General features: G+C 61.2%; 51 protein-coding genes and 1 pseudogene (2 of these 52 cut by a window edge). 34 read left to right on the forward strand and 18 right to left on the reverse strand.

Features of this window, described 5'->3' with window-relative positions; all coding sequences use genetic code 11:
* From ccmA to N8H74_RS20780, 10 genes are all read left to right on the forward strand, one after another.
* Positions 1–422 carry the 3' portion of a cytochrome c biogenesis heme-transporting ATPase CcmA gene (ccmA, locus tag N8H74_RS20735; RefSeq protein ID WP_262149894.1) on the forward strand. It extends 214 nt beyond the left edge of the window, so the window shows 422 of its 636 coding nt (coding positions 215–636); its start codon lies beyond the left edge, outside the window; it ends in the stop codon at positions 420–422.
* Positions 419–1,087, forward strand: a complete 669-nt coding sequence (gene ccmB / locus N8H74_RS20740; protein WP_007959235.1) for a heme exporter protein CcmB — start codon at positions 419–421, stop codon at positions 1,085–1,087. The genes ccmA and ccmB overlap by 4 nt, the downstream gene beginning before the upstream one ends.
* 76 nt (positions 1,088–1,163) lie before the next feature.
* The gene (locus N8H74_RS20745) at positions 1,164–1,919 is read left to right on the forward strand and encodes a heme ABC transporter permease (protein ID WP_217832181.1); all 756 of its coding nucleotides are present in this window, start codon (positions 1,164–1,166) and stop codon (positions 1,917–1,919) included.
* Positions 1,916–2,092 carry a heme exporter protein CcmD gene (ccmD, locus tag N8H74_RS20750; RefSeq protein ID WP_008055370.1) on the forward strand — a complete coding sequence of 59 codons (177 nt, stop codon included), beginning with the start codon at positions 1,916–1,918 and terminating at the stop codon, positions 2,090–2,092. The genes N8H74_RS20745 and ccmD overlap by 4 nt, the downstream gene beginning before the upstream one ends.
* Positions 2,089–2,544 carry a cytochrome c maturation protein CcmE gene (gene ccmE, locus N8H74_RS20755; RefSeq protein ID WP_217832180.1) on the forward strand — a complete coding sequence of 152 codons (456 nt, stop codon included), beginning with the start codon at positions 2,089–2,091 and terminating at the stop codon, positions 2,542–2,544. Before ccmD ends, ccmE begins: the two co-directional genes overlap by 4 nt.
* A 3-nt stretch (positions 2,545–2,547) precedes the next feature.
* Entirely contained in the window at positions 2,548–4,536 is a 1,989-nt protein-coding gene (locus tag N8H74_RS20760) for a heme lyase CcmF/NrfE family subunit (protein ID WP_262149900.1), read from the forward strand.
* Entirely contained in the window at positions 4,533–5,069 is a 537-nt protein-coding gene (locus tag N8H74_RS20765; protein WP_085611514.1) for a DsbE family thiol:disulfide interchange protein, read from the forward strand. Before N8H74_RS20760 ends, N8H74_RS20765 begins: the two co-directional genes overlap by 4 nt.
* Entirely contained in the window at positions 5,066–5,536 is a 471-nt protein-coding gene (locus N8H74_RS20770) for a cytochrome c-type biogenesis protein (RefSeq protein WP_262149903.1), read from the forward strand. The genes N8H74_RS20765 and N8H74_RS20770 overlap by 4 nt, the downstream gene beginning before the upstream one ends.
* Positions 5,533–6,735, forward strand: coding sequence for a c-type cytochrome biogenesis protein CcmI (gene ccmI, locus N8H74_RS20775; protein ID WP_217832177.1), 1,203 nt, complete (start codon positions 5,533–5,535; stop codon positions 6,733–6,735). Before N8H74_RS20770 ends, ccmI begins: the two co-directional genes overlap by 4 nt.
* A gap of 26 nt (positions 6,736–6,761) precedes the next feature.
* Complete coding sequence (locus tag N8H74_RS20780) at positions 6,762–7,169, forward strand: hypothetical protein (protein ID WP_262149905.1); 408 nt, start codon at positions 6,762–6,764, stop codon at positions 7,167–7,169.
* A gap of 57 nt (positions 7,170–7,226) precedes the next feature.
* Here N8H74_RS20780 and N8H74_RS20785 read toward each other — a convergent pair whose 3' ends face one another.
* The 4 genes from N8H74_RS20785 to N8H74_RS20800 form a co-directional block, all read right to left on the reverse strand.
* Entirely contained in the window at positions 7,227–7,802 is a 576-nt protein-coding gene (locus N8H74_RS20785; protein ID WP_262149907.1) for a PIN domain-containing protein, read from the reverse strand.
* A complete protein-coding gene (locus N8H74_RS20790) occupies positions 7,799–8,266 on the reverse strand; it encodes a helix-turn-helix domain-containing protein (protein ID WP_262149909.1) in 468 nt (155 codons plus the stop codon). The genes N8H74_RS20785 and N8H74_RS20790 overlap by 4 nt, the downstream gene beginning before the upstream one ends.
* Positions 8,267–8,350: 84 nt before the next feature.
* Entirely contained in the window at positions 8,351–9,238 is an 888-nt protein-coding gene (locus N8H74_RS20795) for a LysR family transcriptional regulator (protein WP_262149911.1), read from the reverse strand.
* A 130-nt stretch (positions 9,239–9,368) separates the two neighbouring features.
* Positions 9,369–10,025 (reverse strand): peroxiredoxin-like family protein, encoded by a 657-nt coding sequence (locus tag N8H74_RS20800; protein ID WP_262149912.1) that lies wholly within the window; start codon positions 10,023–10,025, stop codon positions 9,369–9,371.
* A gap of 220 nt (positions 10,026–10,245) precedes the next feature.
* Between N8H74_RS20800 and N8H74_RS20805 the strand changes: the two genes are divergently transcribed.
* Together N8H74_RS20805 and N8H74_RS20810 are read left to right on the forward strand one after the other, a co-directional pair.
* Entirely contained in the window at positions 10,246–10,458 is a 213-nt protein-coding gene (locus N8H74_RS20805) for a type II toxin-antitoxin system HicA family toxin (protein ID WP_217832171.1), read from the forward strand.
* The gene (locus N8H74_RS20810) at positions 10,458–10,862 is read left to right on the forward strand and encodes a type II toxin-antitoxin system HicB family antitoxin (protein WP_262149914.1); all 405 of its coding nucleotides are present in this window, start codon (positions 10,458–10,460) and stop codon (positions 10,860–10,862) included. The genes N8H74_RS20805 and N8H74_RS20810 overlap by 1 nt, the downstream gene beginning before the upstream one ends.
* A 55-nt stretch (positions 10,863–10,917) precedes the next feature.
* Here the strand turns inward: N8H74_RS20810 and N8H74_RS20815 are convergent, their stop codons facing one another.
* The gene (locus N8H74_RS20815; RefSeq protein WP_217832169.1) at positions 10,918–12,105 is read right to left on the reverse strand and encodes an MFS transporter; all 1,188 of its coding nucleotides are present in this window, start codon (positions 12,103–12,105) and stop codon (positions 10,918–10,920) included.
* 243 nt (positions 12,106–12,348) lie between these two features.
* Here N8H74_RS20815 and N8H74_RS20820 point away from each other — a divergent pair, with 243 nt between their 5' ends.
* Positions 12,349–12,969, forward strand: coding sequence for a DUF5666 domain-containing protein (locus N8H74_RS20820; RefSeq protein ID WP_262149916.1), 621 nt, complete (start codon positions 12,349–12,351; stop codon positions 12,967–12,969).
* 81 nt (positions 12,970–13,050) lie between these two features.
* On the opposite strand, the gene N8H74_RS20825 is transcribed toward N8H74_RS20820, so the two are convergent.
* The 8 genes from N8H74_RS20825 to gcl form a co-directional block, all read right to left on the reverse strand.
* Positions 13,051–14,049, reverse strand: a complete 999-nt coding sequence (locus tag N8H74_RS20825) for a sulfate ABC transporter substrate-binding protein (RefSeq protein ID WP_262149918.1) — start codon at positions 14,047–14,049, stop codon at positions 13,051–13,053.
* A gap of 107 nt (positions 14,050–14,156) precedes the next feature.
* Positions 14,157–14,981, reverse strand: coding sequence for an ion transporter (locus N8H74_RS20830; RefSeq protein ID WP_262149920.1), 825 nt, complete (start codon positions 14,979–14,981; stop codon positions 14,157–14,159).
* 21 nt (positions 14,982–15,002) lie between these two features.
* A complete protein-coding gene (locus N8H74_RS20835; protein WP_262149922.1) occupies positions 15,003–15,917 on the reverse strand; it encodes an urea transporter in 915 nt (304 codons plus the stop codon).
* Positions 15,918–16,087: 170 nt separating this feature from the next.
* Positions 16,088–17,503 (reverse strand): pyruvate kinase, encoded by a 1,416-nt coding sequence (gene pyk / locus N8H74_RS20840; protein WP_262149924.1) that lies wholly within the window; start codon positions 17,501–17,503, stop codon positions 16,088–16,090.
* Positions 17,493–18,773 carry a glycerate kinase gene (locus N8H74_RS20845; protein WP_262149926.1) on the reverse strand — a complete coding sequence of 427 codons (1,281 nt, stop codon included), beginning with the start codon at positions 18,771–18,773 and terminating at the stop codon, positions 17,493–17,495. The genes pyk and N8H74_RS20845 overlap by 11 nt, the downstream gene beginning before the upstream one ends.
* Positions 18,774–18,930: 157 nt before the next feature.
* Positions 18,931–19,824 (reverse strand): 2-hydroxy-3-oxopropionate reductase, encoded by an 894-nt coding sequence (locus tag N8H74_RS20850; protein WP_262149928.1) that lies wholly within the window; start codon positions 19,822–19,824, stop codon positions 18,931–18,933.
* Between the two features lie 153 nt (positions 19,825–19,977).
* A complete protein-coding gene (hyi, locus tag N8H74_RS20855) occupies positions 19,978–20,760 on the reverse strand; it encodes a hydroxypyruvate isomerase (protein WP_095050211.1) in 783 nt (260 codons plus the stop codon).
* A 178-nt stretch (positions 20,761–20,938) separates the two neighbouring features.
* Positions 20,939–22,714, reverse strand: coding sequence for a glyoxylate carboligase (gene gcl / locus N8H74_RS20860; RefSeq protein ID WP_217832161.1), 1,776 nt, complete (start codon positions 22,712–22,714; stop codon positions 20,939–20,941).
* A gap of 279 nt (positions 22,715–22,993) precedes the next feature.
* Here gcl and N8H74_RS20865 point away from each other — a divergent pair, with 279 nt between their 5' ends.
* Both N8H74_RS20865 and N8H74_RS20870 read left to right on the forward strand, forming a co-directional pair.
* Positions 22,994–23,434 (forward strand): heme-binding protein, encoded by a 441-nt coding sequence (locus N8H74_RS20865; RefSeq protein WP_217832160.1) that lies wholly within the window; start codon positions 22,994–22,996, stop codon positions 23,432–23,434.
* 95 nt (positions 23,435–23,529) lie between these two features.
* A complete protein-coding gene (locus N8H74_RS20870) occupies positions 23,530–24,600 on the forward strand; it encodes an alpha/beta hydrolase-fold protein (protein WP_262149932.1) in 1,071 nt (356 codons plus the stop codon).
* A gap of 80 nt (positions 24,601–24,680) precedes the next feature.
* On the opposite strand, the gene N8H74_RS20875 is transcribed toward N8H74_RS20870, so the two are convergent.
* Positions 24,681–25,286, reverse strand: coding sequence for a TetR/AcrR family transcriptional regulator (locus N8H74_RS20875; RefSeq protein WP_096822132.1), 606 nt, complete (start codon positions 25,284–25,286; stop codon positions 24,681–24,683).
* A 193-nt stretch (positions 25,287–25,479) separates the two neighbouring features.
* On the opposite strand from N8H74_RS20875, the gene N8H74_RS20880 reads away from it, so the two are divergent.
* From N8H74_RS20880 to N8H74_RS20900, 5 genes and pseudogenes are all read left to right on the forward strand, one after another.
* Positions 25,480–26,607, forward strand: coding sequence for an efflux RND transporter periplasmic adaptor subunit (locus N8H74_RS20880; protein WP_262149935.1), 1,128 nt, complete (start codon positions 25,480–25,482; stop codon positions 26,605–26,607).
* Positions 26,608–26,619: 12 nt separating this feature from the next.
* On the forward strand, positions 26,620–29,703 hold the full coding sequence (locus tag N8H74_RS20885; RefSeq protein ID WP_262149937.1) for an efflux RND transporter permease subunit: 3,084 nt from the start codon (positions 26,620–26,622) through the stop codon (positions 29,701–29,703).
* Positions 29,693–32,815: an efflux RND transporter permease subunit gene (locus N8H74_RS20890; RefSeq protein WP_262149939.1), complete on the forward strand. Its 3,123-nt coding sequence runs from the start codon at positions 29,693–29,695 to the stop codon at positions 32,813–32,815. Before N8H74_RS20885 ends, N8H74_RS20890 begins: the two co-directional genes overlap by 11 nt.
* Positions 32,816–34,252: pseudogene (locus N8H74_RS20895) on the forward strand (efflux transporter outer membrane subunit).
* 68 nt (positions 34,253–34,320) lie between these two features.
* Complete coding sequence (locus tag N8H74_RS20900; RefSeq protein WP_262149941.1) at positions 34,321–35,235, forward strand: DUF808 domain-containing protein; 915 nt, start codon at positions 34,321–34,323, stop codon at positions 35,233–35,235.
* Positions 35,236–35,308: 73 nt separating this feature from the next.
* Here the strand turns inward: N8H74_RS20900 and N8H74_RS20905 are convergent, their stop codons facing one another.
* Complete coding sequence (locus N8H74_RS20905; RefSeq protein WP_217832153.1) at positions 35,309–36,097, reverse strand: VacJ family lipoprotein; 789 nt, start codon at positions 36,095–36,097, stop codon at positions 35,309–35,311.
* A complete protein-coding gene (locus N8H74_RS20910) occupies positions 36,090–37,388 on the reverse strand; it encodes a serine/threonine protein kinase (RefSeq protein WP_217832152.1) in 1,299 nt (432 codons plus the stop codon). The genes N8H74_RS20905 and N8H74_RS20910 overlap by 8 nt, the downstream gene beginning before the upstream one ends.
* Before the next feature lie 223 nt (positions 37,389–37,611).
* On the opposite strand from N8H74_RS20910, the gene N8H74_RS20915 reads away from it, so the two are divergent.
* A complete protein-coding gene (locus N8H74_RS20915; protein WP_217832150.1) occupies positions 37,612–37,980 on the forward strand; it encodes a hypothetical protein in 369 nt (122 codons plus the stop codon).
* Positions 37,981–38,081: 101 nt separating this feature from the next.
* On the opposite strand, the gene N8H74_RS20920 is transcribed toward N8H74_RS20915, so the two are convergent.
* On the reverse strand, positions 38,082–39,677 hold the full coding sequence (locus N8H74_RS20920) for a beta (1-6) glucans synthase (RefSeq protein ID WP_262149944.1): 1,596 nt from the start codon (positions 39,675–39,677) through the stop codon (positions 38,082–38,084).
* 287 nt (positions 39,678–39,964) lie between these two features.
* Here N8H74_RS20920 and N8H74_RS20925 point away from each other — a divergent pair, with 287 nt between their 5' ends.
* The 3 genes from N8H74_RS20925 (at position 39,965) to N8H74_RS20935 (ending at position 43,026) form a co-directional block, all read left to right on the forward strand.
* A complete protein-coding gene (locus tag N8H74_RS20925) occupies positions 39,965–40,816 on the forward strand; it encodes a glycine betaine ABC transporter substrate-binding protein (protein ID WP_217832146.1) in 852 nt (283 codons plus the stop codon).
* A 243-nt stretch (positions 40,817–41,059) separates the two neighbouring features.
* Positions 41,060–41,371, forward strand: coding sequence for a DUF485 domain-containing protein (locus N8H74_RS20930; RefSeq protein ID WP_217832144.1), 312 nt, complete (start codon positions 41,060–41,062; stop codon positions 41,369–41,371).
* A complete protein-coding gene (locus N8H74_RS20935; protein ID WP_217832142.1) occupies positions 41,368–43,026 on the forward strand; it encodes a cation acetate symporter in 1,659 nt (552 codons plus the stop codon). The genes N8H74_RS20930 and N8H74_RS20935 overlap by 4 nt, the downstream gene beginning before the upstream one ends.
* A 912-nt stretch (positions 43,027–43,938) precedes the next feature.
* Here N8H74_RS20935 and gltA read toward each other — a convergent pair.
* Complete coding sequence (gene gltA, locus N8H74_RS20940) at positions 43,939–45,228, reverse strand: citrate synthase (RefSeq protein WP_003222994.1); 1,290 nt, start codon at positions 45,226–45,228, stop codon at positions 43,939–43,941.
* Positions 45,229–45,592: 364 nt separating this feature from the next.
* Here gltA and sdhC point away from each other — a divergent pair, with 364 nt between their 5' ends.
* The 10 genes from sdhC to brnQ form a co-directional block, all read left to right on the forward strand.
* On the forward strand, positions 45,593–45,967 hold the full coding sequence (gene sdhC, locus N8H74_RS20945) for a succinate dehydrogenase, cytochrome b556 subunit (protein ID WP_055137330.1): 375 nt from the start codon (positions 45,593–45,595) through the stop codon (positions 45,965–45,967).
* Positions 45,961–46,329 (forward strand): succinate dehydrogenase, hydrophobic membrane anchor protein, encoded by a 369-nt coding sequence (gene sdhD, locus N8H74_RS20950; protein ID WP_055137329.1) that lies wholly within the window; start codon positions 45,961–45,963, stop codon positions 46,327–46,329. Before sdhC ends, sdhD begins: the two co-directional genes overlap by 7 nt.
* A 3-nt stretch (positions 46,330–46,332) precedes the next feature.
* Positions 46,333–48,105 (forward strand): succinate dehydrogenase flavoprotein subunit, encoded by a 1,773-nt coding sequence (gene sdhA / locus N8H74_RS20955; protein WP_217832141.1) that lies wholly within the window; start codon positions 46,333–46,335, stop codon positions 48,103–48,105.
* Positions 48,106–48,116: 11 nt separating this feature from the next.
* Complete coding sequence (locus N8H74_RS20960; protein ID WP_217832139.1) at positions 48,117–48,821, forward strand: succinate dehydrogenase iron-sulfur subunit; 705 nt, start codon at positions 48,117–48,119, stop codon at positions 48,819–48,821.
* 252 nt (positions 48,822–49,073) lie between these two features.
* On the forward strand, positions 49,074–51,905 hold the full coding sequence (locus N8H74_RS20965; RefSeq protein ID WP_217832137.1) for a 2-oxoglutarate dehydrogenase E1 component: 2,832 nt from the start codon (positions 49,074–49,076) through the stop codon (positions 51,903–51,905).
* Between the two features lie 42 nt (positions 51,906–51,947).
* Positions 51,948–53,168 carry a 2-oxoglutarate dehydrogenase complex dihydrolipoyllysine-residue succinyltransferase gene (gene odhB, locus N8H74_RS20970; RefSeq protein WP_217832135.1) on the forward strand — a complete coding sequence of 407 codons (1,221 nt, stop codon included), beginning with the start codon at positions 51,948–51,950 and terminating at the stop codon, positions 53,166–53,168.
* A gap of 97 nt (positions 53,169–53,265) precedes the next feature.
* Positions 53,266–54,702 carry a dihydrolipoyl dehydrogenase gene (lpdA, locus tag N8H74_RS20975; protein ID WP_217832134.1) on the forward strand — a complete coding sequence of 479 codons (1,437 nt, stop codon included), beginning with the start codon at positions 53,266–53,268 and terminating at the stop codon, positions 54,700–54,702.
* Between the two features lie 199 nt (positions 54,703–54,901).
* Positions 54,902–56,068 carry an ADP-forming succinate--CoA ligase subunit beta gene (sucC, locus tag N8H74_RS20980; protein ID WP_217832133.1) on the forward strand — a complete coding sequence of 389 codons (1,167 nt, stop codon included), beginning with the start codon at positions 54,902–54,904 and terminating at the stop codon, positions 56,066–56,068.
* Positions 56,068–56,952, forward strand: a complete 885-nt coding sequence (sucD, locus tag N8H74_RS20985; protein ID WP_011333119.1) for a succinate--CoA ligase subunit alpha — start codon at positions 56,068–56,070, stop codon at positions 56,950–56,952. The genes sucC and sucD overlap by 1 nt, the downstream gene beginning before the upstream one ends.
* A gap of 358 nt (positions 56,953–57,310) precedes the next feature.
* Positions 57,311–57,671 carry the 5' end (the start) of a branched-chain amino acid transport system II carrier protein gene (gene brnQ / locus N8H74_RS20990; RefSeq protein WP_262149952.1) on the forward strand. Its footprint extends 953 nt past the window's final position, so the window shows 361 of its 1,314 coding nt (coding positions 1–361); it begins with the start codon at positions 57,311–57,313; its stop codon lies beyond the right edge, outside the window.

Below are 57,671 nucleotides of genomic sequence, written 5' to 3' on the forward strand. Positions count from 1 at the left end.
AGCGTGGCGAACTGGCGCGCAACCTGCTGTGGATCGGCCACGCCGCCGGGATCAAGGATTTGCTCACCCCGGAAGAAAACCTGTCCTGGCTCTGCGCCCTGCATCAACCGGCCGGACGCGAGGCAATCTGGCAGGCCCTGGCGGCGGTTGGATTGCGCGGTTTCGAAGATGTTCCCTGCCACAGCCTGTCCGCCGGCCAGCAGCGCCGAGTGGCGTTGGCGCGCCTGTATCTGGATAGCCCGCCGCTGTGGATTCTCGACGAACCGTTCACCGCCCTCGACAAGCAGGGCGTGGTGCAACTGGAAGCGCATCTGGCCGGGCACTGCGAGCGCGGCGGCATGGTGGTGTTGACCACCCACCACACCCTGAGCCGGATGCCGGCCGGTTATCGCGACATCGATCTGGGGAATTGGGCGGTATGAGTGTGTTCGGTCTGCTGGTTGCCCGTGAATCCCGACTGCTGTTCCGCCGCCCGGCGGAGCTGGCCAATCCGCTGATTTTCTTCGCCATTGTCATTGCCTTGTTCCCGCTGGCCGTCGGCCCGGAGACACAAGTGTTGCAAAACTTGTCCCCGGGGTTAGTCTGGGTGGCGGCGCTTTTGTCGGTCCTGCTCTCGCTGGACGGGCTTTTCCGCAGTGATTTCGAGGATGGATCCCTGGAGCAGTGGGTCCTTTCGCCGCACCCCCTGCCACTTCTGGTCTTGGCCAAGGTGCTGGCACACTGGCTTTTTTCCGGGCTGGCACTGGTTTTGCTCTCGCCCTTGCTGGCTTTGATGCTCGGATTGCCGGCCGCCTGCCTGCCGGTTCTGCTGCTGTCGTTGCTGCTGGGAACGCCGGTGCTGAGTCTGCTCGGCGCGGTGGGCGCGGCGCTGACGGTCGGTCTGAAGCGTGGTGGCCTGTTGCTCGCGCTGCTGATTCTGCCGTTGTACATCCCGGTGTTGATCCTGGGCAGTGGCGCCTTGCAGGCGGCATTGCAGGGCATGCCGGCGATTGGTTATCTGTTGTGGCTTGGCAGCCTGACCGCCCTGGCGATAACCCTGACACCCTTTGCAATAGCGGCTGGCCTGAAGATCAGTGTCGGCGAATAATGATGAGGTCTGATCAAAATTTGATCAGCAAAGACCCAGGCGTTTCATAGCGAAGCGCACCCGTGATGGAAACAGTATGAACTGGACCTGGTTTCACAAGCTCGGCTCGCCCAAGTGGTTCTACGGCATCAGCAGCAAAATGCTGCCGTGGCTCAGTATCGCGGCGTTGCTGCTGATCTCTGTCGGCGTCATCTGGGGCCTGGCCTTCGCGCCGCCGGACTATCAGCAAGGCAACAGCTTTCGCATCATCTATATCCACGTACCTACCGCGATGCTCGCCCAGTCGATCTACGTGATGCTGGCGGTGTGCGGTGTTGTAGGGCTGGTGTGGAAGATGAAACTGGCCGACGTCGCCCTGCAATGCGCCGCCCCGATCGGCGCGTGGATGACCGCCGTGGCGCTGGTCACCGGGGCGATCTGGGGCAAGCCGACCTGGGGCTCGTGGTGGGTCTGGGACGCGCGCCTAACCTCGATGCTGATTCTGCTGTTCCTGTACTTCGGCGTGATCGCCCTGGGCAACGCCATCAGCAACCGTGACAGCGCCGCCAAGGCCTGCGCGGTGCTGGCGATCGTCGGGGTGATCAACATCCCGATCATCAAATACTCGGTGGAGTGGTGGAACACCCTGCACCAGGGCGCGACCTTCACCCTCACCGAAAAACCGGCGATGCCGGTGGAGATGTGGCTGCCGCTGCTGCTGACGGCGTTGGGTTTCTACTGTTTCTTCGGCGCGGTATTGCTGCTGCGCATGCGCCTTGAAGTACTCAAGCGCGAGGCCCGCGCCAGTTGGGTGAAAGAAGAAGTGCAGAATAGCCTGGAGGCCGCTCGATGAGTTTCGCGTCATTCGGCGACTTCCTCGCCATGGGCCATCACGGCCTGTATGTCTGGTCGGCCTACGGCATCTGCCTGGCGGTGCTGGCCCTCAACGTGGCGGCGCCGATCCTGGCCCGCAAGCGGTATCTGCAACAAGAGGCGCGTCGTCTGCGCCGGGAGAACGGCAAGTGAATCCGCTGCGCAAAAAACGTCTGATCATCATTCTGGCGATTCTGGTCGGGGTCGGCGCTGCCGTCGGCCTGGCCCTGAGCGCCCTGCAGCAGAACATCAATCTGTTCTACACCCCGACCCAGATCGCCAACGGCGAAGCACCGCAGGACACGCGCATCCGTGCCGGCGGCATGGTCGAGAAGGGCTCGCTGCAGCGCTCTTCGGATTCGCTGGACGTGAAATTCATCGTCACCGATTTCAACAAGTCGGTGACCATCACCTATCGCGGCATCCTCCCGGACCTGTTCCGTGAAGGGCAGGGCATCGTCGCCCTCGGCAAGCTCAACGCCGACGGCGTGGTGGTCGCCGACGAGGTGCTGGCCAAGCACGACGAGAAGTACATGCCGCCGGAAGTCACCAAGGCGCTCAAGGACAGCGGTCAATCCGCGCCGACGCCTGCGAAGGAGGGTTGATCGATGACTTCGACCATTTTCATTCCGGAGCTGGGTCATCTGGCGATGATTCTGGCGCTGTGCCTGGCGCTGGTGCAGGCCGTGGTGCCCCTACTCGGTGCCTGGCGCGGCGACCGCTTGTGGATGGGTCTGGCGCAACCGGCCGCGTGGGGGCAGTTTGCGTTTCTGCTGTTCGCCTTCGGCTGTCTGACCTACGCGTTCATGACCGATGATTTCTCCGTCGCCTACGTGGCAATGAACTCCAACAGTGCCTTGCCGTGGTACTACAAGTTCAGCGCGGTGTGGGGCGCCCACGAAGGTTCGTTGCTGCTGTGGGCATTGATCCTCGGCGGCTGGACCTTCGCGGTCTCGGTGTTCTCCCGGCAGTTGCCGCAAGTCATGCTCGCCCGGGTGCTGGCGGTGATGGGCATGATCAGCACCGGTTTCCTGCTGTTCCTGATCCTGACCTCGAACCCGTTTTCGCGAATCTTGCCGCAGATTCCGGCCGACGGTCGTGACCTCAACCCACTGCTGCAGGATATCGGCCTGATCGTCCATCCGCCGATGCTCTACATGGGCTACGTCGGTTTCTCGGTGGCGTTCGCCTTCGCCATCGCTGCCTTGCTGGGCGGTCGCCTCGATGCGGCGTGGGCACGCTGGTCGCGTCCGTGGACCATCGTCGCCTGGGCCTTCCTCGGCATCGGCATCACCCTCGGTTCGTGGTGGGCCTACTACGAACTCGGCTGGGGCGGCTGGTGGTTCTGGGACCCGGTGGAAAACGCCTCGTTCATGCCTTGGCTGGTGGGCACCGCGCTGATTCACTCGCTGGCGGTCACGGAAAAACGCGGCGTGTTCAAGAGCTGGACGGTGTTGCTGGCGATTGCCGCGTTCTCCCTCAGCCTGCTCGGGACGTTCCTGGTGCGTTCCGGGGTGCTGACTTCGGTCCACGCGTTCGCTTCGGATCCGGAACGCGGCGTGTTCATTCTGATCTTCCTGCTGTTCGTGGTCGGCGGTTCGCTGACCCTGTTCGCCTTGCGTGCGCCGGTGGTCAAGAGCCAGGTCGGCTTCAACCTGTGGTCGCGGGAAACCCTGTTGCTGGGCAACAATCTGGTACTGGTGGTGGCGGCGTCGATGATTCTGCTCGGCACTCTTTACCCGCTGGTCCTGGATGCGATCAGCGGCGCCAAGCTGTCGGTCGGCCCGCCGTACTTCAACGCGCTGTTCATTCCGTTGATGGCGTTGCTGATGGTGGTGATGGCGGTCGGCGTGATCGTGCGCTGGAAAGACACTCCGGTGAAATGGCTGGCGAGCATGCTGACCCCGGTGCTGCTGGGCAGCGCCGCGCTGTCGGTGGTGGCGGGGGTCGCCTACGGTGATTTCAACTGGGCGGTGCTCGCGACCTTCATGCTGGCGGCGTGGGTGCTGCTGGCCGGTGTTCGTGACATCGTCGACAAGACCCGCCACAAAGGCCTGATCAAAGGTCTGCCGGGCCTGACCCGCAGTTACTGGGGCATGCAGCTCGCGCACCTGGGGATCGCGGTGTGCGCGCTGGGTGTGGTGTTGTCGAGCCAGAACAGTGCCGAGCGCGACCTGCGTCTGGCGCCGGGCGAGTCGATGGAGCTGGCTGGTTACCAGTTCGTGTTCGAAGGTGCCAAACACTTCGAAGGGCCGAACTTCACCTCTGACAAGGGCACTGTGCGGGTGATCCGCAACGGCCAGGAAGTCAGCGTATTGCACCCGGAAAAACGCCTGTACACGGTGCAGAGTTCGATGATGACCGAGGCCGGGATTGACGCCGGTTTCACCCGCGATCTCTACGTCGCTCTCGGTGAGCCGCTGGGCGATGGCGCCTGGGCGGTGCGGGTCCACGTCAAACCGTTCGTGCGCTGGATCTGGTTCGGCGGCCTGCTGACCGGTTTCGGCGGATTGCTCGCGGCGCTGGATCGGCGTTACCGGGTCAAAGTCAAAAGCCGGGTGCGTGAAGCGCTGGGCATGGAAGGAGCCGCTGCATGAGACGTTGGTTGATGCTGGTGCCACTGGCGATTTTCCTGCTGGTGGCGGTATTCCTTTATCGCGGTCTGTACCTGGACCCGGCGGAGCTGCCGTCGGCGATGATCAACAAGCCGTTCCCGGAGTTTTCGCTGCCGGCGGTGCAGGGTGACAAGACCCTGACCCGCGCCGACATCCTCGGCAAACCGGCGCTGGTCAACGTCTGGGGCACCTGGTGCATTTCCTGCCGGGTCGAGCATCCGGTGCTGAACAAACTCGCCGAGCGCGGCGTGGTGATCTACGGCATCAATTACAAGGACACCAACGCCGATGCGCTGAAGTGGCTGGCCGAGTTCCACAATCCGTACCAACTGGACATCCGCGACGATGAAGGCTCCCTGGGCCTGAACCTCGGCGTTTACGGTGCGCCGGAAACCTTCTTCATCGATGCCAAGGGCATCATCCGTGACAAGTACGTCGGGGTGATCGACGAGCAGGTCTGGCGCGAAAAACTGGCGGCCAAGTATCAGGCGCTGGTCGATGAGGCCAAGCCATGAAGCGCTTTCTTGCTGCTGTGGTGTTGGGGCTGAGTCTGGCCGGCGTGGCTCACGCGGCCATCGACACCTACGAGTTTGCCAAAGAAGGCGACCGCGAACGTTTCCGTGAGCTGACCAAGGAACTGCGCTGCCCCAAGTGCCAGAACCAGGACATCGCCGACTCCAACGCGCCGATCGCCGCCGACCTGCGCAAGGAGATTTTCCGCATGCTCGGCGAGGGCAAGGACAATCAGCAGATCATCGACTTCATGGTCGACCGCTACGGTGATTTCGTCCGCTACAAACCGGCGCTCAATGCCAAGACCGCATTGCTCTGGTTCGGCCCGGCCGGCCTGTTGCTCGGCGGGTTCGTGGTGATTGCGGTGATTGTCCGCCGTCGGCGCGGGCAGCGCACCGCGACTCCTGATTCGCTGTCCACCGAAGAGCGTCAGCGCCTCGACCAACTGTTGGATAAAAACCAAGAATGATTGATTTCTGGCTCGCCGCAGGGCTGTTGCTTCTGGTCGCCCTGAGTTTCTTGTTGATCCCCGTGTTGCGTGGTCGCCGTGCCCAGCGGGAAGAGGATCGTACTGCCCTGAACGTTGCGCTGTATCAGGAGCGTGTCGCCGAGTTGCAGGCGCAACAGGCCGAAGGTGTGCTCGACGCCGCGCAAATGGACAGCGGCCGCGCCGAAGCGGCCCGCGAACTGCTCGCCGATACCGAAGGTGTGGCTCCGGCGCGGGTTTCCCGTCTGGGCAAACCGTTGCCGTTGCTGGCGGCACTGTTGGTGCCGGTATTGGGGCTGGGGCTGTATCTGCATTTCGGTGCCAGCGACAAGGTCGAGCTGACCCGTGAATTCGCCCAGGCGCCGCAGTCGATGGAAGAGATGACCCGTCGCCTGGAGCGTGCCGTGGCGGCGCAACCGGATTCCGCCGAAGGCTTGTATTTCCTGGGTCGTACCTACATGGCCCAGGATCGCCCGGCGGACGCGGCGAAAATGTTCGAGCGCACCGTCAACCTCGCCGGTCGTCAGCCGGAGCTGCTCGGCCAGTGGGCGCAGGCCCAGTATTTCGCCGACGGCAAGAAGTGGTCGGACAAAGTCCAGGCCCTGACCGACGAAGCGCTCAAGGCTGATCCGAAAGAAGTCACCAGCCTCGGCCTGCTCGGCATCGCCGCATTCGAAGGCGAGCGCTATCAGCAAGCCATCGATTACTGGAATCGTCTGCTGGCGCAGCTGCCGCCAGAGGACAAATCCCGTGAAGCCTTGCAGGGCGGTATCGCCCGTGCCACGGAGAAGCTGCAAGCCAGTGGCGGCAAGGTCGCCCAGGCGCCGGCCGCGAAGGCGGCAGCCTTGCTCAAGGTCAGCGTGAACCTGGCCAGCGAACTCAAAGGCAAGGTTCAGCCGGGTGACAGCGTGTTCATTTTCGCTCGCGCCGTTTCCGGCCCGCCGGCCCCCCTGGCGGCCAAGCGCCTGACTGTCGCCGACCTGCCGGTGACCGTCGAACTGGGCGATGCCGACGCCATGATGCCGCAATTGAAACTGTCGAACTTCCCTGAAGTCCAACTGGTTGCGCGCATCTCCCGGGCCGGTCAGCCGACTGCCGGTGAATGGGTGGGTCGCAGCGGGCCGCTGGCCAGCAACACCACCGCGCCACAAACACTGACCATCGACAGCCCGGACAAATAACCGGCGCCAAACAGGAACGCACCGCCATGAACGCCATCGCCCGAATCACAGTCCTCACACTGGCCCTGGGCTTGAGCGCATGTGCGGTGCAACGCCCGGAACCGACGACCAACCTGCCGCCGATCCCGCCGTCGCAACCTCGCCCCACACCGTCGACTTCGCCGACGCCGGGCAAACCGGGAATTCCGGCCAAACCCGCCAAGCCGGCACCCCGCACCTCCGCCAGCTTCGCCCCGCCACCAGGCGGCAACAGCCACTGGGACCAGAAGCTGGGCGTCTACGTCCTCGATGACCAACCCAACACCTTCTACCGCCAGCGCACCTACTTCCGCTGGAACAACGGCTGGAGCCGCTCGATCAGCCCCAACGGGCCGTGGGAAGACACCAACATCCACGGCGTGCCGGCGGGGTTGGGCAAACAGTTCGGAGAGTGAATGAAAAACGGCGATCCCTGGATCGCCGTTTTGCTGTCTGGTGTGGGCAACAAGGACTCAGAGAATTGCCCGATAGCCGCTCAATGCCTTGACTGACTGAACCAGACCCTGGCGTTGCAGAAGATTGAGAAACGGCTCTACTTCCATGGTCGGCATTTTCAGTTGGCGACGCTGCTTTTGGGCCGCCATGACAACGGATACAGGATCAAGATCGAAGAGGTTGTCGACGAACTCGTCGGGATGTTGCGCTTCGACACCAAACGGTTGAAGCGCAGCGTCGGGAAAGTCTTTCCGGTTGAAGGTCACGATCACGCTGGCGCCACAGCGTATGGCTGCTGCCAGAGCGTGGCGGTCATTGCTGTCGGGTAGTGTCAGTCCGGCAATCAGGTCTTCGTAGTCATCAACACAAGCATCGGGAATCGCTCGATCCATTAACGCGGACGTGCGATCCAGTTGTTCCATCGTCAGGTCTGTTCGACTCTTCAACGGATTGCGTTTCCATTCGCTGTGAATCTCCTTGGTCCATCGCGCCCGGAATCTTCCGGAGAGAGCCAGCCACATCGGAAAATCTCTCAGCGGGGCGGGGTACAGCACACATGCATCGTATACAGCGGTGAAAGAAGAATGCGTCACTCGTATCCAGTCCTTAATGCCTGTGCCTGCTCTGCGAGAAGCGCCATTGCCTGCTCGCTGGCGGTGTCGCGCCGGTTTTTATAGTCCATCAGATCGGCAAAACGCACACGTCGGTGCTTGCCGGTTTTGTGGTAGGACAACTCGCCGTTTTCCAACAGCTTTATCAGGTGTGGGCGTGAGACGTTGAGTAGGTCGGCCGCTTCCTGCGTGGTCAGTTCTGCATGCACCGGGACGACCTTTACCGCGTTGCCTTCTGCCAGCTCCGCGAGAATATCGATCAGCAGACGCAGGGCCGAGGTGGGGAGTTCGACGCGATGAGCCTCGTTCTGCTCGTCGAATATCTGGATGTGCTGAGTTTCGAAACGAGTGGCGAGGTAGGCCGCCAGGGCACGCTGGCCCTCGATGGCAGCTTTCACTTCGCGTTCTGCGGGAAGATTGAGCGAGGGGTGGATAACAGTGGGCATGGTGTTGTTCCAGCATTCCAAGAGAGGATGCCGGAACAGTATTCGAATCAAACGAAAATCGCAATAAACGAAACGGCGTGCCGTTTAGACCTCTTTGGTCAACAACCCCTGCACATATTCAACAAACGCCCGCGCCTTGGCGCTGGCCATGCGGCCGGTTGGAAACACCGCCCACAAGTCCAGGTCCGGCAGTGTCCAGTCGTCCATCACGGTCTTCACCGAGCCGTCGGCCAGTTCCGGGGCGAACATCCATTCCGAGGCCAGGGTCAGGCCCTGATCGGCCAGCACGGCTTCGCGAACCCCTTCGGCGGCGCTGACGCGGATGCGGCCGCTGATGATCACTGATTGTTTTTCCAGGTCTTTGGCGAATTGCCAGGTGTTGCCGCCGCCCAGGTTGTAGACGACGGCCTGGTGTTTACTCAGGTCGGCGGGGCAGGTGGGTTCGCCGTGTCTGGCGAAGTAGGCGGGAGTGCCGAGCACCACTCGGCGACAGTCGGCGACCTTGCGGGCGGTCAGGCCCGAGTCGGTGAGCGCGCCCATGCGCAGGGCGACATCGATGCCTTCCTCGACCAGATTGATGTTGCGATCATCGAGCATCAGGTCGATGTTCAACTGCGGATGCTGATCGAGAAAGGGTCCCAGGTGTGGAACGATGTGCAGGCGGCCGAAGGTCACCGCGGCGCTGATGCGCAGGTTGCCGCTCAGGCCGCTGGCGGCGCCTCGGGCAGCGTTATCGGCCTCGTCGGCTTCTTCGAGGGCACGTTTGGCCCGTTCGAAAAACGCCAGTCCGGCCTCGGTCGGGGTCAGGCCTCGGGTCGAACGCAGCAACAGACGCACGGCCAGTCTGGCTTCCAGATGCGCGATGGTTTTCGAGACGGCCGGCTGACCGATATTCAGGCGCCGGGCGGCGGCGGAAAACGACCCGGTTTCCACGACGTAGACGAAGGTTTCCATAGCGGAGAGGCGGTCCATCCCAGATCCTTGCGCAAACTTGCAGTGTTCGACGAGCCCCCGTAGGGACTTGCTCCCTCGGGGGGATTTTCAGTAGCGGTCAGAACGCGTTTTTGCCAAGTGAAGGTCGGCAATCGAGCCTCTGACCGGCTCAGCCGCGCAATGCGTCCCGCATCGCTTCCGGCTCGGGTCGCTGAGTGTAATCCGGGTTGACCTCGGCGTAACGAATCACGCCATCCTGACCGATCACATAACGCGCCGGCATCGGCAAAGTCCATGAAGGATCGTCGTTGAACGTCGGCAGGTCATTGCGCAGATTCTTGTACAACTCGATCAGATAATCCGGCAATTCAAAGCGCAGACCGAACGCCGCCGCCACTTCATTGTGCGAGTCGCTGAGGATCGGGAAGCCCAATTCATTGATCCGTTGCGACTTGCGACTGTTGGCGGCGATCTGTGGCGAAATGGCCAGCAGGCTGGCCCCCGCCTGGCGGATCGACGGCAGAAAGGCCTGGAGCGCTTGCAGTTCCAGATTGCAGTACGGGCACCAGACCCCACGGTAGAACGTCAACACCAACGGCCCCTGAGCCAGCAGATCCGCCGACGAAACCGGATGGCCATCGGGGTCCTTGAGGGTGAACAGCGGCGCCTTGTCACCCACTTTCAGCGCACGGCTTGCCGCACCGGACGCGATCAATTCAGTCGTGGCGCGTTCCATCACCGGATGGATATCGGCGGGCGCGTTGTAGGGTGGTTTGCCGGCCTTGAAATCGGCTTTGAAGGCATCGAGTCGGGCTTGCAGTGTCATGTGGATTGTCCTCGGGAACAGCCGGTAGTGGCCGGGTTCAAGAGTGACCGTGCAGCGCGCGAAGGAGAACGCGGGCGGGGGGCATAGCATTCATGCTTGGGGGGAATGGGCGGAGGGCTTACATGCTGCAAAACAACCGGGCGTCGTTCTGCGGATTTCTGTGCTTGAGTAAAGATAACTCTAGAGTTATTTTTATTGAGCCGAAGCAAGGAGGCGGTTGGTGCAAAGCAGGTTATTGATCAAGGAGCTGGAGGAGGCAGGCTGGACGCTGGATCGGGTCACCGGCAGTCATCACATCTTCACTCACCGTTACAGCTCGTACACGATCCCCGTTCCTCACCCGAAAAAGGATTTGCCACTGGGGACGGTCAAAAGCATCAGGAAGCGTGCCGGGCTGTACAGCCCGCCAGCCAGTTACACAGGAGATCCATAATGCAATACCCAATCTGTATCGAGTGGGGCGATGAGGAAACTGCCATCGGTATTCAGATCCCCGATATTCCTGGTGCTGTCACGGCCGGGGACACCTTTGAAGATGCTTATAACGCCGCCGTCGAGATTGCGCACATCATGTTGCAGGAGATCGCCGCAGATGGAGAGACGATTCCCCTGCCGACCTCTGCGGCGGCGCATCGCAACAACCCTGAATTCGCAGAGATGGGCTGGGGGATGTTGGAGCTGGATATCTCGCCCTATCTGGGCAAGACCGAGAAGGTCAATGTGACGTTGCCCGGGTACGTGATTCAGCGGATTGACCGTTATGTGCGAGAGCACAATGTCAAAAGCCGCTCCTCCTTCCTGGCGGATGCGGCGATGGAAAAACTGGTTCGCTATTGAGTGGCATCCGTGCCACTGGCATCGCGGGGCGATGGACCCGCGAGGGGGGAAGGGGTTACGCGGTCGCCAGTGATGGCCGTTGTGCCGCACTGAGGAAGCGCAGCAGCGCCAGCAACGGAAACGCGCTGCCGACGATCACGATCCACAGCCAGCCGCCGTGTTCATACACCGCACTGGCGATCGACGAGCCGAAGGCACCGCCGATGAAGATGCTGGTCATGTACAGCGCGTTGAGACGTCCACGGCTCTTGGCGTCGAGGGAATAGACCGCGCGCTGGCCGAGCACCATGTTCATCTGCACGCAGAAGTCCAGAACCACGCCGGTCACCGCCAGGCCGATCACGCTGTAGGCCGGGTGGATGAAGGCCGGCAGGAAGCTCAGGCTGGCGAACAGCATGGCCAGCAAGGAGGCGATGCGGGTGTGGCCGGCATCCGCCAGGCGTCCGCTGATGGGCGCGGCGATGGCACCGATGGCGCCGACCAGGGCGAAGATCGCGATCTGGCTCTGGGACAGGCCATGGTTACGCGCCAGTTCCAGCGGTACGGCGGTCCAGAACAGGCTGAAAGTGGCGAACATGCAGCCCTGGTAAAACGCACGTTGGCGCAGCAGCGGTTGCTGGCACAGCAGCGTCCACAGCGAACCGATCAACTGGCCGTAGGATGCGCTGTGATCCGGTTGGCGCTTGGGCACCGTCAGCGCCAGCACCACGCTGATCGCTGCCATCAATGCGGCCGCGATCATGAACATCGCCCGCCAGCCGAAATGGTCGGCCACCACGCTCGATACCGGCCGCGCCAGCAGAATTCCCAGCAGCAGCCCGCCCATGATCCCGCCAACCACCCGTCCACGGGACTCCTCCGGCGCCAGATGCGCGGCCAGTGGAATCAGGATCTGCACCGACACCGAACTGAAGCCCACCAGCAACGAAATCAGCAGGAATACATTCGGCTGATCGGTGAACGCCGCGCCGAGCAGGCTGGCAATCGCCACCACGGTGGTGAGGATCATCAGGCGACGGTTTTCCAGCAGGTCGCCCAGCGGCACCAGAAAGAACAGGCCCAGGGCATAGCCGATCTGGGTCAGCGACACGATGAAGCTGGCCATGGTGTCGGTCAGGCCGATGTCCGGCGCGATCAGGCCGATGATCGGCTGTGCGTAGTAGATGTTGGCAACGATGGCGCCGCAGCAGAAAGCGAACAGCAGCACCATGCCTCGGGTCATTGCGTGAGTTGTGGCGGTCATAGGGTTTCTCGATCCAGCGAAAAAGAGTGCGGTGAGGCTAAGGGACGGGTCGGGCCGGCGGAAGACGCTTTCGTTTGATATCAATTATTCCGTTGCGGAATGAGTGGCGGCCGGGTGGTTATTGTCCATCGGTGGACTTTGCGTCCGACCGTCGAGCGCCGATGATACATTCACTTACATCTTGTTCGATAGCGTGCTTATGTTGTGGCTGGAGTTTTCATCATTCGTCACCGGAGGATCGCGATGTTCCGTCAGTTGCTTCGCTACAGCACCACGATTGCCCTGATCGGCCTGCTGGCCGCGTCCACCGTACAGGCCGCCGATGCCCCCGGCATGCGCATCGGCGTGCGCGGCGAGATCACCGGGGTCAGTGCCGATGCCCTGAAAGTCCACGTCAACAGCGGTGAAAACGTGGTGATCCAGCTCACCCAGGACACCCGGGTGCGCGCTGTCACCCTCGCCAATATCGAAGACATCAAACCCGGCAGTTACATCGGCTCGGCGGCCATTCCCCAGGAGGATGGCACGCTCAAGGCGCTGGAGGTCCACGTATTCCCGCCGGAACTGGCCGGCAGCGGCGACGGCCATCGCCCGTTCGACCTGGCCAAGGGCAGCAGCATGACCAATGGCAGTGTCGGCGACCTGGTGGTGAGCAACGGACGGGTGCTGACCGTCAATTACAAGGGCGGGCAGCAAAAGATCCTCGTGCCGGTGGACGTGCCGATCGTCAACCTGCTGCCGGGGGATCGCAGCTTGCTCAAGGTCGGGGTGAAGATCGTTACCTTCGTGACCCAGAGCGCGGACGGCACGCTGACGGCGCAGTCGATTTCGGCAGGGAAGGATGGCGTCACCCCGCCGATGTAGCCATTCCAGGGGGAGCGGATATTTGCTGGGCAACAAAAAAGGCGACCCTTGAAGGTCGCCTTTTTCATTGCCGCTCAGCGCTTACTTGTTGGTGTAGATCTGGTCGAAGACCCCGCCATCGTTGAAGTGGGTCTTCTGCACGGTGCGCCAGTCACCGAAGGTTTTTTCCACCGAGAGGAAGTCGACTTTCGGGAAGCGGTCGGTGTATTTCGCCAGCACCGCTGCATCACGCGGGCGCAGGTAGTTGGCGGCTGCGATTTCCTGGCCTTCCGGCGACCACAGGTACTTCAGGTATTCGTCGGCGGCGGCGCGGGAGCCTTTCTTGTCGACCACTTTGTCGACCACTGAAACCGGCGGCTCGGCTTCGGCGGAGACGCTTGGGTAGATGACTTCGAACTGGTCGCGGCCGAACTCGCGGGCGATCATTTCCGCTTCGTTTTCGAAGGTCACCAGCACGTCGCCGATCTGGTTGGTCATGAACGTGGTGGTGGCGGCACGGCCGCCGGTATCGAGCACCGGCGCCTGTTTGAACAGTTTGCCGACGAAGTCCTTGGCCTTGTTCTCGTCACCGCCGTTTTTCAGCACGTAGCCCCAGGCCGACAGGTAGGTGTAGCGGCCGTTGCCCGAGGTTTTCGGGTTCGGCACGATCACCTGTACGCCGTCCTTGAGCAGGTCCGGCCAGTCTTTCAGGGCTTTCGGGTTGCCCTTGCGGACGATGAACACGGTGGCGGAAGTGAACGGCGCGCTGTTGTTCGGCAGGCGCGTGACCCAGTCTTTCGGCACCAGTTGCCCGTTGTCCGTCAGGGCATTGATGTCGGTGGCCATGTTCATGGTGATGACGTCCGCCGGCAGGCCGTCGATGACCGAGCGCGCCTGTTTGCTCGAGCCGCCGAAGGACATCTGCACGGTGATGTTCTCGTTGTGTTCGGCTTGCCAGTGTTTCTGGAACGCAGTGTTGTAGTCCTTGTAGAAATCGCGCATCACGTCGTAGGAAACGTTCAGCAGGGTCGGTGCGGCTTGAGCCACGCTGCCGAAGGCAAGACCGGCGGCGAGAAGTGAGGCGCCAAAGAGTTTTTTCACTGCGCATTCCTTGTTCTGTGGGGGTGTTTTTTACAGAGATGACAGCCATTTGCCAGCGACTATAAACGGGGCACGCATAGTCGCTTAAAGATTAAAAAGCTCTTTGCTTATTCCATTTTCTTGAACAGCTGATTGCCGCACCGCGAACAGAATGCCGCGTTCTGTTCATGGCTTTTTTTCTCGCACACCGGGCAGTCGTGTTGCAGTTGCTCACCGCGCATGGCGTTGGCCAGTTCGGCGGTGAAAATCCCGGTGGGCACGGCAATGATCGAGTAACCGGTGATCATCACCAGCGAGGAAATCACCTGGCCCAGCGGCGTCTTCGGCACAATGTCGCCGAAGCCCACGGTGGTCAGGGTGACGATAGCCCAGTAAATGCCTTTGGGGATGCTGGTGAAGCCGTGTTCCGGGCCTTCGATCACGTACATCAGGGTGCCGAACACCGTCACCAGGGTGCAGACGCTGACCAGAAACACCACGATCTTCTGCTTGCTGCCACGCAAGGCCGACATCAGATAGTTGGCTTGCTTGAGGTACGGGCTGAGCTTGAGCACGCGGAAAATCCGCAGCATCCGGATGATCCGGATAATCAGCAGGTACTGCGCATCGCTGTAATACAGGGCGAGAATCCCGGGCACGATCGCCAGCAGGTCCACCAGCCCGTAGAAGCTGAACGCGTACCGTAGCGGCTTGGGCGAACAGTACAGGCGCAGGAGGTATTCGCCGGCAAAAATGATCGTGAAGCCCCATTCGATGTATGCCAGCACGTCGGCGTAGTTGCGATGAATGCTGTCGATGCTGTCGAGCATCACGATCACCAGGCTGGCGAGGATGATCAACAGCAGGATGCCGTCGAAACGCCGCCCGGCGCGGGTGTCAGTCTGGAAAATCATGACGTAAAGCTGTTCACGCCAGTGCTTGCTGCTGTCCATGGATAACGCCTGAATCAAAGGTCAGCGCAGCCTAGGTTGATTCTCCCCATGAGCGCAAGGCGCGGCGTTCACCTCGGGCTGGCGCATCAGCCGGGTGCCGGTGCGCAGCAGCCAGCAGGCGAGAATGAACGGTGCCGTGAGGGTCGCCAGGCCAATGGCGCTGAACAGCGGCGTCAGCAGCAACGCCAGGGCAATGCCGAGCAGCGGCAACCAGGGTTGCTGGCGCCGGGTACTGAAGGCGAGGGCGGCGAGTACCGCGTTGTAACCGCCCAGGCCCGCCAGCGCGGTCTGGTTGTCGTGATGGGCGAGGCTGGAGCCGAGGCCGATCAGCGACGCCAGCAGCACCCAGCAAAAGGCGCGGCGATCGGCGAGCAGCAGGCCGACACCGATCAGCGTACCGGCCAGCGGATGGTCGAGGAACATCACCTGGCCGAGTCCTTTCAACGCGGCGCCGAGCAGATTGGGCGTGTTCAATTCCAGCGGCGGCGCGGCGGCCGACGGCTCAGCGAAGCACAGAAACACCCAGCTCAGCAGAACGAACGGCGCGGTGTAGGCGGGCAGCCAATGATGCAGGCGAGCGCGCTTGAGCCACTGTTGAGTGACCATCGCGCTGAGGCCACCGGCCGCCAGAATCAGCGGCGGCAACATCGGCGACCAGGGGAAATACAGGCTCAGCAACAGGCCGAGCAACACGCCGTTGTAGCTGAATAATCCGGCTTGGCGATCAGCCTTGGCGTAGTTGCGACGTTGTGCAGTGAGCAAACCGGCGACCGCGCCGAGCAGCGCGCCGGCGAACAGCACAGGCGCGGTCAGCAGGATCGCCAGCAGGCACAGCAGGCCACACAGCGGGTGGCGCTGGAGGAATATTTGACTGAAGCCGTTGAGCAAAGCCTCGGCCCAGTCGGGGCAGTGGGTGTTGAAGTGGTTGGCAGGCATGTCTGGAAAATCTGGGCAGTAGGAGAATCAAAAGGTCTTGCAAAACTCTGTGGCGAGGGCGCGGCGCCCGTGGGGCTTTAGCTAGCCCCGGTCCGGTGGATGCGGTGTCTCTTTTTGGAAACCGTCATGCCGAGCGAGGGGAACAAGCTCCCTCGCCACACAGGTGTTACTTAAATCAATGTTTCGATCCGCAACGAATTAGTCGATCCCGGTTGCCCGAACGGCACACCAGCCGTGATCAACAGCGTGTCGCCGCGTTCGGCCATGCCTTGCGCCTGGGCGATTTCCAGAGCGGTCGAGCAGACTTCGTCGACCTGGCGCAGCCGGTCATTGACCACCGAATGAATGCCCCAGGCCACGCTCAGGCGGCGCGCGGTCTGCAGGTTCGGCGTCAGGTTGAGGATCGGCGCCTTCGGCCGTTCCCGCGCCGCGCGCAGGCTCGAGCTGCCGGACTCGCTGTAGTTGACCAGCACCGCCACCGGCAGCACGTTGCTGATGCGGCGGATCGCGCAACTGATGGCGTCGGACACGGTGGCCTCGGCTTTCGGCCGGCTGACGTCGAGCTGGGTCTGGTAATCCGGACCGTTCTCCACCTGGCGGATGATCTTGCTCATCATCTGCACGGCTTCCAGCGGGTATTCGCCCGAGGCGGTTTCTGCCGACAGCATCACCGCATCGGCACCTTCGGCCACGGCGTTGGCGACATCGGTGACTTCGGCACGGGTCGGGGCCGGGGAGAAACGCATCGACTCAAGCATCTGCGTCGCCACCACCACCGGTTTGCCGAGCTGGCGGCAGGTGGTGATGATGTTTTTCTGGATTTGCGGCACGCTCTCGGCCGGCACTTCCACGCCCAGGTCACCACGGGCAACCATGATCGCGTCGCTCAACTCGGCGATTTCCCGCAGTTGTTCGACGGCCGACGGCTTCTCGATTTTCGCCATCAGAAAGGCCTTGTCGCCGATCAGCGCACGGGCTTCGCGGATGTCTTCCGGACGTTGCACGAACGACAGCGCGACCCAGTCCACGCCCAGCTCCAGGCCGAAGCTCAGGTCGCGGCGATCCTTGGCGGTCAGCGGGCTCAGGTCGAGCACCGCTTGCGGCACGTTCACCCCTTTGCGATCCGACAGTTCGCCGCCGTTGAGCACGGTGGTGTCGATCGCGTCGGCGTATTTGGTCACCACCCGCAGGCGCAGCTTGCCGTCGTCCAGCAGCAGATCCATGCCGGCCTCCAGGGCGGCGATGATCTCCGGATGCGGCAGGTTGACCCGGCGCTGGTCGCCCGGCGTGGCGTCCAGATCCAGGCGGAACGCCTGGCCGCGATGCAATTGCACCTTGCCTTCGGCGAACTTGCCGACCCGCAGCTTCGGCCCTTGCAGGTCCATCAGGATCCCCAGCGGATAGTTGAGCTGGCGCTCGACTTCGCGGATCCACTGATAGCGCTTGGCGTGGTCGGCATGGTCGCCGTGGCTGAAGTTCAACCGGAAGATGTTGACCCCGGCCTCGACCAGCTCACGGATGTCGTCGATGCCATCGACCGCCGGCCCGAGGGTGGCGAGGATTTTGACTTTTTTGTCAGGCGTCATATTTAGGGCTCTCGAGAATCAGGATGGCGCGGAAGTCGTTGACGTTGGTGCGGGTCGGCTCGGTGACGATCAGCGCATCGAGCGCCTCGAAATAGCCGTAGCCGTTGTTGTTATCCAGTTCGTCGCTGGCGCTCAGGCCCAGGGCGGCGGCACGGGCGTAGCTGTCCGGGGTCATGATCGCGCCGGCATTGTCTTCCGAGCCGTCGATGCCGTCGGTGTCACCGGCCAGGGCGTAGACGCCGGGCTGACCCTTGAGACTGTCGGTCAGGCTGAGGAGGAATTCGGCATTGCGTCCGCCACGGCCATTGCCGCGCACGGTGACCGTGGTTTCGCCGCCGGAGAGAATCACGCACGGCGCCGCCAGCGGTTGACCATGCTGGATGATCTGCCGGGCGATACCGGCGTGGACCTTCGCCACCTCGCGGGATTCGCCTTCCAGATCGCCGAGGATCAACGGACTGAAACCGGCCTGGCGGCATTTCACCGCCGCTGCTTCCAGCGATTGCTGAGGGCGGGCGATCAACTGGAAATGGCTGCGGGCCAGGCTCGGGTCGCCGGGTTTGACGGTTTCCGATTCCGGGCTGTTCAGCCAGTTGCGCACCGAGGCCGGGACGTCGATGCCGTAGCGCTTGAGGATTGCCAGGGCTTCGGCGCTGGTGCTCGGGTCGGCCACGGTCGGACCGGAGGCGATGACCGTGGCGAGGTCGCCCGGCACATCGGAAATGGCGTAGGTGTAAACAGTCGCCGGCCAGCAGGCTTTGCCCAGGCGCCCGCCCTTGATCGCCGAGAGGTGCTTGCGCACGCAATTCATTTCGCCGATGGTCGCGCCGGACTTGAGCAGGGCTTTGTTGATCGACTGCTTGTCGGCCAGGGTGATGCCTTCGGCCGGCAGCGCGAGCAACGCGGAGCCGCCACCGGAGAGCAGGAAAATCACCCGGTCGTCTTCGCTCAGGTTGCTGACCAGTTCCAGCACCCGCTTCGCCACGGCCAGGCCGGCGGCGTCCGGCACCGGATGCGCGGCTTCGACCACTTCGATTTTTTCGCACGGCGCGCCGTGACCGTAGCGGGTCACCACCAGGCCGCTGACTTCGCCCTGCCAGCAACGCTCGACCACCTGGGCCATCGCGGCGGCGGCCTTGCCGGCGCCGATGACGATCACGCGACCGGTGCGATCAGTTGGCAAATAGGCTTCGAGGACGTGTTGCGGATGGGCCGCGTCGATGGCTGTGGCAAACAGCTCGCGCAGCAGTTGTTGCGGATCGACCGACATGACGGGCTCCCGGAATTCTTGTTATTCGAAAGGGCAACTCAGATCCATTGTGGGAACGTTCTTGCTCGCGAATACGGTGGGTCAGTCAATCTCCATGTCGACTGACACGCCCCCTTCGCGAGCAAGCCCGCTCCCACATGGAAAGCGGGGCAGGGGTTTACTGCTTGTCGCGGATCGAGAAGTTGGCCATGTGTTCCAGGCCCTTGATCAGCGCCGAGTGGTCCCAGTTGCTGCCACCGATGGCCGCGCAGGTGCTGAACACTTGCTGGGCGTTGGCGGTGTTGGGCAGGTTGATGTTCAGTTCCTTGGCGCCCTGCAGGGCCAGGTTCAGGTCTTTCTGGTGCAGGCTGATGCGGAAGCCCGGATCGAAGGTGCCCTTGATCATGCGATCGCCGTGCACTTCGAGGATCTTCGACGAGGCGAAGCCGCCCATCAATGCTTCACGCACCTTGGCTGGATCGGCGCCGTTCTTGGAGGCGAACAGCAGCGCTTCGGCCACGGCCTGAATGTTCAGGGCGACGATGATCTGGTTGGCGACCTTGGCGGTCTGGCCGTCACCGTTGCCGCCGACCAGGGTGATGTTCTTGCCCATGGCCTGGAACAGCGGCAGCGCGCGTTCGAAGGCATCGGCGTCGCCACCGACCATGATGCTCAGGGTCGCGGCCTTGGCGCCGACTTCACCGCCGGACACCGGGGCGTCGAGGTACTGCGCGCCTTTCTCGTTGATCTTCGCGGCGAAGGCCTTGGTGGCGGTCGGCGAGATCGAACTCATGTCGATCACGACCTTGCCCTTGCCGATACCGGCGGCAACGCCGTCGGCGCGGAACAGCACGTCGTCGACCTGCGGGGTGTCCGGCACCATGACGATGATGAATTCGGCTTCCTGGGCCACATCGCGCGGGTTGGCCAGGGCGACGGCGCCAGCGGCCACCAGATCGGCCGGGGCGGCGTCGTGGTGGGCGGACAGGAACAGGCTGTGACCGGCTTTCTGCAGGTTCGCCGCCATTGGGTGGCCCATGATGCCGGTGCCGATGAATCCGATTTTAGCCATGAGAAAATCCTCTTGTTTTTGTCTTGCTCAAGCAAATGGGGGAGCTGCTGCTTTATGGGAGCGGGCTTGCTCGCGAATGCGGTGGAACACTCGACCTCCGTGCGGACTGAACCACCGCATTCGCGAACAAACCCAATCCCACCAGGTTCTGCTTCAGATTGCGTTGTGGGTTTTCAGCCAGCCGAGGCCCGCTTCAGTGGTGGTCAGGGGCTTGTATTCGCAGCCGACCCAGCCCTGATAACCGATGCGGTCCAGGTGCTCGAACAGGAAGCGATAGTTGATCTCGCCGGTGCCCGGCTCGTTGCGCCCCGGGTTGTCCGCCAGTTGCACATGGTTGATTTCGCCCAGGTGCGATTGCAGGGTGCGGGCCAGGTCACCTTCCATGATTTGCATGTGGTAGATGTCGTATTGCAGGAACAGATTGGCGCTGCCGACCTGCTCGCGAATCGACAGGGCCTGCGCCGTGTTGTTCAGGTAGAAACCCGGAATGTCGCGGGTGTTGATCGCTTCCATCACCAGTTTGATGCCCGCCGCTTGCAGCTTGTCGGCGGCGTACTTGAGGTTGGCGACGAAGGTTTTTTCCACGGTGGCATCGTCCACGCCTTGCGGACGGATGCCGGCCAGGCAGTTGACCTGGGTGTTGCCCAGCACCTGAGCGTAAGCGATTGCCAGATCGACCCCGGCGCGGAACTCTTCGACCCGGTCCGGCAGACACGCGATACCGCGCTCGCCTTTGGCCCAGTCACCGGCCGGCAGGTTGAACAGCACTTGGGTCAGGCCATTGGCATCGAGCCTGGCTTTGATTTCGGCGGAGCTGAAATCGTACGGAAACAGGTATTCGACACCACTGAAACCCGCCTTGGCGGCGGCGTCGAAACGGGCAAGGAAATCCTGTTCGGTGAACAGCATGGACAGGTTGGCTGCGAAACGCGGCATGGTGGTCTCCTAAAAACGGATTTGACACGGTTGGTCAGACTGGATGCGATCAGTTCCCTCTCCTGGGGGAGAGGGTTAGGGTGAGGGGGAATCTTGAGTCTGATCCCGATTTTGCGAGCACCGCAAAACTTTTCCCTCACCCCAGCCCTCTCCCGGAGGGAGAGGGAGCCAGTTACGTTCAGTCGAGCAACGAAATCGCCGTCGGCGCATCGTTACCGACCAGCGCCAGGTCTTCGAATTCGTTGACGGCGTTGATCTCGGTCCCCATGGAGATGTTGGTCACACGCTCCAGGATGATCTCGACAATCACCGGCACCTTGAACTCTTCGATCAGCTCTTCGGCCTTGCGCAGGGCAGGAGCGATGTCAGCCGGTTCGAACACACGCAACGCCTTGCAACCGAGGCCTTCGGCGACCGCGACGTGATCGACACCATAACCGTTGAGTTCCGGCGCGTTCAGGTTATCGAAGGACAACTGCACGCAGTAGTCCATATCGAACCCGCGCTGGGCCTGACGGATCAGCCCCAGGTACGAGTTGTTCACCACAACGTGGATGTACGGCAGTTTGAACTGAGCCCCGACAGCCAGTTCTTCGATCATGAACTGGAAGTCATAGTCCCCCGACAGGGCCACGACTTTACGGTTCGGATCGGCCTTCACCACGCCCAGCGCCGCCGGAATGGTCCAGCCCAACGGGCCGGCCTGGCCGCAGTTGATCCAGTGACGCGGCTTGTAGACGTGCAGGAACTGCGCGCCGGCAATCTGCGACAGACCAATGGTGCTGACGTAGCAGGTGTCCTTGCCGAACACCTGGTTCATTTCTTCGTAAACGCGCTGCGGCTTGACCGGCACGTTGTCGAAGTGGGTCTTGCGTTGCAGGCTCTGTTTGCGCTGCTGGCAATCCTGCAGCCAGGCGCTGCGGTTCTTCAGTTTGCCGGCGGCTTGCCATTCGCGGGCGACTTCGATGAATACGGTCAGCGCGGCGGCAGCGTCGGAGACGATGCCCAGGTCCGGGGTGAACACGCGGCCGATCTGGGTCGGTTCGATGTCGACGTGAATGAACTTGCGGCCTTCGGTGTAGACATCCACCGAACCGGTGTGACGGTTGGCCCAACGGTTGCCGACGCCCAGCACCACGTCGGATTTGAGCATTGTCGCGTTGCCGTAGCGGTGCGACGTCTGCAGACCGACCATGCCGACCATCAGCGGGTGATCGTCCGGGATGGTGCCCCAACCCATCAGGGTCGGGATGACCGGGATGCCGGTCAGCTCGGCGAATTCAACCAGCAGCTCGCTGGCATCGGCATTGATAATGCCGCCGCCGGCCACCAGCAATGGACGCTCGGCCTGATCGAGCATGGCCAGGGCCTTCTCGACCTGAACGCGGGTGGCGCTCGGCTTGGCCAGTGGCAGCGGCTGGTAGGCGTCGATGTCGAATTCGATTTCGGCCATCTGCACGTCGAACGGCAGGTCGATCAGCACCGGGCCTGGGCGGCCGGAGCGCATTTCATAGAAGGCCTTCTGGAACGCGTAAGGCACCTGGCCCGGCTCCAGAACAGTGGTCGCCCACTTGGTTACTGGCTTGACGATGCTGGTGATATCGACAGCCTGGAAGTCTTCCTTGTGCAGACGGGCGCGGGGTGCCTGGCCGGTGATGCACAGGATTGGAATCGAGTCGGCCGAGGCGCTGTAGAGTCCGGTGACCATGTCGGTGCCGGCCGGGCCGGAGGTGCCGATGCACACGCCGATGTTGCCGGCCTTGGTGCGGGTGTAGCCCTCGGCCATGTGCGAGGCGCCTTCAACGTGGCGCGCGAGGACGTGATCGATGCCGCCGACTTTTTGCAGGGCAGAGTACAGCGGGTTGATCGCAGCACCCGGAATGCCAAAAGCGGTATCAACCCCTTCACGGCGCATCACCAGAACGGCGGCTTCGATTGCTCTCATTTTGCTCATGGTTTTGTGCCTCTTTACGTTTTGTAATTGTATACAAGTGGCTTTGCGCAGAGTGTATTCACGGCGGATGGCGCAGGTCAATCCATTTTCTCAAGCAGCTGTTTCATTCGTCGGAAGCCTGTTCTGCTGTGGCTTTTCGTCGCATGAGGCGCTTTTCGAAAATTATTGTATACAAAAAAATAATTCATTGTGTTCTATTTGTTGCATCGGGTTGCGGCACGTCACGCGACAAAAGCGCGCAGCCCCACCGCTTTCCAATAACAAAATGAGGACGGCACCATGAGCGCTTTAACCTTGAAAGTCGCAGTCAACCTGGTCAGTGAAGCCATCAGCGCAGGGCGGGCGATCTCCGCTGCGCCGCTGACCATCGCGGTACTCGATACCGGCGGGCACCTGATTGCCCTGCAACGTGAAGACGGCGCCAGCCTGCTGCGCCCGAACATCGCCATCGGCAAAGCCTGGGGCGCCATTGCGCTGGGCAAGGGCTCACGCCTGCTGGCGCTGGACGCGCAACAACGCCCGGCATTCATCGCCGCGCTCAACAGCATGGGGCAGGGGAGCGTCGTGCCGGCACCGGGCGGTGTGCTGATCCGGGATCAGGCGGGGAACGTGCTGGGAGCGATCGGCATCAGCGGCGATCTGTCGGATGTCGATGAACAGGTGGCGATCAAAGCCGTGGAGGCGCTGGATCTGCGGGCGGATGCGGGGGTGGCGGCCTGACGGGAACTGAATCACCTGGGTTGGTATTGCGGTGATGACGAATCGGGGCGGCGTCGATAGACTGCCGCCCCGTTTTTGTATCAAGGAAGATCAGCGTGAAGACGCTACTTGGCTTTTCTCTGGCCACGGCCATGACCCTCGTCACTCCCTTTCTGCACGCCGCCGAACCGCTGGACGCCGAAGATATCGCGTTCCAGGCGCTGAGTCCGGTGGTCACCGCGTTGATCAATGCCGACGATGTTCCTGAATTGATGGCGCGGGCCGAGAAGCTCGAAGACACCGACACGTTGCAGGCCATTGCGGTTTATCTGGTGGCCACGCGTGAAGATCCCGAACAGATGCTTGCGCCTTATCAGGTTGCGGCGCTGTTTGCCCGCCGTGGCGATGACAAACTGGCCTTGCGCTTCCTGCAAGAGGCTGATGATCGTGGCATGTGGTTCGGCCCATTGTTGGCCGGCGACGAGGACTTTTCTGACCTGCGCGAGACATCCACCTACAAAGCCGTATTGGCCAACGCTCAGCAACGCTACAAGAAAATCGCCCCCGGCAAGGTCGGCGCCATTTCAGTGCTCAACCCGTCGGCGGATATTCCCGCGCCCGAGGCGTGCCGTCCGGTGGTGGTCTGGCTGCACGGCTACGGTATCAATGGTGAACTCGATGAGAGCTACCAACCGCTCGCGGACACCGGGGCCATTATCCTTGGCATCAACGGTACAGAAATGATCAACGCGGTCGACAGCTTCCGCTGGATCGGCCCGGGCTTCGAAGGCACCCATCAAACGGTGCAGAACGGCTTGAACCAATTGGCGGCGCAGCAATGCATCGATCGCAAACGCGTCTATCTGATGGGCTTCTCTCAAGGTTCACAACATGCAGGCGCATTGCTGGCGCAGCATCCGGATGACTACGCGGGCGCTCTGTTGCTGTCACCTGGCGGTCGGCAGCCGACACCAACGGTAAGCAAGGCTCACGGCAAAAGAGTGTTTGTGATCAACGGCAAATTGGAAGGGCCGGGCAATCAGCAGATGGCCACGGATTTTCGCAAGCTGTTCAGTGACGGCAACGAAGTCAAATCCCGTACTCATGAAGGCGGGCATTCCTTCCCGGATGACTGGAGCACATCCTTGCCGCAAGCACTGCGCTGGTTGATGGGTAGCGACGCCTGAAACAAAAAAATCGCAGGTCTGGCCACGTCTTCAGGACGCCTCGGCCAGGCCTGCGATTTTTTTGCGTGTGTTTCGTGCTGTCAGTCCGGCTCGCAGCCTTTGAGCACCAGCCGGATAATCGTCTGTGCCGCCGCTTCGTAATCCGCCTCGTCGAGCTTTTCCTTGCCGGTCACGGCGGAGATCTGCCAGTCGAAGTCGGCGTAGGTCTGGGTCGCGGCCCAGATGCTGAACATCAGGTGGTTGGGGTCGATCGGGGCGATCTGGCCGCGGTCGATCCAGCTCTGGATGCAGTCGATGTTGTGCTTGGCCTGGCTGTTCAGTTGCTCGACCAGGTCGGCGCTCAGGTGCGGGGCGCCGTGCATGATTTCGCTGGCGAACACCTTCGAGGCAAACGGCAGGTCGCGGGAGATGCGGATCTTCGAGCGGATGTAGCCACTGAGCACTTCGCTCGGCACGCCGTCCGGGTTGAACGGGGTCGAGGCCTGCAGGATCGGCACGATGATGCTTTCCAGTACCTCGCGGTAGAGGTTTTCCTTGGATTTGAAGTAGTAGTAGACGTTGGGCTTGGGCAGTCCCGCCTTGGCCGCGATGTCGCTGGTTTTGGTCGCCGCGAAGCCCTTGTCGGCAAACTCCTCGCTGGCGGCACGCAGGATCAGTTCTTTGTTGCGCTCGCGGATTGTGCTCATAAACCCGGTGGTTCCTTGCCTGTTCTGGCGGTTGCGCATGGTAGCACCGGCCCCGCGCGGCGCTCAACAATGCCCGTCAGTGGCGCTCGTCGCGTCAGTCTGTCGCCAGCCTGAACAACTTCTTCATCCCTCGCGACGGCTTTAGGGACGCTGCTAGAGTCAAGGCAGACTCGGTGGCAAGAGGCGGGCGGTCATGGCGACACGCAGGCGCGGCAAAGTCCTGCTGATCATCGGCATTGTGCTGTTGCTGGGGCTTGGCCTGTGGATCTATCTGAGCGCCGGTCAGCATCGCGTCAAGCCTCCGCCCGCCGCTGAGCCGGTCGCGACGGTCGCCGTCAAGCTTCAAGACGTGCCGGTTTACATTGACGCACTGGGTACGGTGACCCCGACCCGTAGCGTGACGGTGGTGACGCAGGTCAACGGCATTCTCAGCTCGGTCGATTTCAAAGAAGGCCAGCACGTCGGCAAGGGCCAGGTCATCGCCCGCATCGACGACCGCGCGCTGAAGGCGCAACTGGCGGTGGCCAAGGGCACGCTGATGCACGATCAGGCGTTGCTCGCCAACGCCGTGCGGGATCTGGCGCGTTATCGTGAGCTGATCAAGGTCGGCTCCACCACTCAGCAGACTCTCGATACCCAGGCCTCCCTGGTGCAACAACTGCAAGGCACGGTCGCCTCGGATCAGGGCAGCGTGCAGAACCTCGAAGTCCAGTTGAGCTACTGCACCATCACTTCACCGGTGGATGGCGTGGTCGGTTTGCGCCAGGTCGATCCCGGCAACTACGTGACCACCACCAGCACTACCGGGATTGCCGTGATCACCCAGATGACCCCGGCCACCGTGGTGTTCGCCGTGCCCGAGGACGATCTGGGTTCGATCGATCAGGCGATGTCCAAAGGCGTAGTCACGGTGCTGGCCTACGACCGCAACAAACACAACCTGCTGGCCACCGGCACTCTGCTGGCGCTGGATAACCAGGTCGATACCAGCACCGGCACGATCAAGGTCAAGGCGCAGTTCGATGACTCGGCCAAGGCGCTGTTTCCCAATCAGTTCGTCAACGCCCGGCTCAAGGCCGACACCCTGAGTCAGAACCCCGTGGTGCCAACCCGGGCGATCCAGCATGGCAGCAAAGGCGATTTCGTGTTTGTGGTGGTCGACCCCGGCAACAAGGTCAGCCTGCGCAACATCAAGACCGGGCCGGCCATGGGCGACGTTTCGGCGGTGCTCGACAACAGGGTGAAGGCGGGCGAGCAGGTCGTCACCGAAGGTGCCGACAAACTCGACGATGGCTCGGCGGTGAAAGTCGTCGCGCCGTAGGAGGCGTAGCCCATGAACGTCTCGCGCCCCTTCATCGAACGCCCGGTGGCCACCACGCTGTTGATGGTCGCCGTACTGTTGCTCGGTCTGCTTGGTTATCACTTGTTGTCAGTATCGGCGTTGCCGGAAGTCGATTACCCGACCATTCAGGTGTTCACCCAGTACCCCGGCGCCAGTCCCGAGGTCATCAGTTCGTCGATCACCGCGCCGCTGGAACGCCAGCTCGGCGAGATGCCGGGGCTCAAGTCGATGAACTCCACCAGCTCCGACGGCGCTTCGGTGGTGACCCTGCAATTCGATCTGTCGCTGTCGCTGGATGTCGCCGAACAGGAAGTGCAGGCAGCAATCAACGCTGCCGGCACCTTCCTGCCGGCGAACCTGCCGTACCCGCCGGTGTACAGCAAGGTCAACCCGGCCGATGCGCCCGTTCTGACGCTGTCGCTGACCTCCGACGTGCTGCCACTGACCAAGGTCGAGGATCTGGCTGACACGCGGCTGGCGCAAAAGATTTCGCAGATCACCGGCGTCGGCCTGGTCACCCTCAGTGGCGGTCAGCGTCCGGCGGTGCGGGTCGATGCCAACACGTCGGCGCTGAACAGTCTGGGACTGTCCCTGGATGACCTGCGCACCTCCCTGGGCACGGCCAACGTCAATCAGGCCAAGGGTAATATCGACGGCAAATATCAGGCGTACTCGATCGGCACCAACGACCAGTTGCAGTCGGCCGAGGAGTACCGCGATCTGGTAATCGCCTACAAGAATGGCGCGCCGATTCGCCTGTCGCAGATCGCTTCGTCGACCCAGGGCCCGGAAAATCCTCGGCAAGCGGCATGGACCGACAGCACGCCATCGATTGTCCTGAATATCCAGCGTCAGCCCGGTGCCAACGTCATCGATGTGGTCGACCGCGTGCAACAACTGCTGCCCAAGCTGCGCGCCAGTTTGCCGGCGACGCTGAAGGTCAACGTGCTCACCGACCGCACGCAAACCATCCGCGCCTCGGTCACCGACGTGCAGTACGAGCTGGCGGTAGCGGTGTTGCTGGTAGTGATCGTGATTTTCCTGTTCCTGCGTAACGTGGCGGCGACGATCATCCCGGCGGTGACCGTGCCGCTGACGCTGGTCGGCACCCTGGCGGTGGCGTACGCGGTGGGGTTTTCGCTGAACAACCTGACGCTGATGGCGCTGACCATCGCCATCGGTTTTGTGGTCGATGACGCCATCGTCATGATCGAAAACATCACCCGCTACATCGAGGCCGGCGACTCGCCTATGCAGGCCGCGCTCAAAGGGGCGGAGCAGATCGGCTTCACCATCATTTCGCTGTCGGTGGCGCTGATCGCAGTGATGATTCCGCTGTTGTTCATGGGCGATGTGGTCGGCCGGCTGTTTCGCGAATTCGCCATGACCGTGGCGGTGACCATCGTCATCTCGGCGCTGATCACCCTGACCCTGACGCCGATGATGTGTTCGCGGATGCTCAAGCACAAGCACGAGGAACGCCGGGTCGATTTCTTCGACCGGGTCAACGGCTATTACGTCAAAGGCCTGGATTGGGTGCTGCTGCATCGCGGGCTGACGCTGATCTCGGTGGTGCTCACCGGGCTGCTGACGCTGTTGATCATCGTGGTCATGCCCAAAGGCTTTTTCCCTGAGCAGGACACCGGACTGATCCAAGGCATTTCCCAAGCCTCGCCGGGCATTTCCTTCCAGCAGATGCAGGTCGAACAGCAGCGGCTGGCCGCCCGGATTCTCAAGGACCCGGCGGTGGCGAGTCTTTCGTCGTTCGTCGGCATCGATCAGACCAATCCGACGATCAATCAGGGCAATCTGCTGATCAACCTCAAGCCCCATGGCGAGCGCGACAGCAGCGCAGCGGTGATTCGCCGGCTCTCCGACGCCAATGCCGACGACGCCGGGATTCGCCTGTACCTGCACAGCGTGCAGGACCTGACGCTGGACGCCACGGTATCGACCACCAGTTACCGTCTCGGACTGCAAGCTACCGACCCGGGCGAACTGGAAACCTGGACCAACAAACTGCTCGCGGCGATCAAGCAGGACCCGATGTTCACCGACGTGCAAAGCCAGGCGATGCAGTTCGGCAATCAGATCCAGCTCAACTTTGACCGCGCTACGGCTTCGCGTCTGGGCATCACCCCGCAAGCCATCGACGACGTGCTGTACGACGCCTTTGGACAGCGCCAGGTGTCGACCATTTACACCCAACTGAACCAGTATCACGTGGTGATCGCCACCGACCATCCGCCGCACAATCTGGCCGACCTGTTGACCGGACTCTACGTCGCCATTCCCGGCGGCGGGGTCGTGCCGTTGTCGAGCATGGCGACGCTGCAGGTGATTCGTGCGCCGGTAACCATCAACCGTCTGGGGCAATTTCCCTACGCCGATGTCTCGTTCAACCTCGCCCCCGGCCAGACCCTCGGCGCGGCGGTGACGCGGCTCAAGGACATCGAAACCCAGGCCGGCCTGCCGCTGTCGGTGCAAGCCAACCTGGAAGGGGCGGCGGCGACGTTCGAGGCGTCGTTGTCCAATCAGGTGTTTCTGGTGCTGGCGGCGATCATCGTGGTGTACCTGATGCTGGGGATTCTCTACGAGAGCTTCGTGCATCCGGTGACGATTCTCTCGACTCTGCTATCCGCCGCGCTCGGTGCCTTGCTGGCATTGCTGATCAGCGGTACGCAGTTCGACATCATCGGTTTGATCGGCATCGTGCTGCTGATCGGTATCGTGATGAAGAACGGCATCATGATGGTCGACTTCGCCCTGGAGCTGGAACGCAAGGGCGGGCTCGATCCGGTAGCTGCGATCCGTCAGGCCGCCGAGTTGCGATTCCGGCCGATTCTGATGACCAGCATGGCCTCCTTGTTCGGTGCGGTCCCGCTGGCATTGGGCACCGGGATCGGCTCGGAGCTGCGTCATCCGCTGGGAATTGCGATCATCGGCGGACTGTTGCTCAGCCAGTTGCTGACGCTGTTCTCGACCCCGGTGATTTTCCTCGCCATGCATGGTCTGGAGCAGCGCTTCACCCGGCGCCGGCCAGCGGCGACCGAGGCCTTGCGCGATGAACCTTAGCGCGCCGTTTATCCAGCGCCCCATCGCCACCACGTTGCTGGCGGTCGGGCTGGCGCTGTTCGGTGTGCTGGCGTTCAACCTGTTGCCGGTGGCGCCGTTGCCGGAAGTGGATTTCCCGACCATCAGCGTGCGCGCGTCGTTACCCGGTGCTGACCCAGGCACGGTGGCGTCGTCAGTGGCGACGCCTCTGGAGCGTCAGTTCGGGCAGATCGCCGGGGTCACCGAAATGACTTCGTCCAGTTCGTTGGGGGCGACCCGCATTACCTTGCAGTTCGACCTCAACCGCGACATCGATGGCGCGGCGCGCGACGTGCAAGCGGCGATCAATGCAGCCCGCAGCAATCTGCCGAGCGATCTGTCCGGCAACCCGACCTACCGCAAGGTCAATCCGGCCGACTCACCGATCCTGATCCTCAGCCTGACTTCCGACACCGCGACCCGTGGCCAGATGTACGACGTGGCTTCTACTCTGCTCGAACAGCGCTTGTTGCAGACCTCCGGTGTGGGCGATGTGACGGTGGGGGGCGCGGCCTTGCCGGCGGTGCGGATTGAGCTCAATCCGGATCGGCTCAATCGCTACGGCGTCAGCCTGGAACAGGTTCGCCAAGTGATTCAGGCGTCCAACGTGAATTTGCCCAAGGGCACCGTGTCAGTTGGTGATCAGTCCTACGGTCTGAAGGCCAACGACATGCTTTATCAGGGCACCGATTACGGGCCGTTGGTGGTCAAGCAACGCAACGGTGATCTGGTGCGCATTTCCGATCTGGGCGACGTCACCGAGGACGTCGAAGACCTGCGCAACTTCGGCCTGTCCAACGGCAAACCGGCGGTGCTGCTGGTGGTGTTCAAGCAGCCCGGCGCCAACGTCATCGACACCGTGGATGCGGTGAAGGCCGACCTGCCGTTTCTGCAGAGTTCGATCCCCTCGGCGATCAAGATCAACATCCTGATGGACCGCACCACCACCATTCGCGGGTCATTGCACGACGTGGAAGTGACCCTGCTGATTTCGATCGCGCTGGTGACGCTGGTGACCTTCGGCTTCTTCCGCGACTGGCGCAGCACGCTGATCCCGGCCATCGTCGTGCCGCTTTCGCTGCTCGGCACCTTCGGGGCGATGTATTTTCTCGGCTACAGCCTCAACAACCTGTCACTGATGGCGCTGACCATTTCCACCGGGTTTGTGGTCGACGATGCGATCGTGGTGGTCGAGAACATCATGCGGCACCTGGAAAAAGGCGAGAGCCGCGTGCAAGCCGCGCTGGCCGGGGCGCGGGAGGTGGGCTTTACGGTGATGACCATCAGCGTGTCGCTGGTGGCGGTGTTCATTCCGTTGCTGCTGATGGGCGGGGTGGTCGGGCGGCTGTTTCGCGAGTTTTCGATTTCGCTGTCGGTGGCCATCGTGATTTCGATGCTGGTGTCGCTGACGGTGACGCCGATGCTCGCCAGTGTGCTGCTGCGTACTCAGCAACAGAGCGGCAAGGGTGACGATCACCCGGACTCGTACTTTCACCGCTTTTACGATCGCACCCTCGGTTGGGTCGTCGAGCATTCGTTCCTGATGGGGCTGCTGACGCTGCTGGTGATCGTGTTGGCGTGCGTGTTGTACGTGCTGGTGCCCAAGGGTTTCTTTCCGCAGGAAGACACCGGTCGCATGTCTGGCAGCATCATCGCGGCGCAGAGTATTTCCTTTGGCGCGATCCAGTCGAACTTCAGCGCGATCAATAAAAAGGTCTTGAGCAATCCGAACGTGGCGACGGTAGGCGGTTTTGTCGGTGGCGGTGGCGGGATCGGCGGGGCGGTCAACAGTGCGCAGCTGTTCATCACCCTCAAGCCTCTGGCGGATCGCAAGGACAGCGCCGATCAGGTCATCGGCCAGATTCGCCACACCCTCGGCGACATGCCTGGCACCCGTCTGTATCTGCAATCGGCGCAGGACATCACGGTCGGCGGGCGGCAGAGCGGGGCGCAGTATCAGTACACGATGACCGCCGACGACCAGAGCTCCCTCGACGAATGGGTGCCGAAAGTCGTCGCGGTGCTGCACGGCTTGCCGCAACTGGCCGATGTGAACACCGATCAGCAGGACAACAGCCTGATGGCCAGTGTCACCGTCAACCGCGATGCCGCCGCCCGGCTCGGGGTCAGCATGTCGGCCATCGACCAGACGTTGTACGACGCGTTCGGGCAACGCCAGGTTTCGACCATCTACCGCGCGGCCAATCAGTATCACGTGGTGATGGAGGTCGCGCCGCCGTACTGGGACTCCCCGGCGAGCCTGAAAAACCTCTACGTGCCGGTGGGCACCGCCGCCGTCACCAGCAAGGGCGCTGCGGCGGCGCCGAACCTCAGCGCCACGGCCTCGCAGGCGTTGGTGCCGCTGTCGACGCTGGCCGACTATTCGGTGGGGCGCACGGCTATCTCGATCAGTCATCAGGGGACATTTCCGGCGGTGACCGCTTCGTTCAACCTCGCGCCGGGCGTCTCCATCGGCCAGGCAACGGCGCTGGTGGACAACGCCGTCAAACAATTGCGCATGCCGGCCAGTGTGGTCGGCCAGTTTGCCGGGACGGCGCAGGTGTTCCAGTCTTCGGTGGCGAGCGAGCCGTTGTTGATCGTCGCGGCGCTGCTGTCGGTGTACGTGGTGCTGGGCATGCTCTATGAAAGTCTGGTGCACCCGCTGACGATACTTTCGACCTTGCCGTCGGCCGGCGTCGGCGCGCTGATCGCGTTGCTGCTGACCGGCACCGAGCTGTCGATCATCGCGCTGGTGGGGGTGATTCTGCTGATCGGGATCGTGAAGAAGAACGCAATCATGATGATCGACTTCGCCATCACCGAGCGCCGCGAATTCGGCTTGAGCGCCAAGGACGCGATCCGCCGCGCCTGCCTGATCCGCTTCCGGCCGATCATGATGACCACGCTGGCGGCGATTCTCGGCGCACTGCCGCTGGTGCTAGGCAGCGGTTATGGCTCGGAGCTGCGCCGGCCATTGGGGATTTCGATCATTGGCGGCTTGCTGTTCAGTCAGTTACTGACGCTATACACCACGCCAGTGATCTACCTTTGGCTGGATCGGGCGTCGCAGCGCCTGAAGCGTAAGGAGCAATAAATGAAACGTCGCCTGTTCCCCATGGGCGCAAGCCTGGTGCTGAGTCTGTTGTTGAGCGGTTGCATGGTCGGCCCGGACTACCACAAACCGGTCGTCGAACTGCCGACTTCGTTCAAGCAAGGCACGCCATGGCAGCGTGCGCAGGCCAATCCGCAAGGCGCTCTGGACAGTCAGTGGTGGCGGGTCTATCAGGACCCGATACTCAACGATCTGATCGACCGGTCGGCCAAGGCCAACTCGTCGATCATCGGCGCCGAGGCGGCGTATCGGCTGGCGCAGGCCCAAGTGGCGTCGAGCCGTGCCGGGTTGTGGCCAACCGTAGGCGTGGGGCTGTCCGGCGCTCGTGGTGTCGGCGGCGGGGCCAGTGGCAGCACCACCAGCGGTTTGACCGGCAGCAGCGGCAGCACCGTCGAGCAAACGGTCAGTGCCACCCTCAGTGCCAGTTGGGAGCCGGATCTGTGGGGGCAAGTGCGGCGCGGCATCGAATCGAGCCAGGCTTCTCTGCAATCGTCCGATGCGTTGCTGGCCGGCGTGCGGCTGTCCATCGGCGCCAGTGTGGCAACTGACTATCTGGGGCTGCGGCAACTGGATATCGACATCGACCTGTTGCAGCAACAGCAAGCCATCAATCAGCAACTGCTGACGATGATTCAGGCACAGACCGTTCAGGGCACGGCGACCAACGATCAACTGCTGGTGGCGCAGGATCAGCTCAGTACGGTGATCGCAGCGCTGCAAACGGCGCAGCGTTCGCGGGAATAGGCCGAACATGCGCTGGCGGTGTTGGTGGGAGTGGCCCCGGCGCAGTTCGACCTGCCCAGGGCCGCTGACTATCGCTTCACGACGCCCATGCCGCCGTCGGTGTTGCCGTCGAACTTGCTGCTGCGCCGGCCTGATGTGGTGTCGGCTGAACGCCTGGCTGCGGCGGCCAACGCGCGGATCGGGGTCGCCGAAGCGGCATTTTTTCCGACCTTGAGCCTGACTGCCGAAGGTGGCTTCCGGGGCTCGGCGCTGGGTGGCCTGTTCGCCGTGCCCAACCGCATCTGGACCCTCGGGCCGGCGCTGGCCGAAACCATTTTCGATGGCGGCGCCCGCGAGGCGGCAAAGCAGGAAGCCGAAGCCGCTTACGATCAGGACGTGGCCACGTATCGCGGCACGGTGCTCGGCGCGTTGCAGAACATCGAGGATAACCTGTCGGCGATCAATCACCTGCACACGCAGGCGCAAGCCTTTGATCAGATGTTTCAGCGTAATCAGCAACTGTTCGGCAGTCAGCAGGCGCAGCAGCGGGCGGGGACGGTCAGCCAGCAAGCGGTGCTGACCCAGCAATTGGTGCTGTTGCAGGCCGAGCAAAACCTGCGTGATACCCAGGGTTTGCTCAGTCAGGGCAGTGTCGCGCTGTTCCAGAGCCTGGGCGGTGGCTGGCAGGTGCCGTGAATCTTTCGCCCGCTGTGTCGCGGCACGGTATGCTGCGCGCACTTTTTTCACGTAGGGAAGCCTGACCCATGGCAGGAAGCAGTTTGCTGGTGCTGATCGACGACATCGCCACTGTTCTGGACGACGTTGCGTTGATGACCAAAATGGCCGCGAAGAAGACCGCCGGGGTGCTCGGCGATGACTTGGCGCTCAACGCCCAGCAGGTCTCTGGCGTGCGTGCCGAGCGGGAAATCCCGGTGGTGTGGGCGGTGGCCAAAGGCTCGTTCGTCAACAAGCTGATCCTGGTGCCGTCGGCGCTGGCCATCAGTGCGTTCGTGCCGTGGCTGGTGACGCCGTTGCTGATGGTCGGTGGCGCGTACCTGTGTTTCGAAGGCTTCGAGAAGCTCGCGCACACGTTTCTGCACAGCAAGGCGGAAGACGAAGCCGAGCACGCGCAACTGGTTGAGGCGGTGGCTGATCCTGCGACCGATCTGGTGGCCTATGAAAAGGACAAGATCAAAGGTGCGATCCGCACCGACTTCATCCTCTCGGCAGAAATCATCGCCATCACCCTCGGCACCGTGGCTGATGCCTCGCTGACCCAGCAGGTGATCGTGATGTCCGGCATCGCCATCGTCATGACCGTGGGCGTCTATGGCCTGGTGGCCGGCATCGTCAAACTCGACGACCTCGGCCTGTGGCTGACCCAGAAGCCCGGGCAAATGGCTAAAAGCATCGGCAACGGCATCCTGCGTGCAGCGCCTTACATGATGAAGGGTCTGTCGGTGATCGGCACGGCAGCGATGTTCCTGGTCGGCGGCGGCATCCTGACCCATGGCGTGCCGGTGGTGCATCACTGGATCGAAGGCGTCAGCGCAGCGGCGGGCGGTGCCGGGTTTGTGGTGCCGCTGTTGCTCAATGGTGTGGCGGGGATTGTCGCGGGTGCGGTGGTGCTGGCGGTGGTTTCGGTATTCAGCAAAATCTGCAAATCAATGAAAGGCTGAGCGCTCCCACAATAGGTGCAGAAAAAAGGGCCATTCGATTCACATCGAATGGCCCTTTTTTTACCTGCCGTTTTTACTCGGCAATCTGCAACTTACGCGACTCGGTGTACACGTAACGCACCTTCTCGTACTCGAACGGCGAGTTCAGCTGGCCGTAGCGGAAGCTGGTCTGGTAGCGCTTGTCGACGGCGCGCAGTGCCCAGATTTCCGGGTGGTTGGAACTGACTTCGGAGACGTTCAAATAGTTGATCGCCGACTCGGCGGTGTAGTCGACGGCCAGGCCGGCGGTATCGCGCAGGTTCGACGGGCCGAGGATCGGCAGCACGAAGTAGGCACCGCCGGGAACGCCGTAGAAGCCCAGGGTCTGGCCGAAGTCTTCACTCTGGCGCGGCAGGCCCATGGCGGTGGCCGGGTCCCACAGGCCGGCGATGCCGATGGTGGTGTTGAGCAACAGGCGCGCAGTGGTTTCCATCGAGCGCTTGCCCTTGAACTGCAACAGGCTGTTGACCAGGTTCGGCACGTCGCCCAGGTTGTTGAAGAAGTTGCTCACGCCGGTGCGCACGAAGCCTGGGGTCACGTAGCGGTAACCGTCGACCACCGGCAGAAACACCCATTGGTCGAAACGGTAGTTGAAGTGATAGACGCGGCGGTTCCACGACTCCAGCGGGTCATACACGTTCAGCGCGCTGAGGGTGGAGCGCTCGAATTCGCGCTGATCCAGCCCCGGGTTGAACTTGAGTTTGGACAGCGGCTCCTTGAAGCCATCGCTGTCGACCACCACCGGTGCATTGGCTTTGCTGTTGTCAGCCTGGGCCACGCCTGCACTGAGTAACGCTGCGATCAGCAGGAGATATTTAGCCACGGAAGAACTCCAGCATGGCGTCGCTGTTGACGCGGTAGTTAAGGTTGCCGCAATGGCCACCCAGCGGATAAACCGTCAGACGATCACCGAATGTCCTGCGCAGGAAACCGAGGTCGCCCGGGCCGAGGATCACGTCGTCGGCGTTGTGCATCACGGCGATTTTCGGGCTGTCGTGCAGATAATCCTTGAGCGCATACAGGCTGACCTGATCGATCAGTTGCAGCAGGCTGCCGCCGTCGGTGCGGGCGCGCCACATCGGAATCACTTGTTCGGTCAGGTAGCAGTCGAAGTCGCATTGCAGCGCGCGCTTGAGGAACGGCGTGAGGCTGGTGCCTTCGGTGATCGGGAATTTCGGCGGGGTGATCAGGCCGCGGCGGTTGATCAGGTCCGAGGTGAAGGCGATGTCCGCCGCCGAGAAGCGGAACGAGGTGCCGATCAGCATCGCCATCTGCTCGTTGCTCAGGTGTTGCTTGGACTGCTGGAAGTCATAGAGCAGCGCATCGTTGAGGTCGATGTAGCCCTTCTGCTGGAAGTAGCGGGTCAGTTTGCCCAGCACCAGTTCATAGAACGTGGTGCTGTTGTTGATGCCCTTGACCTCGGTCTGCACCAGTTTGTCGAGGTTGGTGACCGAGGTGTAGAGGTTGACCGGCGGATTGAGCAGCAGGACTTTCTTGAAGTTGAAACTGCGTCGGGTTTCGTCCAGATGCGCGACGAATGCGGCATCCAGGGCGCCGAGGCTGTAGCCGCTGAGGTAATAGTCGGTGACCGGCACTTTGGGGTTCTGCGCCCGCACGGCCTGCATCACCCGGTACATGTCTTCGGCGTCCTCCTTGGTCACGCCCGGCGTGGCGAAGCGCGAGGCGGCGCTCATGAAGTCGAAACTGGTCGGCGATGACAGCTGCACGACGTGGTAGCCAGCCTTGTAATAGAGCTTTTTCAGGTACTCGTTGAGTGTGCTGTCGTAGCGCGCACCGGTGCCGGCGATCAGGAAGATCAGCGGCGCGGCCTTGTCCTGGGTGGCGATGCGATAGGTCAGCTTTTTCACTGCCCAGAAGTTGTCCGGCAGGATGAACTCACGTTCCGGGCGCAGAGTGATGCTGCGGTCGGTCTGGTTGATGTCGTCGTCAAGCGGCAGTTCCGGGCGCAGGTCCGGCGGCGTGGTGGCGATGGTCGCTTCGAACGGGTTGGTCAGGGGATAGCCATAACTGGCGGCGTCGATATCCACCGCCAGTGCGGACGCACTCAGAATAAGGCCGCCAAACAGGGCGGCGAAGCGCAAGGAACGGAGCATGACTGGATCCCTTAAAGGAAGGTGCCGAATGAAGTTCGCAGGCTATGACCACAAGGTTTGCGCCAAAGTGCCATGTACGGCGCCAAACGGACGTATTTCGGGGGTAATAGTAGCTGGACGATACACTTTGCACGGTCTGGATGAACAGTTAACAGTTGTTATTGCTTGCGTATGGATGGCGGCAGATTAAGCTGGCCGGCGATTTCATCGATTGGAGTGTTCCATGTCCCGCCGTTTGCCCGTGATTCTGTTGCTCGTGCTGTTGCCGTTATGGCTGGCCGCCAGTTATGGCGCGCGTTATGGCTTCATGGAGGACGGACAGTGGGTCGGCATCTGCGTCGATGAGGCGAGCCGCTGGGAATGCCAGGTGCGTTCCACTCTCGGGCTGATGATTCATTTCAAGGTGCTGGGATGGGCGGCGCTTGGAACTGCGCTGGTCGGTTTCGTGCTGCCGGGACGGGCAGGGTGGTGGCTGGCGGTTCTGGCGCTGCTGTGCGGATTGCCGGCGCTGGCGTTGTACAACACGACGCTGGCGGTGTTTGCCGTGGTGATTGCCGGGTTGCGGCTGGTCAGGGCTTCGCGCAGCGCCTGACAGTCAGCCTTCGCGAGCAAGCACCACAGGGAATCGTGAACAACACAGATCCAGTGTGGGAGTGGGCTTGCCCACGAAAGGGCCAGAGGCTGCGCTGAAAGTCAGCCCTTGCGAACCCGCAGACAGCGCCACAACGCAGCCACCATCAGCACGCTGACCAGCGCCCACCCCCAGGCCTGCTGATTCTGCAAGCCTTCACGGAACAACTGCGGCGCAATCCCGGCGCCGATGATGAACGTCAGCAGGGCAATTTCCCGACGTGCCACCGACACCGGGCGGCACAGGTAAACCAGTGCCGGCAGAATCAGCGCGACACTCGGAAAGCTGCGATAGCGCGGATCGAACACCAGTTCCAGCATCATCACCGCCGCTGCGAACCCTGAAACCGCCACCAGCCACCCGGCATGCCGCTCGAAGACGTCGAAAACCCGTGCGCGCCAGCCATCGCGGGCGCTCAGGGTCAGCGCGGCATGGGCCAGCACCAGCAGATTCAGAATCGTCAGCAATCCGACCCACAGCCATTCGCTGGCGAATCGCGTCGTCAGCCGGGCCAGATCACCCCAAGCACCGATCGAGCAGGCGGCGAGGGCGCCGAGCAACGGCAGCACCAGCGCCGAGCGCGTGCTGCGAACCCGTCCGCCGAGCAGCAGCGTCCCCAGAAATATCAGGCCGCCAACCGCCAGCCATTGCGACCAGTACGGCACGTTCGACACGGGGCCGGCGAGTACGCCCTTGTCCTGGCGATCGGCATCGAACAGCCCCCAATAACCGCCGACCGCGCCTTCGCTGGCACGTTTCCACGGTTGGTCGAAGGCTTCGATCAGGTTGTAATGCCAGCCCTGTTGCTCGGCCAGGGTGACGAAGCCACGAATGAACTTGGCCTCGTTGACCCGGCTCGGCAGGGCGGTCTCGCGCTGGCGTCCCTCACTCGGCCAGCCGGTTTCGCCAATCAGCACGTCCTTGGGCGCGAACCTGATCCCGAACGCCCGGCGCACATCCGCTACGTGCTGCAGCGCGGCGTCGATGTTCGACGGGTCATCTTCCCAGTACGGCAGCAAGTGAATGGTCAGGAAATCCACCGCCGGCGCGACTTCCGGGTGCTTGAGCCAGAACTCCCAGACGTCGGCGTACGTCACCGGTTGCTTGACGTGCGCCTTGACCTTATTGATGAGCCGGGCCAGTTGCGCGCCGGTTACTTCCTTGCGCAGCAGTGCTTCGTTGCCGACGATCACCGCGCTGACCACGTCCGGGTTGGCGTTGGCCGAGGCGATCAGCAGGTCGACTTCCTTTTCCGTGTCCACCGGGTTGCTGTTGATCCAGGCGCCGATCATCAACTTCAAGCCGTGCTTGCGCGCCAGATCCGGCAACGCTTCGAGGCCGGTCATCGAGTAGGTGCGGATGCATTCGAAGCGCGTTGCCAGCAGTGCGAGGTCGGCGTCCATGCGCTCGGGGCGCAGTTTGAACGGCACGTCGAACGGCGACTGGTCCTTGTCGAACGGGGTGTAGGAGGCGCATTGCAACTTGTGGGTCGGGGTCGCGACATCCGGCAGGATCACCGGTTGGCCGAGGCCATACCAGAAGCCGCCGAGGGCAAACAGCCCGAGCAGGCAAGCGAACAGATAAGGCAGAAAGGGGAAGCGGGAGGTCGCGGACATGGTCAGGCCGGGTGGCTGCAAAGCGACGCATGTTACCTGCATTTAATGCGGGCTTGGGGCCTCGCATGATTTTGTCATGCAAAGTTCGGGCGGATTGCCCGATGGGATTTCCCGGCGCCACATTAATGGCTTTCTGATGTCGTTTCTCGTTGCCTTGAGGTCGCTGGCAGAGCAGGTCGTCGACGGCGTGAGGTTGATGATCGAAGCCGTCAGTACTCCGCTGATGTTCGCACGAGTTTGCGGTCGGGCGTGATGGGGGCGCCGAGCACCATAACAATACGTTGACGCCGTCCGGCATCCGTCGGGCGCAGCATTTCGGGGAAGTAACGATGAAGATGCGACGACTTTTAGGCGCAGGTGCCGCACTGGTACTTGCGATGGGCTCCACGCTGGCCAGTGCAGAAACCAAGACCCTGAACATCGGTTACGTTGACGGCTGGTCCGACAGCGTCGCGACCACCCACGTAGCGGCTGAAGTGATCAAGCAGAAGCTCGGCTACGACGTGAAACTGCAAGCCGTCGCCACCGGGATCATGTGGCAAGGCGTGGCTACTGGCAAACTCGACGCCATGCTTTCGGCCTGGCTGCCAGTCACTCACGGTGAGTATTGGGCGAAGAACAAGGATCAGGTCGTCGACTACGGCCCGAACTTCAAGGATGCGAAAATCGGCCTGATCGTGCCGGAGTACGTCAAAGCCAAGTCCATCGAAGACCTGAAAACCGATGACAGCTTCAAGAAGCGCATTGTCGGCATCGACGCCGGCTCGGGCGTGATGCTCAAGACCGACCAGGCAATCAAGGATTACGACCTGACCGGCTACAACCTCAAGGCCAGCTCCGGCGCCGGCATGATCGCCGAGCTGACCCGCGCCGAGAAAAAGAACGAGTCGATCGCCGTGACCGGCTGGGTGCCGCACTGGATGTTCGCCAAGTGGAAACTGCGCTTCCTCGAAGACCCGAAAGGCGTGTATGGCGCGGCGGAAACCGTGAACAGCATCGGCAGCAAAGAGCTGGATACCAAGGCTCCGGAAGTCGCCAAGTTCCTGAAGAACTTCCAGTGGGCATCGAAGGATGAAATCGGCCAGGTCATGCTGGCGATCCAGGACGGCGCCAAGCCTGAAGCGGCGGCCAAGGATTGGGTTGCCAAGCACCCTGATCGCGTAGCCGACTGGACCAAATAACAGCCACCAGGCGTTAAAACTGTGGGAGCGGGCCTGCCCGCGATGGCGGTCTGTCAGTCGACTGATGGGTGGACTGATACGACGCCTTCGCGAGCAAGCCCGCTCCCACATTGCTTTTCGGGTGTGCTGGAAAATGGCATTTGTGTCATGGCGTTCTACTACTAAGGTCGTCTGGAACCGCGCTCGCAGCCGCATACAGTGGATATCGTTCCAACAATAATCTGTGCTGCGAGGATAAAAACAATGAACGACAGCATTTACCTCTCTATTCAGAACAGCCCGCGCTTCAAGGAGCTGGTCAAGAAAAGAGAACGATTCGCCTGGATACTCTCGGCGATCATGCTCGGGCTTTACTCCGCCTTCATCCTTCTGATCGCTTACGGGCCGCAAGTGCTCGGGGCGAAACTCAGTCCTGAATCATCCATCACCTGGGGCATTCCGCTCGGTGTCGGCCTGATCGTTTCGGCCTTTGTCCTGACCGGCATCTACGTGCGTCGCGCCAATGGCGAGTTCGACGACCTGAACAATGCGATTCTCAAGGAGGCTCAGCAATGATCCGGCGTCTACTGGCTCTTTTGAGCATCGCAGCGTTCGCTCCAGCCGTCTGGGCCGCTGACGCCCTGACCGGCGAAGTCCATAAACAACCGCTCAACGTTTCCGCGATCGTCATGTTCGTGGTGTTCGTCGGCGCGACCCTGTGCATCACCTACTGGGCCTCCAAGCGCAACAAGTCGGCGGCCGACTACTATGCGGCGGGCGGCAAGATCACCGGTTTCCAGAACGGTCTGGCGATTGCCGGTGACTACATGTCGGCGGCGTCCTTCCTGGGGATTTCCGCGCTGGTGTTCACCTCCGGCTACGACGGCCTGATCTACTCGATCGGCTTCCTGGTGGGCTGGCCGATCATTCTGTTCCTGATCGCCGAGCGTCTGCGCAACCTGGGTAAATACACCTTTGCCGACGTGGCGTCCTATCGTCTCGGGCAAACCCAGATCCGCACCCTGTCGGCCTGCGGTTCGCTGGTGGTGGTGGCGTTCTACCTGATCGCGCAAATGGTCGGTGCCGGCAAGCTGATCCAGCTGCTGTTCGGCCTCGACTACCACGTCGCGGTGATTCTGGTCGGTATCCTGATGTGCCTCTACGTGCTGTTCGGCGGCATGCTGGCGACCACCTGGGTGCAGATCATCAAGGCTGTCTTGCTGCTCTCCGGCGCGTCGTTCATGGCGCTGATGGTGATGAAGCACGTCAACTTCGACTTCAACACGCTGTTCTCCGAGGCGATCAAGGTTCACCCCAAAGGTGAGGCGATCATGAGCCCGGGCGGCCTGGTGAAAGATCCGATTTCGGCGTTCTCCCTGGGTCTGGCGCTGATGTTCGGTACGGCTGGCCTGCCGCACATCCTGATGCGCTTCTTCACGGTGAGCGATGCCAAGGAAGCGCGTAAGAGCGTGCTGTACGCTACCGGTTTCATTGGTTACTTCTACATCCTGACCTTCATCATCGGCTTCGGCGCGATCCTGCTGGTCAGCACCAACCCGGCATTCAAGGATGCAGCGGGCGCTCTGCTCGGCGGCAACAACATGGCGGCGGTCCACCTGGCCAACGCGGTGGGTGGCAGCATTTTCCTCGGCTTCATCTCGGCGGTAGCGTTCGCGACCATTCTTGCCGTGGTGGCGGGGCTGACCCTGGCCGGCGCTTCGGCGGTGTCTCACGACCTTTATGCCAGCGTGGTCAAGAAGGGCAAGGCCAACGAAAAAGATGAAATCCGCGTTTCGAAGATCACCACCGTCGCACTCGGTGTGTTGGCTATCGGCTTGGGCATCCTGTTCGAAAGCCAGAACATTGCGTTCATGGTCGGCCTGGCGTTCTCCATAGCGGCGAGCTGCAACTTCCCGGTGCTGCTGCTTTCGATGTACTGGAAGAAGCTGACCACCCGTGGCGCGATGATCGGCGGCTGGCTGGGGCTGGTGAGTGCGGTGGGGCTGATGATCCTCGGCCCGACCATCTGGGTGCAGATTCTGCATCACGAGAAGGCGATCTTCCCGTACGAGTACCCGGCGCTGTTCTCGATGATCATTGCCTTCATCGGTATCTGGTTCTTCTCGGTTACCGACAAGTCCGCAGCGGCGGATAAAGAGCGTGAGCTGTTCCATCCGCAGTTTGTGCGTTCGCAGACTGGGTTGGGGGCTAGCGGGGCGGTTTCGCATTAAAAGCAGAGCTGCAAGCTTCAAGTTGTGAGCTTCAAGTGAAATGCCCCGGTCGTGAGATCGGGGCATTTCTTTTGTGGGCGGTTATCGGACGGCTTGGTGTGGTTTTTTGATTGGGTACATATCCGTTGCTGCGGTAACGGCTTCTTAGGGTTTCGCCCTGACGGCGAGTCACCTTTTCCAAACGCCGAAAAGGTAACCCAAAAGGCTTTACCCTGACGTTCGGCCCTCGCTGTGGCTCGGGTTCCTTCGCTCCGGGATCGATCCGGGGGCATCGCCTCCGGTTTGCTTCGCTGCACCTCCTCTCGATGTGTTTGGCTTCGCCAAACGGTCGCTGCGCTCCCACCCCCGGATCAATCCCTCCACTCAGCCTGCCGACGGGCCTTGAGATCAAAAGCTTTGCTCGAGCTAACGCTCATCGTGGTGTGTGGTGGGTGGCTCTTGATCTGGCTTTTGCTTTTGCTTTTGCTCTGGCTCTGGCTCTGGCTCTGGCTCTGGCTCTGGCTCTGGCTCTGGCTCTGGCTTTTGATTTTTGCCCCTTCGGCAGGCCGAGCGGAGGTGTTCATCAGGGGGTAGGCGCGCAGCGCCGTGCGGCGAAGCCGCATACATCGAGAGGAGGTGCAGCGAAGCAAGCCGGAGGCGATGCCCCCTGATGGGCACCGTAGCGAGGGAACACTGAGCCTAAGCGAAGTGCCGTACGCCGGGGCCAAGACTTTTTGGTTACTTTTGAGGCGTTTGTCAAAAGTGACTCGCTGTAAGAGCGAAACCGCCAGCGGCAGCACCCGCAGCAACGGATATGCCCCCAGTCAACCAAAAAACAGTCGGCCCAAAGGCCGCTGAAACCAAACAAAAACGGCCCCCATTCACATGGAGGCCGTTTTCGATACAGCTCAAGACGTTATCGCAAGACAGGTCTTATTTGCGGTCTTCCAGCTTGGTGATGTCACGCGACTCGTAGCCGGTGTACAGCTGGCGCGGACGGCCGATCTTGTACGGGCTGGAGAGCATTTCTTTCCAGTGGGAGATCCAGCCGACAGTACGTGCCAGGGCGAAGATCACGGTGAACATGCTGGTTGGAATGCCGATCGCCTTGAGGATGATCCCCGAGTAGAAGTCGACGTTCGGGTACAGCGAGCGTTCGATGAAGTACGGGTCGGTCAGGGCGATCTCTTCCAGGCGCATGGCCAGTTCGAGTTGCGGATCGTTGTTGATGCCCAGTTCCTTCAGCACTTCGTCGCAGGTCTGCTTCATGACCGTCGCGCGTGGGTCGCGGTTCTTGTAGACGCGGTGACCGAAGCCCATCAGCTTGAACGGATCGTTCTTGTCCTTGGCCTTGGCGATGAACTTGTCGATGTTCGAAACATCGCCGATTTCATCGAGCATGGTCAGTACGGCTTCGTTCGCACCGCCGTGGGCAGGGCCCCACAGTGCAGCGATGCCGGCGGCGATACAGGCGAACGGGTTGGCGCCCGAGGAGCCCGCCAGACGCACGGTGGAGGTCGAAGCGTTCTGCTCGTGGTCGGCATGGAGGATGAAGATCCGGTCCATGGCCTTGGCGAGCACCGGGCTGATCGGTTTGATCTCGCACGGGGTGTTGAACATCATGTGCAGGAAGTTTTCCGCGTACGTCAGGTCGTTGCGCGGGTACATCATGGGTTGACCCATGGAGTACTTGTAAACCATCGCCGCCAGGGTAGGCATCTTGGCAACCAGACGGATCGCGGAGATTTCGCGATGCTGCGGGTTATTGATGTCCAGGGAGTCGTGGTAGAAGGCCGAGAGAGCGCCGACTACGCCGCACATGACGGCCATCGGGTGGGCGTCGCGACGGAAGCCGTTGAAGAAGGTTTTCAGCTGCTCGTGAACCATGGTGTGGTTTTTCACGGTGCTGACGAACTGGGCCTTCTGTTCTGCGGTCGGCAGCTCGCCGTTGAGTAGCAGATAGCAGGTTTCCAGATAGTCCGACTTTTCAGCCAGCTGTTCGATCGGGTAACCGCGGTGCAGCAGGATGCCGTTATCGCCGTCGATATAGGTGATCTTCGATTCGCAGGAAGCGGTCGACATGAAACCGGGGTCGAAAGTGAAGCGGCCCGTGGCCGTCAGGCCCCGAACATCGATAACATCGGGACCAACGGTGCCGGTTAAAATGGGCAGCTCGACGGGGGCTGCGCCCTCGATGATCAACTGCGCTTTTTTGTCAGCCATGTGGCCTCCTATTTATGCTTGAAATCATCAGACAGACCCCCCACGCAGGGCCCGCACCACTATAGTGAGATAAATTCGAATGTCAATTTGCCTAAAGTCTTGCTCCAGAAGGCTTTAACCGGACTTTTTCCTCGAAATTGCCTGCCATTTACGCCTTTTATACGACTTGTGCAATCAGCTATTGGGGGTAGGCGATTGCGTTGTCATTAGTAGCCTAACTGTCTATACTCGGCGACCGACCGCCAAGGGCTTTTGGGCTTGCTTTCATTGGGGGTCGCATCCCTGGGTGGTGGTTACCTGACCAGTGCACTCCCCAACAACTTTGCCCTGATTGTTAGGGGCTCTTCAGTGTGAAAAAAAAGCCGTGAAAAGCCAACGACCTGTAAACCTAGACCTAAGGACCATCAAACTCCCCATCACCGGCGTTACGTCGTTTCTTCACCGTGTTTCCGGCATCATCCTCTTCCTGGGCCTTGGCATCATGCTTTATGCATTGGGCAAATCCCTGGGTTCCGAGGAAGGTTATGTCGAGGTGAAGGCATGCTTGACCAGTCCGCTGGCCAAGTTCGTAGCATGGGGCCTCCTGTCCGCTCTTCTGTATCACCTGGTTGCCGGTGTGCGCCACTTGATCATGGACATGGGCATCGGTGAGACGCTGGAAGGCGGCCGCCTGGGCTCGAAAATTATCATCGCCGTTTCCGTGGTGCTGATCGTTCTGGCAGGAGTTTGGATATGGTAACCAGCGTTACGAACCTTTCGCGTTCGGGCCTCTATGACTGGATGGCACAGCGTGTGTCTGCGGTCGTTCTCGCGGCTTATTTCATTTTTCTGATCGGCTACCTCGCCGCGAACCCCGGCATTGGCTATGAGCAATGGCACGGTCTGTTCGCCCACAATGCGATGCGTATCTTCAGTCTGCTGGCACTCGTTGCCCTGGGCGCTCACGCCTGGGTCGGCATGTGGACCATCGCGACCGACTACCTGACGCCAATGGCGCTGGGCAAATCGGCGACTGCAGTACGTTTCCTTTTCCAGGCAGTATGCGGCGTTGCGATGTTCGCTTACTTCGTCTGGGGTGTGCAGATTCTCTGGGGTATCTGAGTCATGGCTAACATTCCAACGATTTCTTTCGACGCCATCATTATTGGTGGTGGCGGTGCCGGCATGCGCGCTGCGCTGCAACTGGCACAGGGCGGTCACAAGACTGCCGTGATCACCAAGGTTTTCCCGACCCGTTCGCACACTGTATCCGCCCAGGGCGGCATCACCTGCGCGATCGCGTCCGCCGACCCGAACGATGACTGGCGCTGGCACATGTACGATACCGTCAAGGGTTCCGACTACATCGGTGACCAGGACGCTATCGAATACATGTGTCAGGAAGGCCCGGCTGCCGTTTTCGAGCTGGACCACATGGGTCTGCCATTCTCGCGTACCGAACAAGGCCGTATCTACCAGCGTCCGTTCGGCGGTCAGTCGAAGGATTACGGTAAAGGCGGGCAGGCTGCCCGTACCTGCGCCGCTTCCGACCGTACCGGTCACGCGCTGCTGCACACCCTTTATCAGGGCAACCTGAAAGCCGGTACCACGTTCCTGAACGAGTACTACGCTGTCGATCTGGTGAAGAACGACGCAGGCGACTTCGTCGGTGTTATTGCCATTTGCATCGAAACCGGCGAAACCACCTACATCCGCGCGAAAGCCACCGTACTGGCGACCGGCGGTGCAGGCCGTATCTACGCTTCGACCACCAACGCCCTGATCAACACCGGTGACGGCGTCGGCATGGCTCTGCGTGCAGGCGTACCGGTACAAGACATCGAAATGTGGCAGTTCCACCCGACCGGCATCGCCGGCGCCGGTGTTCTGGTGACCGAAGGTTGCCGTGGTGAAGGTGGTTACCTGATCAACAAGCACGGCGAGCGTTTCATGGAGCGTTATGCTCCGAACGCCAAAGACCTCGCTGGTCGTGACGTGGTTGCCCGCTCGATGGTTAAGGAAATCATCGCCGGCAACGGTTGCGGTCCGAATGGCGACCACGTAATGCTCAAACTCGACCACTTGGGCGAGGAAGTGCTGCACAGCCGTCTGCCAGGCATCTGCGAACTGTCGAAGACGTTTGCTCACGTTGACCCGGTTGTCGCTCCGGTTCCGGTCGTTCCGACTTGCCACTATATGATGGGCGGCGTTGCCACCAACATTCACGGCCAGGCGATCACCCAGAACGCTGAAGGCGTCGACACCATCATCCCGGGCCTGTTCGCGGTAGGCGAAGTGGCTTGCGTATCGGTTCACGGTGCCAACCGTCTGGGCGGCAACTCGCTGCTCGACCTGGTGGTATTCGGCCGTGCCGCCGGCCTGCACCTGGAAAAGGCGCTGACCGACGGTATCGAATACGACGACGCCACCGAAGCCAACATCAATGCCGCTCTGGCCCGTCTGTCCGCCCTCAACGAGCGTACCGATGGCGAAGACGTCGCCACCCTGCGTCGCGAGCTGCAAAGCTGCATGCAGAACTATTTCGGTGTATTCCGTACCGGCGAATACATGCAGAAAGGTATCGCTCAGCTGGCCGATCTGCGCAAGCGCATCGCCAACGTGAAGATCAACGATAAGTCGCAGGCATTCAACACTGCACGTATCGAAGCTCTTGAGCTGCAAAACCTGCTGGAAGTGGCTGAAGCTACTGCCATCGCTGCCGAAGTACGTAAAGAGTCCCGCGGTGCTCACGCTCGTGAAGACTTCGAAGATCGTGACGACGAAAACTGGCTGTGCCACACCCTGTACTTCCCGGGTGACAAGCGCGTCACCAAGCGTGCCGTGAACTTCTCGCCGAAGACTGTTCCGACTTTCGAACCTAAAGTCCGGACTTATTAAGGGTGACCGCCATGTTGCAAGTTGAAGTTTATCGTTACAACCCTGACACCGACTCCGCGCCGAAAACCCAGGTTTTCCAGGTCGACACCGGTGGCAAGGATCTGATGGTGCTGGACGTGCTGGCCCTGATCAAAGAGCAGGACGAAGGTTTCTCCTATCGTCGCTCCTGCCGTGAAGGCGTCTGCGGCTCCGACGGCATGAACATCAACGGCAAGAACGGCCTGGCGTGCATCACGCCACTGTCCGCTGTCGTGAAAGGCAACAAGTTGGTTGTTCGTCCGCTGCCAGGTTTGCCGGTTATCCGTGACCTGGTCGTCGATATGAGCATCTTCTACAAGCAATACGAGAAGGTTAAGCCATTCCTGCAGAACGACACGCCGGCTCCGGCCATCGAGCGTCTGCAGTCCCCTGAAGAGCGTGAAAAGCTCGATGGTCTGTACGAGTGCATCCTGTGCGCCTGCTGCTCGACCTCGTGCCCGTCCTTCTGGTGGAACCCGGACAAGTTCCTGGGCCCGGCCGCACTGCTGCAAGCGTACCGCTTCCTGGCAGACAGCCGCGACACCAAGACGTCCGAGCGTCTGGCTTCGCTCGATGACCCGTTCAGCGTATTCCGCTGCCGGGGCATCATGAACTGCGTCAACGTATGTCCGAAAGGCCTGAACCCGACTAAGGCCATCGGTCACATCCGTAACATGCTGCTCTCGAGCGGCGTGTGATTCAGCTGCTGTACCCGTAGGACCGCTAAAGGTCACGGCGCGGGCTTCAACCCGCGCCATGGCTATAACCAGAGCAGCAGTCATAAGCTGCGGCTCTTATTTTGAAGAAATGAGACAAGCAGGGGCATCCGGGCTGGTACCCGGACTATCAGTGTGATCCTAAGTGGCTTGTTTTGGTCGCTGCATTCGGACTTCTGCAAGCTTGCTCGGTGTCGACACCGGTGGTGTTCCCCTAACCGAGGGTGACCAAGCATGCAAGAGAGCGTGATGCAGCGCATGTGGGACAGCGCCTACCTTTCCGGTGGAAATGCTGCCTATGTGGAAGAGCTTTATGAGCTCTACCTGCACGACCCTAACGCTGTGCCAGAAGAGTGGCGCACCTACTTTCAGAAGTTGCCAACCGAAGGCAACTCTGCCACCGATGTTTCGCACTCCACAATTCGCGATCATTTCGTGCTGCTGGCAAAGAACCAGCGCCGCGCCCAGCCGGTTTCCGCCGCAAGCGTGAGCACTGAGCACGAGAAGAAGCAAGTTGAAGTGCTGCGATTGATCCAGGCCTACCGTATGCGTGGCCACCAGGCAGCCCAGCTTGACCCGCTGGGGCTGTGGCAGCGTCCTGCACCTGCAGACCTGTCGATCAATCATTACGGCTTGACCAATGCCGATCTTGATACGACCTTCCGTGCCGGCGACCTGTTCATCGGCAAAGAGGAAGCGAGCCTACGCGAAATTCACGAAGCGTTGCAGCAGACATATTGCCGCACCATCGGCGCTGAATTTACGCACATCACCGATTCCGAGCAGCGCCAGTGGTTCCAGCAGCGTCTGGAAAGCGTGCGCGGTCGTCCGACGTACTCCGCCGACATCAAGACTCACGTGCTCGAGCGCGTGACCGCCGGTGAAGGGCTGGAAAAATACCTGGGCACCAAATACCCGGGCACCAAGCGTTTCGGCCTGGAAGGCGGCGAAAGCCTGATTCCGATGCTCGACGAACTGATCCAGCGTTCCGGTTCCTACGGCACCAAGGAAGTCGTCATCGGCATGGCCCACCGTGGCCGTCTCAACGTGCTGGTCAACACCTTCGGCAAGAACCCGCGCGAGCTGTTCGACGAGTTCGAAGGCAAGAAGAAGGTCGAGCTGGGCTCCGGTGACGTTAAGTACCACCAGGGTTTCTCGTCCAACGTCATGACCACTGGCGGTGAAGTTCACCTCGCCATGGCGTTCAACCCGTCCCACCTGGAAATCGTTTCCCCGGTGGTCGAGGGTTCGGTTCGCGCCCGTCAGGATCGTCGCAACGACCCGACCGGCGAGAAAGTCCTGCCGATCTCCATCCACGGTGACGCTGCATTCGCAGGTCAGGGCGTGGTGATGGAAACCTTCCAGATGTCGCAGACCCGCGGTTTCAAGACCGGCGGCACCGTGCACATCGTGATCAACAACCAGGTCGGTTTCACCATCAGCAACCCGCTGGACTCGCGTTCCACCGAGTACGCCACCGACGTCGCGAAAATGATCCAGGCGCCGATCCTCCATGTGAATGGTGATGATCCGGAAGCCGTGTTGTTCGTGACCCAGCTGGCCATCGACTACCGCATGCAGTTCAAGCGTGACGTGGTGATCGACCTGGTCTGCTACCGTCGTCGCGGCCACAACGAAGCGGACGAACCGAGCGGCACCCAGCCTCTGATGTATCAGCAGATCACCAAACAGCGCACCACCCGTGAGCTGTATGCCGATCGTCTGATCCAGGGCGGTGTGCTGGACGCCGAGCGTGTTCAGGCCAAGGTCGACGAGTACCGCAACGCGCTGGACAACGGTCTGCACGTAGTGAAGAGCCTGGTCAAAGAGCCGAACAAAGAGCTGTTCGTGGACTGGCGTCCGTATCTGGGCCACGCCTGGACGGCGCGTCACGACACCCGTTTCGACTTGAAGACCCTGCAGGAACTGTCCGCCAAGCTGCTGGAAATTCCGGAAGGCTTCGTGGTTCAGCGTCAGGTCGCGAAGATCTACGAAGACCGTCAGAAGATGCAAGCCGGCGGCCTGCCGATCAACTGGGGTTACGCCGAAACCATGGCGTACGCGACCCTGGCGTTCGAAGGTCACCCGATTCGCATGACCGGTCAGGACATCGGCCGCGGTACGTTCTCGCACCGTCACGCTGTTCTGCACAACCAGAAAGACGCCGGCACCTACATTCCACTGAAGAACCTGTACGACGGTCAGCCGCGTTTCGACCTGTACGACTCGTTCCTGTCGGAAGAAGCCGTACTGGCATTCGAATACGGTTACTCGACCACTACGCCAAACGCGCTGGTGATCTGGGAAGCCCAGTTCGGTGACTTCGCCAACGGTGCACAGGTCGTGATCGACCAGTTCATCACCAGCGGCGAGCACAAGTGGGGCCGTCTCTGCGGTCTGACCATGCTGCTGCCGCACGGCTACGAAGGTCAGGGTCCTGAGCACTCCTCGGCACGTCTTGAGCGTTACCTGCAACTGTGTGCCGAGCACAACATTCAGGTGTGCATGCCGACCACGCCGGCGCAGATCTACCACTTGCTGCGTCGTCAGGTGATTCGCCCGCTGCGCAAGCCGCTGGTGGTCCTGACTCCGAAGTCGCTGCTGCGCCACAAGCTGGCCATCTCGACGCTGGAAGACCTGGCCGATGGTTCGTTCCAGACCGTGATCCCGGAAATCGATGCCCTGGACCCGAAAAAGGTCGAGCGCGTTGTTCTGTGTAGCGGCAAGGTCTACTACGACCTGCTGGAAAAACGCCGTGCCGAAGGCCGTGAAGATATCGCCATCGTGCGTATCGAGCAGCTGTACCCATTCCCTGAGGACGACTTGAAAGAAGTCCTGGCTCCTTACACCAACGTCAAACATGCCGTCTGGTGCCAGGAAGAGCCGATGAACCAGGGTGCGTGGTACTGCAGCCAGCACCACCTGCGTCGCAGCATCAGCAACCTCAACAAGTCTCTCGTACTCGAATACGCGGGCCGCGAGGCTTCTGCTGCACCTGCATGCGGTTACGCATCGATGCACGCCGAGCAGCAGGAAAAACTGCTGCAAGACGCGTTTACCGTTTAACGCCTTCGCGCACCTGAAACCGAATTTAAGGAACCACAGATAATGGCTATCGAGATCAAAGCCCCCACTTTCCCGGAATCGGTTGCCGATGGCACCGTTGCCACCTGGCACAAACAACCGGGCGACGCCGTCAAGCGTGACGAACTGATCGTCGACATCGAAACCGACAAGGTCGTGCTGGAAGTTCTGGCGACCGCTGACGGCGTGCTGGGCGCAATCGTCAAGGGCGAAGGCGACACCGTTCTGTCCGACGAAGTTCTGGGCTCCATCGTTGAAGGCGGCGCTGCTGCCGCTGCCCCGGCAGCCGCTGCTGCTCCGGCCGCTGCCGCCGCTCCGGCTGCCGCTGACGGCGAAGACGACCCGATCGCTGCTCCTGCCGCGCGCAAGCTGGCTGAAGAGAACGGCATCAACATCGCTTCCGTTGCCGGCACCGGCAAGGGCGGTCGCGTAACCAAGGAAGACGTGGTTGCTGCTGTTGCTGCCAAGAAAGCTGCTCCGGCTGCCGCACCTGCCAAGGCTGCTGCTCCGGCCGCCGCTGCTCCTGTGTTCGCCGCTGGCGATCGCGTCGAGAAGCGCGTGCCGATGACCCGCGTTCGCGCGACCGTCGCCAAGCGTCTGGTAGAAGCTCAGTCGAACATGGCGATGCTGACCACTTTCAACGAAGTCGACATGACCGAAGTCATGGCGCTACGTTCGAAGTACAAGGACCTGTTCGAGAAGTCCCACAACGGCGTACGCCTGGGCTTCATGTCGTTCTTCGTGAAAGCGGCTACCGAAGCGCTGAAACGCTTCCCGGCGGTCAACGCTTCGATCGACGGCAACGACATCGTTTACCACGGCTACGCTGACGTGGGTGTGGCAGTTTCCAGCGACCGTGGCCTGGTGGTTCCGGTTCTGCGTAACGCCGAGCACATGAGCCTGGCTGAAATCGAAAACGGCATCGCGACCTTCGGCAAGAAAGCCCGTGACGGCAAACTGTCGATGGACGAAATGACCGGCGGTACGTTCACCATCACCAACGGTGGTACCTTCGGCTCGATGATGTCGACCCCGATCGTCAACCCGCCGCAGGCAGCGATTCTGGGCATGCACAACATCATCCAGCGTCCGATGGCCATCAACGGTCAGGTCGTGATCCGTCCGATGATGTACCTGGCACTGTCCTACGATCACCGTCTGATCGATGGCAAAGAAGCTGTAACCTTCCTGGTGACCATCAAGAACCTGCTGGAAGATCCGGCTCGTCTGTTGCTGGATATCTGATTGAAGCAGCTGTGAGCTGCAAGTTTCGGGCTGCAAGCAACGGCAGCCCGGCTTGCAGCTTGCGGCCTGAAGCTTTTCGCTAAAGAGGATTTTTTGAATGTCGCAGAAATTTGACGTAGTAGTGATCGGTGCTGGCCCTGGCGGCTACGTGGCAGCCATCAAGGCTGCACAGCTCGGTCTGAGCACTGCCTGCATCGAGAAGTACACCGATGCTGAAGGCAAGCAAGCCCTGGGCGGCACCTGCCTGAACGTAGGCTGCATTCCTTCCAAGGCACTGCTGGACAGCTCCTGGAAATACAAGGAAGCGAAAGAAAGCTTCAACGTCCACGGTATCTCGACCGGCGAAGTCAAGATGGACGTCGCTGCGATGGTTGGCCGCAAGGCTGGCATCGTCAAGAACCTGACCGGCGGTGTTGCCACCCTGTTCAAGGCCAACGGCGTTACTTCGATCCAGGGCCACGGCAAACTGCTGGCCGGCAAGAAAGTCGAAGTCACCAAGCCTGACGGTTCGGTTGAAGTCATCGAAGCCGAAAACGTGATCCTGGCTCCAGGTTCGCGCCCAATCGACATTCCACCGGCCCCGGTTGACCAGAACGTTATCGTCGACTCGACTGGCGCTCTGGAATTCCAGACCGTACCGAAGCGCCTGGGCGTGATCGGTGCCGGCGTGATCGGCCTGGAACTGGGTTCGGTATGGTCGCGTCTGGGTGCAGAAGTGACCGTCCTGGAAGCCCTGGACACCTTCCTGATGGCAGCGGACACCGCTGTTTCCAAGGAAGCGCTGAAAACCCTGACCAAACAGGGCCTGGACATCAAGCTGGGCGCTCGCGTGACCGGCTCCAAAGTGAACGGCGCTGAAGTCGTCGTGAACTACACCGATGCCAACGGCGAACAGACCATCACTTTCGACAAGCTGATCGTAGCCGTTGGTCGCCGTCCGGTGACCACTGATCTGCTGGCTGCCGACAGCGGTGTGACCCTGGACGAGCGCGGTTTCGTGCACGTTGACGATCACTGTGCCACCACCGTACCGGGCGTTTACGCCATCGGTGACGTGGTTCGCGGCATGATGCTGGCACACAAGGCCTCGGAAGAGGGCATCATGGTTGTCGAGCGCATCAAGGGCCACAAGGCTCAGATGAACTATGACCTGATCCCTTCGGTTATTTATACTCACCCGGAAATCGCGTGGGTCGGTAAAACCGAGCAGACCTTGAAAGCTGAAGGCGTTGAAGTTAACGTCGGCACCTTCCCGTTCGCAGCCTCCGGCCGCGCAATGGCCGCCAACGATACCGGCGGTTTCGTCAAGGTCATCGCCGATGCCAAGACTGACCGTGTATTGGGCGTCCATGTGATTGGCCCAAGCGCTGCAGAACTGGTTCAGCAAGGCGCGATCGCGATGGAATTCGGCACCAGCGCTGAAGACCTGGGCATGATGGTTTTCTCCCATCCGACCCTGTCTGAAGCCTTGCACGAAGCTGCTTTGGCGGTGAATGGCGGCGCCATCCACATTGCCAACCGCAAGAAGCGTTAAGACACAATAAGAAACCACGGCGGTACGGCCCGTCGTGAGCCTTGCGTGCAAGACTCACCGCGGAATGTCCGCTGGACGCAGTCTTGCGTAGCTGCACCGGGTATCCGGAAAGGCTGCGCAAGCAGCAGTCACAGGTGGCGCGGCACTCATAACGAGCGCAGCGCCGAATGCGCAGTACCTAACGAAGACGGTAAAAAGCATGAATCTTCACGAGTATCAGGGTAAGCAGCTGTTCGCTGAGTACGGCCTGCCAGTATCCAAAGGCTACGCGGTAGACACCCCGGAAGAAGCAGCGGAAGCTTGCGACAAAATCGGCGGCAACGAGTGGGTTGTCAAAGCCCAGGTTCACGCCGGTGGTCGCGGTAAAGCGGGCGGCGTAAAGCTGGTTCGCAGCAAAGAAGACGCCAAAGCCTTCGCACAGCAGTGGCTGGGCAAGCGTCTGGTGACTTACCAGACTGACGCCAACGGCCAGCCAGTCACCAAGATCCTGGTTGAATCGTGCACTGATATCGCTAAAGAGCTGTACCTGGGCGCTGTCGTTGACCGTTCGAGCCGTCGCATCGTGTTCATGGCTTCCACCGAAGGTGGCGTGGACATCGAGAAAATCGCTCACGACACTCCAGAAAAAATCCTCAAGGCCACTATCGATCCACTGGTTGGCGCTCAGCCATTCCAGGGTCGCGAGCTGGCGTTCCAGCTGGGTCTGGAAGGCAAGCAGGTTGCTCAGTTCGCCAAGATCTTCGTAGGTCTGGCCAAGCTGTTCAAGGATCACGACCTGGCTCTGCTGGAAGTGAACCCGCTGGTGATCAAGGCTGACGGCGATCTGCACTGCCTGGACGCCAAGATCAACATCGACGCCAACGCCATGTACCGTCAGCCTAAGCTGAAGACTTTCCACGATCCGTCGCAGGACGATCCGCGCGAAGCGCACGCTGCCAAGTTCGAACTGAACTACGTAGCCCTGGAAGGCAACATCGGCTGCATGGTCAACGGTGCCGGTCTGGCCATGGGCACCATGGACATCGTCAACCTGCACGGCGGCAAGCCAGCCAACTTCCTCGACGTAGGTGGTGGTGCTACCAAAGAGCGCGTGACCGAAGCCTTCAAGATCATCCTGTCCGACAGCAACGTCGCTGCAGTACTGGTCAACATCTTCGGCGGCATCGTTCGTTGCGACATGATTGCCGAAGGCATCATCGGCGCCGTGAAAGAAGTCGGCGTGAAAATCCCGGTTGTTGTTCGTCTTGAAGGCAACAACGCTGAACTGGGCGCTAAAGTACTGGCAGAAAGCGGTTTGAACATCATCGCTGCTACCAGCCTGACCGACGCTGCTCAACAAGTTGTCAAAGCTGCGGAGGGCAAGTAATGAGCGTCCTGATCAATAAAGACACCAAAGTCATCTGCCAGGGCTTCACCGGCGCGCAGGGTACTTTCCACTCCGAACAAGCCATTGCCTACGGCACCAAAATGGTTGGCGGCGTGACTCCAGGCAAAGGTGGCACCACTCACCTGAACCTGCCTGTGTTCAACACCGTGAAAGAAGCCGTAGAAGCCACTGGCGCCACCGCCAGCGTGATCTACGTTCCGGCTCCTTTCTGCAAGGACTCGATCCTGGAAGCGGCTTTCGGCGGCATCAAGCTGATCGTCTGCATCACCGAAGGCATTCCTACCCTGGACATGCTGGACGCGAAGGTTAAGTGCGACGAGCTGGGTGTTACCCTGATCGGCCCTAACTGCCCAGGCGTGATCACTCCGGGCGAATGCAAGATCGGCATCATGCCAGGTCACATTCACTTGCCAGGCAAAGTCGGTATCGTTTCCCGTTCCGGCACCCTGACCTACGAAGCTGTGAAGCAGACCACTGACGCCGGTTTCGGTCAGTCGACTTGCGTCGGCATCGGCGGTGACCCGATCCCGGGCTCCAACTTCATCGACATCCTGAAGCTGTTCCAGGAAGACCCGAAGACCGAAGCGATCGTGATGATCGGCGAGATCGGCGGTTCGGCTGAAGAAGAAGCGGCTGCCTACATCAAGGCCAACGTAACCAAGCCGGTTGTTTCCTACATCGCTGGTGTGACTGCTCCTCCGGGCAAGCGCATGGGCCACGCAGGTGCAATCATCTCTGGCGGCAAAGGCACTGCAGACGAGAAATTCGCTGCTCTGCAAGACGCTGGCGTGAAAACCGTGCGTTCGCTGGCAGACATCGGCAAGGCCCTGGCCGAGCTGACTGGCTGGGAAGTGAAGAAGTAAGTTTCGACTGACTTCAAGCTCCAGCACAAAGGCCACCTTCGGGTGGCCTTTGTCGTTTTAGAGCAGTTGCAAGCTTCAGGCGGACTGTTGCAACGCAAAGCTTGCGGCCTGGAACTTGTCACTTGTCGCTGGTTTTCATACAAAAACGCGACACAGGAATGTCGCGTATCGGATAGTTCGCCCTCAAACAGTGCGTTTGTCGGGCAAATTCGTTAGGCTAGCAGCCATTTTTGCGTCTGCGGCCCACAAGGCAGGCAACGCGCTAAACGGGTCAGTCCCAAACGGACTGACAGCATTTCCCTAACCCCACAGGGAAATCCCCCTCTAAATTCCGATTCAGTAGTGTGGTATTTCCTTAATGAAAGTTTTGAAAGGTCAGGACATCCTGGCACTTGGTTTCATGACATTTGCCCTGTTCGTCGGGGCCGGCAACATCATCTTCCCGCCTATCGTCGGTTTGCAGTCCGGACCCAATGTCTGGATGGCGGCGCTGGGCTTCCTGATCACCGCCGTCGGTCTGCCGGTGATCACCGTCGTCGCGCTGGCCAAGGTCGGTGGCGCGATGGACACCCTGAGCAGCCCGATCGGCAAGATCGCCGGTGGTCTGCTGGCTGCCGCCTGCTACCTGGCGGTCGGACCGCTGTTCGCCACTCCGCGTACCGCGACCGTATCGTTCGAAGTGGGCCTGGCGCCGCTGACCGGCGAGAGCCCGCTGGCGC

It is taken from the genome of Pseudomonas sp. B2M1-30 (genome assembly GCF_025447575.1).
In the GTDB taxonomy this organism is placed as follows: Bacteria; Pseudomonadota; Gammaproteobacteria; order Pseudomonadales; family Pseudomonadaceae; genus Aquipseudomonas; species Aquipseudomonas botevensis.

Coding starts and splice junctions, on each gene's coding strand:
- N8H74_RS20800 (WP_262149912.1), bottom strand. CDS start 10,025: ATGACACTGCAAGCCCGACTCGATGCCTTCAAAGCCGATTTCAAGGCC.
- N8H74_RS20810 (WP_262149914.1), top strand. CDS start 10,458: ATGCAATACCCAATCTGTATCGAGTGGGGCGATGAGGAAACTGCCATC.
- N8H74_RS20865 (WP_217832160.1), top strand. CDS start 22,994: ATGAGCGCTTTAACCTTGAAAGTCGCAGTCAACCTGGTCAGTGAAGCC.
- N8H74_RS20760 (WP_262149900.1), top strand. CDS start 2,548: ATGACTTCGACCATTTTCATTCCGGAGCTGGGTCATCTGGCGATGATT.
- N8H74_RS20835 (WP_262149922.1), bottom strand. CDS start 15,917: ATGCCTGCCAACCACTTCAACACCCACTGCCCCGACTGGGCCGAGGCT.
- N8H74_RS20815 (WP_217832169.1), bottom strand. CDS start 12,105: ATGACCGCCACAACTCACGCAATGACCCGAGGCATGGTGCTGCTGTTC.
- N8H74_RS20820 (WP_262149916.1), top strand. CDS start 12,349: ATGTTCCGTCAGTTGCTTCGCTACAGCACCACGATTGCCCTGATCGGC.
- lpdA (WP_217832134.1), top strand. CDS start 53,266: ATGTCGCAGAAATTTGACGTAGTAGTGATCGGTGCTGGCCCTGGCGGC.
- N8H74_RS20790 (WP_262149909.1), bottom strand. CDS start 8,266: ATGCCCACTGTTATCCACCCCTCGCTCAATCTTCCCGCAGAACGCGAA.
- N8H74_RS20935 (WP_217832142.1), top strand. CDS start 41,368: ATGATCCGGCGTCTACTGGCTCTTTTGAGCATCGCAGCGTTCGCTCCA.
- N8H74_RS20965 (WP_217832137.1), top strand. CDS start 49,074: ATGCAAGAGAGCGTGATGCAGCGCATGTGGGACAGCGCCTACCTTTCC.
- gltA (WP_003222994.1), bottom strand. CDS start 45,228: ATGGCTGACAAAAAAGCGCAGTTGATCATCGAGGGCGCAGCCCCCGTC.
- sucC (WP_217832133.1), top strand. CDS start 54,902: ATGAATCTTCACGAGTATCAGGGTAAGCAGCTGTTCGCTGAGTACGGC.
- N8H74_RS20960 (WP_217832139.1), top strand. CDS start 48,117: ATGTTGCAAGTTGAAGTTTATCGTTACAACCCTGACACCGACTCCGCG.
- N8H74_RS20830 (WP_262149920.1), bottom strand. CDS start 14,981: ATGGACAGCAGCAAGCACTGGCGTGAACAGCTTTACGTCATGATTTTC.
- N8H74_RS20915 (WP_217832150.1), top strand. CDS start 37,612: ATGTCCCGCCGTTTGCCCGTGATTCTGTTGCTCGTGCTGTTGCCGTTA.
- sdhD (WP_055137329.1), top strand. CDS start 45,961: ATGGTAACCAGCGTTACGAACCTTTCGCGTTCGGGCCTCTATGACTGG.
- sdhA (WP_217832141.1), top strand. CDS start 46,333: ATGGCTAACATTCCAACGATTTCTTTCGACGCCATCATTATTGGTGGT.
- N8H74_RS20795 (WP_262149911.1), bottom strand. CDS start 9,238: ATGGACCGCCTCTCCGCTATGGAAACCTTCGTCTACGTCGTGGAAACC.
- N8H74_RS20875 (WP_096822132.1), bottom strand. CDS start 25,286: ATGAGCACAATCCGCGAGCGCAACAAAGAACTGATCCTGCGTGCCGCC.
- N8H74_RS20745 (WP_217832181.1), top strand. CDS start 1,164: ATGAACTGGACCTGGTTTCACAAGCTCGGCTCGCCCAAGTGGTTCTAC.
- N8H74_RS20780 (WP_262149905.1), top strand. CDS start 6,762: ATGAACGCCATCGCCCGAATCACAGTCCTCACACTGGCCCTGGGCTTG.
- N8H74_RS20930 (WP_217832144.1), top strand. CDS start 41,060: ATGAACGACAGCATTTACCTCTCTATTCAGAACAGCCCGCGCTTCAAG.
- N8H74_RS20885 (WP_262149937.1), top strand. CDS start 26,620: ATGAACGTCTCGCGCCCCTTCATCGAACGCCCGGTGGCCACCACGCTG.
- N8H74_RS20770 (WP_262149903.1), top strand. CDS start 5,066: ATGAAGCGCTTTCTTGCTGCTGTGGTGTTGGGGCTGAGTCTGGCCGGC.
- N8H74_RS20910 (WP_217832152.1), bottom strand. CDS start 37,388: ATGCTCCGTTCCTTGCGCTTCGCCGCCCTGTTTGGCGGCCTTATTCTG.
- N8H74_RS20845 (WP_262149926.1), bottom strand. CDS start 18,773: ATGTCGGTCGATCCGCAACAACTGCTGCGCGAGCTGTTTGCCACAGCC.
- N8H74_RS20850 (WP_262149928.1), bottom strand. CDS start 19,824: ATGGCTAAAATCGGATTCATCGGCACCGGCATCATGGGCCACCCAATG.
- N8H74_RS20765 (WP_085611514.1), top strand. CDS start 4,533: ATGAGACGTTGGTTGATGCTGGTGCCACTGGCGATTTTCCTGCTGGTG.
- odhB (WP_217832135.1), top strand. CDS start 51,948: ATGGCTATCGAGATCAAAGCCCCCACTTTCCCGGAATCGGTTGCCGAT.
- N8H74_RS20920 (WP_262149944.1), bottom strand. CDS start 39,677: ATGCAGGTAACATGCGTCGCTTTGCAGCCACCCGGCCTGACCATGTCC.
- N8H74_RS20900 (WP_262149941.1), top strand. CDS start 34,321: ATGGCAGGAAGCAGTTTGCTGGTGCTGATCGACGACATCGCCACTGTT.
- N8H74_RS20925 (WP_217832146.1), top strand. CDS start 39,965: ATGAAGATGCGACGACTTTTAGGCGCAGGTGCCGCACTGGTACTTGCG.
- ccmD (WP_008055370.1), top strand. CDS start 1,916: ATGAGTTTCGCGTCATTCGGCGACTTCCTCGCCATGGGCCATCACGGC.
- pyk (WP_262149924.1), bottom strand. CDS start 17,503: ATGACGCCTGACAAAAAAGTCAAAATCCTCGCCACCCTCGGGCCGGCG.
- ccmI (WP_217832177.1), top strand. CDS start 5,533: ATGATTGATTTCTGGCTCGCCGCAGGGCTGTTGCTTCTGGTCGCCCTG.
- hyi (WP_095050211.1), bottom strand. CDS start 20,760: ATGCCGCGTTTCGCAGCCAACCTGTCCATGCTGTTCACCGAACAGGAT.
- ccmB (WP_007959235.1), top strand. CDS start 419: ATGAGTGTGTTCGGTCTGCTGGTTGCCCGTGAATCCCGACTGCTGTTC.
- N8H74_RS20890 (WP_262149939.1), top strand. CDS start 29,693: ATGAACCTTAGCGCGCCGTTTATCCAGCGCCCCATCGCCACCACGTTG.
- gcl (WP_217832161.1), bottom strand. CDS start 22,714: ATGAGCAAAATGAGAGCAATCGAAGCCGCCGTTCTGGTGATGCGCCGT.
- N8H74_RS20880 (WP_262149935.1), top strand. CDS start 25,480: ATGGCGACACGCAGGCGCGGCAAAGTCCTGCTGATCATCGGCATTGTG.
- sucD (WP_011333119.1), top strand. CDS start 56,068: ATGAGCGTCCTGATCAATAAAGACACCAAAGTCATCTGCCAGGGCTTC.